At 72.5% G+C, this 55,508-nt stretch carries 52 protein-coding genes (1 of these 52 only partly in view); 25 read left to right on the top strand and 27 right to left on the bottom strand.

All coding sequences use genetic code 11. The features are described 5' to 3' along the window. A protein-coding gene (locus tag ACIBUY_RS33400) for a triacylglycerol lipase (RefSeq protein WP_365572376.1) crosses the window boundary here: on the bottom strand, positions 1-303 show its 5' end (the start). Its footprint begins 375 nt before the window's first position; the window shows 303 of its 678 coding nt (coding positions 1-303); it begins with the start codon at positions 301-303; its stop codon lies beyond the left edge, outside the window. Positions 304-549: 246 nt separating this feature from the next. On the opposite strand from ACIBUY_RS33400, the gene ACIBUY_RS33395 reads away from it, so the two are divergent. The 3 genes from ACIBUY_RS33395 to ACIBUY_RS33385 all read left to right on the top strand — a co-directional run bounded on the left by ACIBUY_RS33395 (position 550) and on the right by ACIBUY_RS33385 (position 2,887). Beyond that, positions 550-1,035 (top strand): Lrp/AsnC family transcriptional regulator, encoded by a 486-nt coding sequence (locus tag ACIBUY_RS33395; RefSeq protein WP_399154602.1) that lies wholly within the window; start codon positions 550-552, stop codon positions 1,033-1,035. A gap of 34 nt (positions 1,036-1,069) precedes the next feature. After that, a complete protein-coding gene (locus ACIBUY_RS33390) occupies positions 1,070-1,789 on the top strand; it encodes an HAD family phosphatase (protein WP_365572381.1) in 720 nt (239 codons plus the stop codon). A 96-nt stretch (positions 1,790-1,885) separates the two neighbouring features. Next, positions 1,886-2,887: a Ppx/GppA family phosphatase gene (locus ACIBUY_RS33385; RefSeq protein WP_399154601.1), complete on the top strand. Its 1,002-nt coding sequence runs from the start codon at positions 1,886-1,888 to the stop codon at positions 2,885-2,887. Here the strand turns inward: ACIBUY_RS33385 and ACIBUY_RS33380 are convergent. From ACIBUY_RS33380 to ACIBUY_RS33370, 3 genes are all read right to left on the bottom strand, one after another. Then, positions 2,884-3,984: an LLM class flavin-dependent oxidoreductase gene (locus ACIBUY_RS33380; RefSeq protein WP_399154600.1), complete on the bottom strand. Its 1,101-nt coding sequence runs from the start codon at positions 3,982-3,984 to the stop codon at positions 2,884-2,886. The genes ACIBUY_RS33385 and ACIBUY_RS33380 overlap by 4 nt on opposite strands. Further along, positions 3,984-4,508 (bottom strand): SRPBCC family protein, encoded by a 525-nt coding sequence (locus ACIBUY_RS33375; protein WP_399154599.1) that lies wholly within the window; start codon positions 4,506-4,508, stop codon positions 3,984-3,986. The genes ACIBUY_RS33380 and ACIBUY_RS33375 overlap by 1 nt, the downstream gene beginning before the upstream one ends. Before the next feature lie 94 nt (positions 4,509-4,602). After that, entirely contained in the window at positions 4,603-5,100 is a 498-nt protein-coding gene (locus tag ACIBUY_RS33370; protein ID WP_365572393.1) for a helix-turn-helix domain-containing protein, read from the bottom strand. 205 nt (positions 5,101-5,305) lie between these two features. Here ACIBUY_RS33370 and ACIBUY_RS33365 point away from each other — a divergent pair, with 205 nt between their 5' ends. Together ACIBUY_RS33365 and ACIBUY_RS33360 are read left to right on the top strand one after the other, a co-directional pair. After that, positions 5,306-6,163: a MoxR family ATPase gene (locus ACIBUY_RS33365; protein ID WP_365572396.1), complete on the top strand. Its 858-nt coding sequence runs from the start codon at positions 5,306-5,308 to the stop codon at positions 6,161-6,163. 11 nt (positions 6,164-6,174) lie between these two features. Then, complete coding sequence (locus tag ACIBUY_RS33360; protein WP_399154598.1) at positions 6,175-7,530, top strand: VWA domain-containing protein; 1,356 nt, start codon at positions 6,175-6,177, stop codon at positions 7,528-7,530. 16 nt (positions 7,531-7,546) lie between these two features. Here ACIBUY_RS33360 and ACIBUY_RS33355 read toward each other — a convergent pair whose 3' ends face one another. Further along, positions 7,547-8,803 (bottom strand): amidohydrolase, encoded by a 1,257-nt coding sequence (locus tag ACIBUY_RS33355; protein WP_399154597.1) that lies wholly within the window; start codon positions 8,801-8,803, stop codon positions 7,547-7,549. Between the two features lie 209 nt (positions 8,804-9,012). Here ACIBUY_RS33355 and ACIBUY_RS33350 point away from each other — a divergent pair, with 209 nt between their 5' ends. Further along, positions 9,013-9,501 (top strand): response regulator, encoded by a 489-nt coding sequence (locus tag ACIBUY_RS33350; protein ID WP_365572404.1) that lies wholly within the window; start codon positions 9,013-9,015, stop codon positions 9,499-9,501. 39 nt (positions 9,502-9,540) lie between these two features. On the opposite strand, the gene ACIBUY_RS33345 is transcribed toward ACIBUY_RS33350, so the two are convergent. The 7 genes from ACIBUY_RS33345 to ACIBUY_RS33315 form a co-directional block, all read right to left on the bottom strand. Further along, entirely contained in the window at positions 9,541-10,227 is a 687-nt protein-coding gene (locus tag ACIBUY_RS33345) for a GntR family transcriptional regulator (RefSeq protein WP_365572406.1), read from the bottom strand. 175 nt (positions 10,228-10,402) lie between these two features. Next, entirely contained in the window at positions 10,403-11,404 is a 1,002-nt protein-coding gene (locus tag ACIBUY_RS33340) for a proline racemase family protein (protein ID WP_399154596.1), read from the bottom strand. A 54-nt stretch (positions 11,405-11,458) separates the two neighbouring features. Next, positions 11,459-12,361, bottom strand: a complete 903-nt coding sequence (locus ACIBUY_RS33335; protein ID WP_399154595.1) for a dihydrodipicolinate synthase family protein — start codon at positions 12,359-12,361, stop codon at positions 11,459-11,461. Positions 12,362-12,509: 148 nt separating this feature from the next. Further along, a complete protein-coding gene (locus tag ACIBUY_RS33330; RefSeq protein WP_399154594.1) occupies positions 12,510-13,922 on the bottom strand; it encodes an FAD-dependent oxidoreductase in 1,413 nt (470 codons plus the stop codon). Next, positions 13,909-14,220 carry a (2Fe-2S)-binding protein gene (locus ACIBUY_RS33325; RefSeq protein WP_399154593.1) on the bottom strand — a complete coding sequence of 104 codons (312 nt, stop codon included), beginning with the start codon at positions 14,218-14,220 and terminating at the stop codon, positions 13,909-13,911. The genes ACIBUY_RS33330 and ACIBUY_RS33325 overlap by 14 nt, the downstream gene beginning before the upstream one ends. Further along, entirely contained in the window at positions 14,217-15,386 is a 1,170-nt protein-coding gene (locus ACIBUY_RS33320; protein ID WP_399154592.1) for an NAD(P)/FAD-dependent oxidoreductase, read from the bottom strand. The genes ACIBUY_RS33325 and ACIBUY_RS33320 overlap by 4 nt, the downstream gene beginning before the upstream one ends. A 118-nt stretch (positions 15,387-15,504) precedes the next feature. After that, the gene (locus tag ACIBUY_RS33315; protein WP_399154591.1) at positions 15,505-16,557 is read right to left on the bottom strand and encodes a chitinase; all 1,053 of its coding nucleotides are present in this window, start codon (positions 16,555-16,557) and stop codon (positions 15,505-15,507) included. Between the two features lie 295 nt (positions 16,558-16,852). Between ACIBUY_RS33315 and ACIBUY_RS33310 the strand changes: the two genes are divergently transcribed. The 3 genes from ACIBUY_RS33310 (at position 16,853) to ACIBUY_RS33300 (ending at position 20,721) form a co-directional block, all read left to right on the top strand. After that, positions 16,853-18,208 carry a uracil-xanthine permease family protein gene (locus ACIBUY_RS33310; protein WP_399154590.1) on the top strand — a complete coding sequence of 452 codons (1,356 nt, stop codon included), beginning with the start codon at positions 16,853-16,855 and terminating at the stop codon, positions 18,206-18,208. Continuing rightward, a complete protein-coding gene (locus tag ACIBUY_RS33305) occupies positions 18,205-19,521 on the top strand; it encodes an amidohydrolase family protein (RefSeq protein ID WP_399154589.1) in 1,317 nt (438 codons plus the stop codon). The genes ACIBUY_RS33310 and ACIBUY_RS33305 overlap by 4 nt, the downstream gene beginning before the upstream one ends. Positions 19,522-19,734: 213 nt before the next feature. Beyond that, positions 19,735-20,721: an isopenicillin N synthase family dioxygenase gene (locus tag ACIBUY_RS33300; protein WP_399154588.1), complete on the top strand. Its 987-nt coding sequence runs from the start codon at positions 19,735-19,737 to the stop codon at positions 20,719-20,721. A gap of 18 nt (positions 20,722-20,739) precedes the next feature. Here the strand turns inward: ACIBUY_RS33300 and ACIBUY_RS33295 are convergent, their stop codons facing one another. Continuing rightward, positions 20,740-21,177 (bottom strand): MerR family transcriptional regulator, encoded by a 438-nt coding sequence (locus tag ACIBUY_RS33295; protein ID WP_365572434.1) that lies wholly within the window; start codon positions 21,175-21,177, stop codon positions 20,740-20,742. 138 nt (positions 21,178-21,315) lie between these two features. On the opposite strand from ACIBUY_RS33295, the gene ACIBUY_RS33290 reads away from it, so the two are divergent. After that, positions 21,316-22,344, top strand: a complete 1,029-nt coding sequence (locus ACIBUY_RS33290) for an oxidoreductase (protein WP_399154587.1) — start codon at positions 21,316-21,318, stop codon at positions 22,342-22,344. 31 nt (positions 22,345-22,375) lie between these two features. Here the strand turns inward: ACIBUY_RS33290 and ACIBUY_RS33285 are convergent, their stop codons facing one another. Genes ACIBUY_RS33285 through ACIBUY_RS33270 form a run of 4 tightly spaced genes read right to left on the bottom strand, consistent with a single transcriptional unit; the run spans position 22,376 to position 27,180 of the window. Continuing rightward, positions 22,376-23,503, bottom strand: a complete 1,128-nt coding sequence (locus ACIBUY_RS33285; protein WP_365572440.1) for an XdhC/CoxI family protein — start codon at positions 23,501-23,503, stop codon at positions 22,376-22,378. After that, a complete protein-coding gene (locus ACIBUY_RS33280; RefSeq protein ID WP_399154586.1) occupies positions 23,496-25,628 on the bottom strand; it encodes a xanthine dehydrogenase family protein molybdopterin-binding subunit in 2,133 nt (710 codons plus the stop codon). The genes ACIBUY_RS33285 and ACIBUY_RS33280 overlap by 8 nt, the downstream gene beginning before the upstream one ends. Next, positions 25,625-26,617: an FAD binding domain-containing protein gene (locus ACIBUY_RS33275; RefSeq protein WP_399154585.1), complete on the bottom strand. Its 993-nt coding sequence runs from the start codon at positions 26,615-26,617 to the stop codon at positions 25,625-25,627. The genes ACIBUY_RS33280 and ACIBUY_RS33275 overlap by 4 nt, the downstream gene beginning before the upstream one ends. Continuing rightward, positions 26,614-27,180, bottom strand: a complete 567-nt coding sequence (locus ACIBUY_RS33270) for a 2Fe-2S iron-sulfur cluster-binding protein (RefSeq protein ID WP_365572448.1) — start codon at positions 27,178-27,180, stop codon at positions 26,614-26,616. The genes ACIBUY_RS33275 and ACIBUY_RS33270 overlap by 4 nt, the downstream gene beginning before the upstream one ends. A 226-nt stretch (positions 27,181-27,406) precedes the next feature. Here ACIBUY_RS33270 and ACIBUY_RS33265 point away from each other — a divergent pair, with 226 nt between their 5' ends. Continuing rightward, on the top strand, positions 27,407-27,985 hold the full coding sequence (locus ACIBUY_RS33265; protein WP_365572660.1) for a TetR/AcrR family transcriptional regulator: 579 nt from the start codon (positions 27,407-27,409) through the stop codon (positions 27,983-27,985). Between the two features lie 3 nt (positions 27,986-27,988). On the opposite strand, the gene ACIBUY_RS33260 is transcribed toward ACIBUY_RS33265, so the two are convergent. Beyond that, entirely contained in the window at positions 27,989-28,774 is a 786-nt protein-coding gene (locus ACIBUY_RS33260; RefSeq protein WP_399154584.1) for a LysR substrate-binding domain-containing protein, read from the bottom strand. A 78-nt stretch (positions 28,775-28,852) separates the two neighbouring features. On the opposite strand from ACIBUY_RS33260, the gene ACIBUY_RS33255 reads away from it, so the two are divergent. Beyond that, positions 28,853-29,260, top strand: coding sequence for a DUF5997 family protein (locus ACIBUY_RS33255; RefSeq protein WP_399154583.1), 408 nt, complete (start codon positions 28,853-28,855; stop codon positions 29,258-29,260). Here the strand turns inward: ACIBUY_RS33255 and ACIBUY_RS33250 are convergent. Further along, on the bottom strand, positions 29,205-30,512 hold the full coding sequence (locus ACIBUY_RS33250) for an MFS transporter (protein ID WP_399154582.1): 1,308 nt from the start codon (positions 30,510-30,512) through the stop codon (positions 29,205-29,207). The genes ACIBUY_RS33255 and ACIBUY_RS33250 overlap by 56 nt on opposite strands. Next, the gene (locus tag ACIBUY_RS33245; RefSeq protein WP_399154581.1) at positions 30,509-31,102 is read right to left on the bottom strand and encodes a helix-turn-helix domain-containing protein; all 594 of its coding nucleotides are present in this window, start codon (positions 31,100-31,102) and stop codon (positions 30,509-30,511) included. Before ACIBUY_RS33245 ends, ACIBUY_RS33250 begins: the two co-directional genes overlap by 4 nt. Between ACIBUY_RS33245 and ACIBUY_RS33240 the strand changes: the two genes are divergently transcribed. Continuing rightward, positions 31,101-31,649 (top strand): GNAT family N-acetyltransferase, encoded by a 549-nt coding sequence (locus tag ACIBUY_RS33240; RefSeq protein ID WP_399154580.1) that lies wholly within the window; start codon positions 31,101-31,103, stop codon positions 31,647-31,649. The genes ACIBUY_RS33245 and ACIBUY_RS33240 overlap by 2 nt on opposite strands. 19 nt (positions 31,650-31,668) lie before the next feature. Here the strand turns inward: ACIBUY_RS33240 and ACIBUY_RS33235 are convergent, their stop codons facing one another. Continuing rightward, positions 31,669-33,075: a DEAD/DEAH box helicase gene (locus ACIBUY_RS33235; RefSeq protein ID WP_365572465.1), complete on the bottom strand. Its 1,407-nt coding sequence runs from the start codon at positions 33,073-33,075 to the stop codon at positions 31,669-31,671. A 118-nt stretch (positions 33,076-33,193) separates the two neighbouring features. After that, complete coding sequence (locus ACIBUY_RS33230; protein WP_399154579.1) at positions 33,194-34,603, bottom strand: aminopeptidase P family protein; 1,410 nt, start codon at positions 34,601-34,603, stop codon at positions 33,194-33,196. Positions 34,604-34,763: 160 nt separating this feature from the next. Between ACIBUY_RS33230 and ACIBUY_RS33225 the strand changes: the two genes are divergently transcribed. Continuing rightward, the gene (locus tag ACIBUY_RS33225; protein ID WP_399154578.1) at positions 34,764-35,756 is read left to right on the top strand and encodes a LuxR family transcriptional regulator; all 993 of its coding nucleotides are present in this window, start codon (positions 34,764-34,766) and stop codon (positions 35,754-35,756) included. A 166-nt stretch (positions 35,757-35,922) separates the two neighbouring features. After that, positions 35,923-36,531, top strand: coding sequence for a TetR/AcrR family transcriptional regulator (locus ACIBUY_RS33220; protein WP_365572474.1), 609 nt, complete (start codon positions 35,923-35,925; stop codon positions 36,529-36,531). A gap of 46 nt (positions 36,532-36,577) precedes the next feature. On the opposite strand, the gene ACIBUY_RS33215 is transcribed toward ACIBUY_RS33220, so the two are convergent. Beyond that, positions 36,578-38,623, bottom strand: a complete 2,046-nt coding sequence (locus ACIBUY_RS33215; RefSeq protein WP_399154577.1) for a discoidin domain-containing protein — start codon at positions 38,621-38,623, stop codon at positions 36,578-36,580. 178 nt (positions 38,624-38,801) lie between these two features. Then, positions 38,802-39,224: a YjbQ family protein gene (locus ACIBUY_RS33210; RefSeq protein WP_399154576.1), complete on the bottom strand. Its 423-nt coding sequence runs from the start codon at positions 39,222-39,224 to the stop codon at positions 38,802-38,804. A 122-nt stretch (positions 39,225-39,346) separates the two neighbouring features. On the opposite strand from ACIBUY_RS33210, the gene ACIBUY_RS33205 reads away from it, so the two are divergent. The 6 genes from ACIBUY_RS33205 to ACIBUY_RS33180 all read left to right on the top strand — a co-directional run bounded on the left by ACIBUY_RS33205 (position 39,347) and on the right by ACIBUY_RS33180 (position 44,830). Continuing rightward, on the top strand, positions 39,347-39,430 hold the full coding sequence (locus ACIBUY_RS33205) for a putative leader peptide (RefSeq protein WP_349817350.1): 84 nt from the start codon (positions 39,347-39,349) through the stop codon (positions 39,428-39,430). Positions 39,431-39,596: 166 nt separating this feature from the next. Next, complete coding sequence (locus ACIBUY_RS33200) at positions 39,597-40,508, top strand: ABC transporter permease (RefSeq protein WP_365572483.1); 912 nt, start codon at positions 39,597-39,599, stop codon at positions 40,506-40,508. Next, entirely contained in the window at positions 40,481-41,350 is an 870-nt protein-coding gene (locus ACIBUY_RS33195; protein WP_399154575.1) for an ABC transporter ATP-binding protein, read from the top strand. The genes ACIBUY_RS33200 and ACIBUY_RS33195 overlap by 28 nt, the downstream gene beginning before the upstream one ends. Positions 41,351-41,419: 69 nt before the next feature. Then, the gene (locus ACIBUY_RS33190; RefSeq protein ID WP_399154574.1) at positions 41,420-42,478 is read left to right on the top strand and encodes an ABC transporter substrate-binding protein; all 1,059 of its coding nucleotides are present in this window, start codon (positions 41,420-41,422) and stop codon (positions 42,476-42,478) included. 4 nt (positions 42,479-42,482) lie between these two features. Then, on the top strand, positions 42,483-43,655 hold the full coding sequence (locus ACIBUY_RS33185; protein WP_399154573.1) for an LLM class flavin-dependent oxidoreductase: 1,173 nt from the start codon (positions 42,483-42,485) through the stop codon (positions 43,653-43,655). 53 nt (positions 43,656-43,708) lie between these two features. Then, a complete protein-coding gene (locus tag ACIBUY_RS33180) occupies positions 43,709-44,830 on the top strand; it encodes an NAD(P)-binding domain-containing protein (protein WP_399154572.1) in 1,122 nt (373 codons plus the stop codon). A gap of 63 nt (positions 44,831-44,893) precedes the next feature. On the opposite strand, the gene mltG is transcribed toward ACIBUY_RS33180, so the two are convergent. Both mltG and ACIBUY_RS33170 read right to left on the bottom strand, forming a co-directional pair. After that, positions 44,894-45,727, bottom strand: a complete 834-nt coding sequence (gene mltG / locus ACIBUY_RS33175) for an endolytic transglycosylase MltG (RefSeq protein ID WP_365572495.1) — start codon at positions 45,725-45,727, stop codon at positions 44,894-44,896. A gap of 75 nt (positions 45,728-45,802) precedes the next feature. Further along, complete coding sequence (locus tag ACIBUY_RS33170) at positions 45,803-47,617, bottom strand: ABC transporter ATP-binding protein (RefSeq protein ID WP_399154571.1); 1,815 nt, start codon at positions 47,615-47,617, stop codon at positions 45,803-45,805. Positions 47,618-47,743: 126 nt separating this feature from the next. On the opposite strand from ACIBUY_RS33170, the gene ACIBUY_RS33165 reads away from it, so the two are divergent. From ACIBUY_RS33165 to ACIBUY_RS33150, 4 genes are all read left to right on the top strand, one after another. Beyond that, positions 47,744-48,211: a MarR family transcriptional regulator gene (locus ACIBUY_RS33165; RefSeq protein ID WP_365572501.1), complete on the top strand. Its 468-nt coding sequence runs from the start codon at positions 47,744-47,746 to the stop codon at positions 48,209-48,211. Positions 48,212-48,269: 58 nt separating this feature from the next. Continuing rightward, positions 48,270-51,188: an FAD-binding and (Fe-S)-binding domain-containing protein gene (locus ACIBUY_RS33160; protein WP_399154570.1), complete on the top strand. Its 2,919-nt coding sequence runs from the start codon at positions 48,270-48,272 to the stop codon at positions 51,186-51,188. Positions 51,189-51,372: 184 nt separating this feature from the next. Continuing rightward, the gene (locus tag ACIBUY_RS33155; protein WP_399154569.1) at positions 51,373-52,806 is read left to right on the top strand and encodes a Gfo/Idh/MocA family protein; all 1,434 of its coding nucleotides are present in this window, start codon (positions 51,373-51,375) and stop codon (positions 52,804-52,806) included. A 76-nt stretch (positions 52,807-52,882) separates the two neighbouring features. Then, complete coding sequence (locus tag ACIBUY_RS33150) at positions 52,883-54,397, top strand: glycosyltransferase family 39 protein (RefSeq protein WP_399154568.1); 1,515 nt, start codon at positions 52,883-52,885, stop codon at positions 54,395-54,397. Between the two features lie 34 nt (positions 54,398-54,431). Here ACIBUY_RS33150 and ACIBUY_RS33145 read toward each other — a convergent pair whose 3' ends face one another. Beyond that, on the bottom strand, positions 54,432-55,181 hold the full coding sequence (locus ACIBUY_RS33145; RefSeq protein WP_399154567.1) for a L,D-transpeptidase family protein: 750 nt from the start codon (positions 55,179-55,181) through the stop codon (positions 54,432-54,434). Positions 55,182-55,508: the final 327 nt, after the last annotated feature.

Raw genomic sequence — 55,508 nt, 5'->3', positions numbered from 1 at the left:
GACGATGTCGACCTGGTCGGCGCCGGTCCGGGCGCGGACGCCGTCGACGTACGCGGCGAACTGTCCGGCGAGGGTCTCGTTCACCGACGCGGAGGTGTCGTAGCCCCAGCGGAAGATCTCACCGTCCGTGTAGCCGGACGCTTCGAGGTCGTCGGAGAGGCTGCCCCAGACGCCCGGGTCGGCGTTGTAGCCGTGGACGAGGATCACCGGACGGTGGGCGGCGGCGCCGGCCGTCGGGGCCGCGTACAGGAAGGCGGCGAGCGAGACGAGGACGGCCAGGAGGAGTGCGGGGCGACGGCGCATGAGGGGCCTTCCGCGAGGCTGAGGGGGGTGAAGTGGCGGAGTGCAGCGGGATGCTAGAGGGCGGCGTCGCAGATGCACAGAGCTGCGGACGGGCCGCGACGGCCTATGGCCGAAAAGCGCCGTACCGGGCAGTCGGCCCGAGAAACGGCGGCCCGGTTGGACCATTGGTACAGTCGGCCGCGATGTACGACGTGATCGACCGCGTGATCCGGCACGTCACCGATGGAGCCCGAGGAGCCGCACGTCATGGCCGTCGACCAGCTCGACACCCGCATCCTGCGCCTGCTCCTGGAACAGCCCCGGACCAGCGTCCGCGAGTACGCCCGCATCCTCGGCGTCGCCCGCGGCACGCTCCAGGCCCGTCTGGACCGGCTCGAACGCGACGGCGTGATCACGGGTGTGGCCCCGTCCCTGTCCCCCGCGGCGCTCGGCCACCCGGTGCTCGCGTTCGTCCACATCGAGGTGACGCAGGGCCACCTGAGCGAGGTCGGCGACGCGCTCGCGGAGGTCGCGGAGATCATCGAGGCGCACTCCATCACCGGCGGCGGCGACCTCCTGGCCCGGGTGGCGGCACGCGACGCCGGTCATCTCGAGGACGTGGTCCAGCAGCTCAACCGGCTGCCGGGCGTGGTCCGCACCCGCACCGAGGTCGCCCTGCGCGAGCGCGTCCCGCACCGCGTCCTGCCGCTGGTCGAGGCCGTCGGCCGGGCGGCGGCCGCGGACCGCAGGTGATCACCGGGGCCGGTGTTCCTGCATGCTGGAAGGCATGAACGTCCCGATCAGCGACTGCGCGTACCACTTCGGCGCCACCGCGGTGGTCTTCGACCTCGACGGCACCCTCGTCGACAGCGAGCCCAACTACTTCAAGGCGTCCCTGGGCACCCTCGCCGAGCACGGCGTCACGGACTTCACCTGGGCCGACCACGAGTCGTACGTCGGTATCTCCACGCTCGAGACGATCGAGATGTGGCAGCGCACGTACGGCATCGAGACCCCGGTGCAGGACGTCCTCGCCGACGTCAACGCCCGCTATCTGGAGCTGGCCCGCGCGGACACGCACGTCTTCCCGCAGATGCGGCTGTTCGTCGAGCGGCTGCACGCGTCCGGGGTGCCGATGATCGTGGCGTCGGGCTCGTCCCCGGAGGCGATCGAGGCGATCCTGTCCGGCACCGGGCTCGGGGCGCAGCTGACGCGGTACGTGTCGGCGGACGAGGTCGAGCGGGGCAAGCCCGCGCCCGACGTGTTCCTGGAGGCGGCGCGGCGGCTCGGCGTGGATCCGGCGCACTGTGTGGTCCTGGAGGACGCGGCGCCCGGCGCGGCGGCGGCGCACGCGGCAGGCATGCGCTGCATCGCACTGCCGTACGTCGCGGCGCAGGCGGACGACCCGGCGTTCACCACGGCCGACCTGCTGTTCAAGGGCGGCCAGGAGGAGTTCACGGCGCGGGCCGCGTGCGCGTGGCTGGAGCGTTCGGCGCCGTCCGCCTGACGTACCGAACCGGGCGGCCGGTATTGACCTCGGCGTCGGCGTCCGTGACCATGACGGCTTTGATCACCGCGTTGTGGGGGGGGTACTCGGCCGGTCATGAGAATCAGTGTGGTGGACGTCGGATCGAACACGGTGCGTCTGGCGATCGCCGACGCGCGGCACGGAGCACCGCTGCCGGTGCACACGGCCAAGCGCAGGCTGCGCCTGTCCGAGGAGGTCGACGAGGACCGGCGACTCGGGCCGCGGGCCGTCGAGCTGATCGCCGAGGCGGTCGCGGACGCGTACGCGGAGGCCGAACGGTGGGGCAGCGACGAGCCGTTCGCCTTCGCCACGGCCATCGTGCGCGACGCCCCGAACCGCGACGAGGTGCTGCGCGCGGTCGAGCAGAGCACCGGCGTACGCCTGCGGGTGCTGCCCGGCGAGGAGGAGGCGGAGCTGACGTTCCTCGCGGCGCGCCGCTGGATGGGCTGGCGGGCCGGGCCGCTGGGCGTCCTCGACATCGGCGGTGGCACGCTCGAGGTGGCCCTGGGCCGCGGGCGGCTGCCGGACTTCGCGATCTCGCTGCCGCTGGGCGCGCGGCGGCTGACCCGCGAGCTCCTGCCGGAGGCGGACGCGCCGACGGAGGCCGAACTGAAGACGCTGCGCCGCCACGTCCGCCACCAGCTGCGGGACGTGGCGGCGCGGGTCCGCTGGGAGGGCCCGCTGACGATGACCGCCACGTCCCGTACGTTCACGCAACTGGCGCGGCTGTGCGGGGCGCCGGCCGGGCGGCACGGTCCGTTCGTCGACCGGGCGATCAGCCGCAAGGCGCTGCGCACGGCGGTCACCGACCTGGCGGCGCTGCCGGCCTGGCGCCGCGCCGAACTCCCCGGCATCTCGGCCCCGCGCGCGGCCCAGTCCCTCGCGGGCGCCCTGGTCGGCCACACGGCGATGAAGCTGATGGACGTCCGCGAACTGACGATCTGCCCCTGGGCGATCCGGGAGGGCATCCTGCTGCGCCGCATCGAGGGCGACACCGGCTGGTGGTCGGGGCGCCCGGAGCACACCCCGCGGGAGTCCCGCGCGGAACGCAGGTTGCGGCTGGCCGCGCAGTCCTAGTCCGCGGCCACGGCCGCGGCCGCGTCCATGGCCGCTTCCCCGTCCACCTCCCCGTCCACGTCCCGTACGAGCTCGATCGCCCGGCCCAGCGTCGTGAGCCGGGCCTCGAGCGTGTCGCCCGCGGGGTAGAGGCGGACCGTGTCGACGCCCGCGTCGCGCCAGACCTTCAGCCGAGCCCGCACCATGTCCTCGGTGCCGATGAGGGTCGTGGCGAGGACCATCTCGTCGGTGACGAGGGCGGCGGCGCCGTCGCGGTCGCCGGACTGCCAGCGCTCGCGCACCGCGGCGGCGACCTCGGCCCAACCCTGCCTGCTGTAGGCCTGGTTGTAGAAGTTGGTGGTGGCTGAGCCCATGCCGCCGAGGCTGAAGGCGAGCTCCTTCTTGCGGCCGGCGACGATTCCTCGCAGGGCCTGTTCGTCCTCGGCGAAGTTGACCTCGGCGCCCTGGCAGATGTCGAGGTCGGCGCGGGTGCGGCCGGACACCGCGAGTCCGGCGTCGAGGTGGTCGAAGTACGCCGCCCCGGCCCCCTCGGGCACGAAGCTGGTGCCGAGCCAGCCGTCGGCGACCTCCCCGGTGAGCCGGAGCATCTTCGGCGACAACGTGGCCAGATACACGGGCAGTTCGTGCTCCGCGCGCATCGACAGGCGCATGGGCCTGGCGTCGCCGCCGGGCAGCGGAAGCGTGAACTCCCGCCCCTCGTAGGCGAGTTTCTCCCCGGCGACCGCCATCCGTACGATCTCCACCGTCTCCCGCATCCGGCTCAGCGGCCGCGCGAACGGCACCCCGTGCAGCCCCTCGATCACCTGCGGTCCGGACGGGCCGAGACCCAGCAGGAAGCGGCCCTCGGAGAGGTTGGACAGCGTGATCGCGGCGCGGGCGATGGCCGCGGGGGTGCGCGTGGCGAGCTGGATGATGCCGGAGCCGAGCAGCAGCCGCTCGGTGCGGGCCGCCAAGTAGCCGAGGGCGGAGGGTGCTTCGGAACCCCAGGCCTCGGCGACCCAGCAGATGTCCATGCCGAGCTTCTCCGCCTCGGTGACGAAGTCGACGGTCTCCCGCCAGTTCCCGCCGGACGCCTCGATCGTCGTGGACGTACGCATCACAGACCCGCCCCTTCGGCCAGCGCCTTGAGCGCGTCGAGCGTCACGCCCATGTTCCGCTCGAACTCCCGCAGCCGTACGAAGACGATCTTCTGCTCCTTCTCCGGCATCCGGTCGATGGCGTGGGAGAGCCCGGAGCGGCCGGGGCCGAGCTGCATCCACTGGGTCAGTTCCGTGGCGCCGTCGTCCGTCGCGTCCAGGGTGAACCGCCAGACGGCGCTGGGCAGTTCGAGGTCGGAGACCGCCCAGGCGAAGACCCGGGGCGCCTCGCACTCGACGACGTACGACGTGGTCTCCCACTCCCCGAACGACGGGTGCTTGCTGCGGCCGACGAACCGCGCGCCGACCGCCGGGCCCGGCTCCTCCGGCTCCTGCTCCCAGGCCACCGACTGCAGCTCCTCGCTCAGGCGCGGCATCAGGCCGATGTCCGACACCAGCTCCCAGACCTGCCGCGGCGGCGCCTCGATCCTGCGCCGCACCTCGACGGTCGGGGTGTCCGCGTACCGCGCGCCTGTCCACTCCATGGTGCCCCACCTCTCTGTGTCACCGGCCCTGACCACGAGAGTTTCGTAGATGGACTCACTGCGTCAAGAGGAGCACGGCAAGCGGTGCACAAGATCAGCGGGTGAAGCGCTCGCGGATGTCGGGGCGCTGCGCGAGCCGCTTCGGATAGCCGGGGCCCATCCGCGGACGGGTGTCGTCGGCGCTCATCGGCTCACCGCAGTCGGCGCACACGACCGCCGCCTCGCTGTGGTGGCCGCAGCGCTCGTGCTCGAAGACGACGGGCGGGCCCGCCTCACCGGACAGCCAGCGGTTGCCCCACGCGTTCATCGCGGCGAGCACCCCGAAGAAGTCCCGGCCCATCTCGGTGAGGACGTAGTCGTGGCGCACCGGAGCCGTCTCGTAGGCGCGCTTCTCCATCAGCCCGGCGTCGACGAGGCGGCGCAGCCGTTCGGCGAGGGTGGTGCGGGCGATGCCGAGCTCCTGCTGGAAGGCGTCGAACCGGGTGATGCCGTAGAACGCCTCGCGCAGCACGAGCGGGGTCCACCAGTCGCCGAGGAGATCCATGGTGCGGGCGATGGAGCAGGGCCAGTCGGCAAAGGAAGTGCGCCTCATGGGGCCAGGATACGAAAGGCGCGCAAGTGGGTTCGCGTACGAGACTTTGCAGACGGCCCCGGGTTTTCCGCGGGACGTGACGGCGGACGTGACGGCGGACGTGACGTTCGCCATGAACGGCTCGGGACGGTTGTGGGCGCCCGCCCGAGCTGATCAGCTGGACCCTTCGCACGACCCTTCGCAACGCACCGAGCTGGAGGCCCCGTTGTTCACTTCCGTGGACGATGTCACCGCGCGCCTGGCCGAGACCGGATACCTGGCCTCGCCCGCCGTCGCGACCACCGTGTTCCTGGCGGCCCGGCTCGGCAAGCCGCTGCTCGTGGAGGGCCCTGCGGGCGTCGGCAAGACGGAGCTGGCGAAGGCCGTCGCGGCGATCAGCGACGCGCGTCTGATCCGGCTGCAGTGCTACGAGGGCGTCGACGAGTCCCGCGCCCTGTACGAGTGGAACCACGCCAAGCAGTTGCTGCGCATCACGGCGGGCCGCGACGAGACGTGGGACGAGACGCGCACCGACATCTTCAGCGAGGAGTTCCTGCTGACGCGTCCGCTGCTGACCGCGATCCGCGGCGACGACGCGAAGGTCCTGCTCATCGACGAGATGGACAAGGCGGACGTGGAGGTGGAGGGCCTGCTGCTCGAGGTGCTCTCCGACTTCCAGGTGACGGTGCCCGAGCTCGGCACCATCAGCGCCACGCGCCGCCCCTTCGTCGTCCTCACCTCGAACGCCAGCCGCGAGCTGTCCGAGGCGCTGCGCCGCCGCTGCCTGTTCCTCCACATCGGCTTCCCCGAGGAGGAGTTGGAGCGCCGCATCGTCGCCCTGAAGGTGCCCGAGCTCGACGCCGTGCTCGCCGAGTCGCTGGTCCGCGTCGTGGGCGCGCTGCGCGCGATGGACCTGCGCAAGGTGCCGTCGGTGGCGGAGACCGTCGACTGGGCGCGCACGCTGCTCGCGCTCGGCGCGGACCGCCTCGACGAGGAGGTCGTGCGCCAGTCCCTCGGTGTCGTCCTCAAGCATCAGGAGGACGTACAGACGGCGACGGCCAAGCTCGACCTGGACGCCGTGTGAGCACGGCGCCGATGCCTTCGGTCGCGGACCGGGTGACGTCGCTGGTGCGGGCGCTGCGCTCGCACGGCATCCGGATCGGCACGGGCGAGAGCGTGGACGCGGCGCAGGCGGTGGCGGCGCTCGGTCTCGACGACCGGGAGCACCTGCGCGAGGGCCTCGCGGCCGCCCTGCTCCACGACCAGGGGCAGCGCGCCGTCTTCGACCCGGTCTTCGACCTGTACTTCCCGCGCGCCGTGGACGCCCCCGGCAACGGGCCCGAGACCTTCGACCGGGAGGAGCTGCGCGAGCGTCTCGCGCAGGCGCTCGCCGTCAACGACCTTGCGGCGATGGCCCGGTTGGCGGCCGAGGCCGTCGACGGGCTCGGCGGGTACGGGGCCGTCCCCGGCTCGGACGGCTTCTCCGCGCAGCAGACGCTCGACCGGCTGCGCCCCCAGACGCTGCTCGCGCAGGTGATGGCGGGGATCAGGGCGGGCGGCGGCGAGGCGGCGTTCACCGACCGGATCGAGGCCGACGAGATCCGGCGCCGGATCGAGGCGTTCCGCGAACAGGTGCGCGGTGAGGCGCGGCGCCGGGTCGCCGAGCGGCGCGGCACCGACGAGATCGCCCGCCGGATGCCGATCACCACCGCGGACCGCACGGACTTCCTGTACGCGGGCAAGGCCCAACTCGCCGAGCTGCGCAGGACGGTTCACCCCCTGGCCCGCAAGCTGGCGACGCGGCTCGCGGCCCGCAGGCGGCGTGCCGCCCGCGGCCACATCGACCTGCGCCGTACGCTGCGCGGCTCGCTGTCCACGGGCGGCGTCCCGATGCGCCCGGTGCTGCGCAAGCGGCGGCCCGCCCGTCCCGAACTCGTGCTGCTCTGCGACGTGTCGGGGTCGGTGGCGGGGTTCGCGAGCTTCACGATGCTGCTGGTGCAGGCGCTGCACGACGAGTTCAGCAAGGTGCGCGTCTTCGCCTTCGTCAACCGGGTCGACGAGGTCACCGACCTGATCGCGCGCGGCACCGCCGACGCGGAGGGGCTCGGCGGGCGGATCGCCGCCGAGGCTGCGATCACCGGCTGGCACGGCAGCAGCGACTACGGCACGGCGCTGGGCGAGTTCGTCGAGCGCTACGAGGGCGTGCTCGGCCCGCGTACGTCCGTCTTCGTCCTCGGCGACGCCCGCAACAACCAGCAGGACCCGAACCTTCCGGCCCTGCGCCGCATCGCCCGTACGGCGCGGCGCGTGCACTGGCTCAACCCGGAGCCGCGCTCCCTGTGGGACACGGGCGACTCGGCGGCCGGGGTGTACGCGGACGCCGTGGAGATGCACGAGTGCCGCACGGCACGCCAACTGAGCGCGCTGGTGGGGCGGTTGCTGCCGGTCTAGCGCCTGTCAGGAGGTCCTACTGCGCGTCGCCGAGCCAGGTGAGCGCGGCGACCACGAGGGCCTCGACGCCCGTCGTCAGCGTCGGTTCGACCAGGGGCGCGAAGTGCGGGGAGTGGTTGCCCGGCAGGTCGTCGAGGCGGCCCTCCTGCAGGGCGGTCACCACCGTCTGCGTGTCGAGTCCGCCCCAGAACCAGAAGACCGTCGGCACCTTCAGGGCCTCGCCGAACACGCCGACGTCCTCGCTGGCGTTCACCTGCGGCATCGGCAACAGCCGCTCCTGCCCGAAGTGGGCGGCGAACGCGGCCACCGTCGCCCCGGTGCGCTCGGGGTCGCTCACCAGGGCGGGCGCGCTCGTGCCCCACTCGAGGGTGGGTTCGGCGACGGCCGCGCTCGCGGCGGACTCGGCGCGCACGACGCGCTCCACGGCCGCGCGCACCTGGTCGCGGACCTGCGGGGTGTAGCTGCGGATGTTGACGCCGAGTTCGGCGGTGTCCGGGATGATGTTGTCCTTGGTGCCCGCCTGGAGCCTGCCGACGGTGACGACGGCGGTCTCGGCCGGAGGCACCTCCCGGGCGACGACGCCCTGCAGCCGCGTGACGACGTGCGCGGCCATCAGGACGGGGTCGACCGTGGCCTCCGGGCGTGAGCCGTGTCCGCCGCGGCCGTGCAGCGTCACGTTCAGGGAGTCGGCGGCCGCCATCACGGGCCCCGAGCCGTAGCCGATGAAGCCGGCCGGCAGCGGGCCGACGTGCTGGCCCAGCACGATCTCCGGCGCCGGGAAGCGCTCGAACAGGCCGTCCTCGACCATGTCGCGGGCGCCGCGGGCGAGTTCCTCGGCGGGCTGGAACACCACGAGCAGCGTGCCGGACCACTGGTCGCGGGCCTGCGCCAGCAGGGTGGCGGCGCCGACCAGGCAGGCGGCGTGCATGTCGTGGCCGCAGGCGTGCATCACCGGGACGTCGTGTCCATCGGCGTCGACCCCGCGGGCCCGGCTCGCGTACGGCAGGTCCGTCTTCTCCTCGACGGGGAGCGCGTCGATGTCCGCGCGGAGCATGACGACGGGCCCGTCCCCGTTGCGCAGGAGGCCGGCCACGCCCGTGCCGCCGATGCCCTCGGCGACCTCGTCGAAGCCCGCGTCGCGCAGCCGCCGCGCCAGCAGGCCCGCGGTCCGCGTCTCCTGCAGCGAGAGCTCCGGGTGCCGGTGCAGGTCCCGGTAGAGGTCGGCCAGCTCGTCCCGCATCGCGGCCAGCCCCGCGGTCACCGTCTGCCCCATGCTCCAGCCTCCTCGCACGCGCCGATGCGGGCACGGTACCTCCGCGGTGATCATGGCGCCATGCCGTGGGCCCGACGGCCCGCACGAGGGGCCCATCGATCTCCGGAAGGGGCCGTCCGGCCCCTGTCGCCGCGTCACCGGGACACTTCATCGTTGAGGCGCGGCACATCCCGTGCCCCCTGTCCCTCTGTCCCCCCGAGGACGGTGACATGCCGACGCAATTGAAGGTCCTCCTCGTGGACAACCACGAGGAATCCCTCTTCGCCCTGGAGGGCGCACTGGCTCCACTCGGCTGTCCCACCGAACGGGCGCAGAGCGGGGAGGAGGCGCTGAAGGCGGTGCTGCGCGGCAGCATCGACCTGATCATCCTCGACGTCGTGATGCCGGGCATGACCGGCATCGAGGTGGCCCGGCACCTGAACCGCCTCGACCAGACGTCCGGCATCCCGGTGATCCTGCTGACCGGCCTGTTCCGGCACGCACAACTCGCCGAGGAGGCCTACGAGTTGAACGTGGCGGACATTCTGACCAAGCCCCTTGATCCCTGGCTGCTGCGCATCAAGGTCTCCTCCCACCTGCGGTATCTGGAGCGCATCAGGACCCTGGAGTCCGATCTCGCGCAGCAGTCGCGGGCGTCCCGCAACGGCGAAGCGACGTCCGGCGGCGGCACCGTCTCGCCCGCCGCCGACCGGACATGACCCGCACCCGGCGCCCAACTCGCCCTGGGGGAAGCAGGGTTACGCCGAGTCGGCGGCCCACAGGCCGCGTACGTGGGCGAGGTGGCGGGTCATGACCTCCCGCACCCGCTCCTCGTCGCGGCCGAGGAGGGCGTCGAGGAGTTCCAGGTGTTCCTCGGCGGACGCCTGGAGGCGCCCGGCCTTGACGAGGGCGTCGAGGCCGTAGAGCCGGGACCGCTTGCGCAGGTCGCCGACCACCTCGACCAGGTGGGCGTTGCCCGCGAGGGCGAGCAGCCCCAGGTGGAAGCGGATGTCGGCCTCGACGTACGCGATGAGGTCACCGGCGGCCGCCGCGGTGACGATCTCCTCGGCCACCGGGCGCAGCGCTTCGAGGGCGGCCGGGTCGGCGGTCGTCGCGAGTTCGACGGTGGTGGGGATCTCGATGAGCGCGCGGATGTGCGTGTACTCGTCGAGCTGGTGCGCGGAGACCGCGGTGACGCGGAAGCCCTTGTTGGGGACGGTGTCGACGAGGCCTTCCTTCACGAGGTCGAGCATGGCCTCGCGCACCGGGGTCGCCGAGACGCCGAAGCGGGAGGCGAGGGCGGGCGCGGAGTACACCTCGCCCTCGCGCAGCTCCCCGGCGATCAGGGCGGCGCGCAGGGCGTCGGCCACCCGCTCGCGGTAGCTCCTCTTCTTTCCGCCCAGGTCGGGCAGGACGGGAGCGGCGGCGGGGCCCTTGGCGGCCATGGGACTTCCTCCTCCTCGCGGGCCGGTCGGGGTGCGGGCTTGACCGGCCGTGCAATGTCACGTGGTGCTGGTGCGTCCGACCAGTATCTACGCGGCACGGACCACGGTCACCGTCCGGGTGCGTCGACCTTGACCGTGGCGGCGTCGGGGCGGTCGGCGCAGCGGGCCCGCCGGCTCAGAGGACGAAGCCGGCGGGGAACGGATCGGTGGGGTCGAGCAGGTACTGGGCGGTGCCGGTGATCCAGGCCCGGCCGGTGAAGCGGGGCAGCACGGCGGGGATCCCCGCGACCTCGGTGGTCTCCAGCAGACGGCCCGTGAACCGCGTACCTATGAAGGACTCGTTCACGAACTCGGTGTCCAGCGGGAGTTCGCCGCGCGCGTGCAGCTGGGCCATGCGGGCGCTGGTGCCGGTGCCGCAGGGCGAGCGGTCGAACCAGCCCGGGTGGATGGCCATCGCGTGCCGGGAGCGACGGGCGGTCGAGCCGGGCGCGGCCAGGTAGACGTGGTGGACGCCGCGGATGGCCGGGTCCTCGGGGTGGACCGGCTCGTCCTCGGCGTTGATCGCCTCCATGAGGGAGAGGCCCGCGGCGACGATGTCGTCCTTGCGCGCGCGGTCGAAGGGCAGGGCGAACTGGTCCAGCGGCAGGATCGCGTAGAAGTTGCCGCCGTACGCGAGGTCGTAGGTGACGGTGCGTCCGTCGGCGACGGTGATCTTGCGGTCGAGGCCGACGGCGAAGGAGGGGACGTTGTTGAGGGTGACGTTCGTGGCGCGGCCGTCCTCGACGGCGACCTCGGCGACGACGAGTCCTGCGGGGGTGTCGAGCCGGATCGTGGTGACCGGTTCGACGACCTCGACCATGCCGGTCTCCACGAGGACGGTGGCGACGCCGATGGTGCCGTGTCCGCACATCGGCAGATAGCCGGACACCTCGATGTAGACGACGCCGAAGTCGCAGTCGGGGCGGGTGGGCGGCTGCAGGATCGCGCCGCTCATGGCGGCGTGCCCGCGCGGCTCGTTCATCAGGAACTGCTTGATGTGGTCGCGGTGTTCGCGGAAGTACAGCCGCCGCTCCATCATCGTGGCGCCGGGGATGGTGCCGATCCCGCCGGTGATGACGCGGGTCGGCATGCCCTCGGTGTGCGAGTCGACGGCGTGCAGGACGAGTTTGCTGCGCATGGCCGAGCTTCTCCCTGGAAGATGTGGGGCTGCTGCGGGCGACCGGGACCGGGGTCAGGCGAGGCCGTCGGCGACGGCCTTCTCGGTGGCGGCCCGCACGGACGCCTCCTGCTCGGGCAGGAGCGGGACGCGCGGCGGCCTGACCGGGCCGCCGTGACGGCCGACGATGTCCATGGACAGCTTGATGGCCTGGACGAACTCGACCTTGGAGTCCCAGCGGTGCAGCGCGTGCAGCTTCCGGTAGAGCGGCAGCGCGGTCGCCATGTCGCCCGCGACGGCGGCGCGGTACAGCTCGACCGTGGCCCTGGGCAGGGCGTTGGGGTAACCGGCGACCCAGCCCTTGGCACCGGCGACGGCGAGTTCGAGGAGCACGTCGTCGGCGCCGATCAACAGGTCGAGTTCCGGGGCGAGTTCGGCGAGCCGGTAGGCGCGGCGGACGTCGCCCGAGAACTCCTTCACCGCGTGGATGAACCCCTCGGCGTGCAGCTGCGCGAGCAGTTCGGGCACGAGGTCGACCTTGGTGTCGATCGGGTTGTTGTACGCCACGATCGGGATGCCCGCCTTGGCGACCTCCTCGTAGTGGGCGAGGACGGAGCGTTCGTCGGCGCGGTAGGCGTTGGGCGGCAGCAGCATCACGGACGCGCAGCCCGCGTCCCTGGCCTGCTCGGCCCAGCGGCGCGACTCGGCGGAGCCGTACGCGGCGACGCCGGGCATGACGCGCTCGCCGCCGATGGCCGCGACGGCGGTCTCGACGACCGCGGCGCGTTCCTCGGCGGTGAGCACCTGGTACTCGCCGAGCGAGCCGTTGGGCACGACGCCGTCGCAGCCGTTCGCGATGAGCCAGGTGCAGTGCTCGGCGTACTTCTCGTGGTTGACGGACAGATCGTCGTTGAGGGGCAGGGCGGTGGCGACCAGGACGCCGCGCCAGGGGCGGGCCGTCGGCTCGGTGTTCGTCATGAGGTCCTCTTCGGTGTGGAGTGTGACATGTTACTGAGGGGTGCGGATCCGGTCATCAGGTCGGCGGGGCCCTTTTGGTGACGGGGCTTCAGTGAAGGGGCCTCGGTGAGGGGTCCTTGGTGACCGGTCTTCGATCACGGGGCTTCGCTTACGAGTCGGCTCCGGCATCCTCCCCGGCGCGGGCGAGCACGCCGAGCGGGACGGGACGGGCGAACGGCCGCCGGGCGGGGCACGGTTCGCAGCCGGCGAGGGCGGCGACCGCGGGCCCGCACATGCGGCCCTGGCACCAGCCCATTCCGGCGCGGGTGAGCAGCTTGACGGTGCGTACGTCACCGGCGCCGAGATGGTCCACGGCCTCGCGGACGGCACCGGCGGGCACCTCCTCGCAGCGGCAGACGACGGTGTCGTCGGCGAGTTGCTCGGCCCAGTGCGCGGGCGGCGTGTACGGCGCTTCGACGGTGGCGAAGAACCGCCGCAGCCCGGCCCGGGTCCGCGCCGCGGCGGCCCATGAACGCGTGTCGGGCGTACGGCCGTTGAGCCGGGCCGCGGCGGACAGGCCCGCGATCCTGCCCTCGGCGAGGGAGAGGGCGGCGCCGCCGATGCCGGTGGTCTCCCCTGCCGCCCAGACGCCGGGCACGTCGGTGCGCTGCTCGTCGTCGGCGTACACGGCAGGACCGTCGATGCGGCAGCCGAGCGCCTCGGCGAGGTCGGTGTGCGGCAGCATGCCGTGGCCGACGGCGAGGGTGTCGCAGGGGATGCGCCGCTCGGTACCGGGCCGCACCCGCCCGTCGCCGTCGAGGGCCGCGACGACCACGGCCTCCAGGCGGCCGTCGCCCTCGGCGGCGACGACGGCGTGGCGGACCGTGACCGGGACGCGGTGGCGGAGCAACTCGGCCGCGTACCGGGCGCCTTCGGCGAGCTTGCCGGGGTGCACGGCCAGTGCGGGGGCCCGCCGCGCGAACGCGTGGGGGTCGGCCGACTCGACGAGCGCGGCCACCTTCGCACCGGCCGCCGCGAGCCCGACCGCGACGGGCATCAGGAGCGGTCCGGTACCGGCGACGACAGCCGTGCGCCCGGGCAGCACGAGGCCGCCCTTGAGCATGGCCTGCGCACCGCCCGCGGTCACCACACCCGGGAGGGTCCAACCGGGGAACGGCAGGACCTGCTCGTAGCCGCCGGTGGCGATGAGGACGCCCGCGGCGCGCACGGTCGCGGGCCGCTCCTGCTCGGGCCCGAGCAGCGCGTGCACGACGTAGGAGGCGGCCGACTCCCGCTCCACGAACCACACATGATGATCCGTCAGGTGCCTGATGTGCCCGGTGACGGTGTGCCGCGCCAGTCCGTCGCGCAGTCGCTCCCAGGTCCGCCACTGGTGGTGCAGGGCCCCCGGGCGCCGGGCGCCGAACTCATCGGCGGGCTGCCGGTAGAACTGGCCCCCGGCCTGCGGGGCGGAGTCGATCAGCGTCACGTCCACGTGTCGGTCCGCGGCGGCGAGTGCGGCCGCGAGTCCGGCGGGACCCGCGCCGACGACAGCGAGACGGGGCCGCTCAGGGGGTGTCATGACCGTCCCCTTCCTGCGTACGCATGACGTCACCGGGTTCGGCGCGCACCAGGCAAGCCCGTTGGTTCGGGCGGCCGTTGACGGTGATCAGGCAGTCGAAGCAGACGCCGATACCACAGAACACGCCGCGGGGTTCACCGCTGCCGCGGGTGGTGCGCCAGGAGGTGACGCCCGCCGACCAGAGGGCGGCGGCCAGCGTCTGCCCGGGCAGGGCGCGGATCTCGCGGCCGTCGAAGGTGACCGTGAAGGCCGGGCCCGGCCGGGCCCGGACCAGGTCCAGGGGGGTGCGCGGTGTCACGCGGTCTCCTCGGGCTCGAAGCGGTGGGGGCGGAACGGGGTGAGATCGAGGTCGGGCGTCTTCTCGGTGAGCACCTGGGCGATCAGGTGCCCGGTCCCGGTGGCCAGGCCGATGCCCGCGCCTTCGTGGCCGCACGCGTGGTGGAGTCCCGGCACGCGCGCGTCGGGCCCGATCGCGGGCAGGTGATCCGGCAGGTACGGGCGGAACCCCAAGTAGCCGCGCATCGCCCGGACTTGGCCGAGGAAGGGGAACAGGCGCGTGGCGCCCGCGGCGAGCGCGCGGGCCACGGGGAGCGAGAAGGTGCGGTCGAATCCGACCCGCTCGCGGCTCGCGCCGATGAGGACCGGTCCGGCCGCCGTGCCCTCGACGACGGGCGAGGTCTGCAGGGCCGCGGAGTCGCTGGCCACGTCGGCGACGTAGTCCGCGGCGTACACCTTGTGGTGCACCCGGCGCGGCAGCGGCTCGGTGACCAGGACGAAGCCGCGCCGCGGGAGGACCGGCAGGGCGACTCCGGCCAGGGCGGCCAGTTCGCCGCCCCAGGTACCGGCCGCGTTGACGACGGCCGGGGCGTGGATCTCGCCCTGGTCCGTGCGGACTCCGCGCACCGCGCCGCCGCGCGTGCGCAGCACGTCGGTGACGGCCCATCCGGTACGCAGGCGGGCACCGGCCGCGCGGGCCATGCGGACCAGGTGGGCGGCGGCCAGGGAGGGCATGACCTGCGCGTCCTGCGGATAGTGGACACCGCCGGGCAGGCCTTCGGCGAGGTGGGGCTCCAGCGCGTACAGGGCGTCGGCGGCGACGGGCAGGGCGGTGACCCCGGCGGCGCGCTGGCCCGCGGCGAACGCCTCGAGCGCGGTGAGCCCGTCCGGGGCCGACGCGACGACGACGCCGCCCTTGGCCTCGTACTCGACGGCGTCGGCGACACTCGGCTCGGCGGCGAGCGCGCTCCACAACCGGCCGGAGAGCAGGGCCAGTTCGAGCTCGGGGCCGGGTTCCTTGTCGGACACCAGGAGGTTCCCCTCCCCCGCGCCGGTCGTGCCACCGGCCACGGGGCCGCGGTCCACCACAAGGACGTCCAGGCCCGCCCGAGCCGCGTACAAGGCGCTTGCCGCACCCACCATCCCGGCCCCGACGACCACGACGTCGCAGGTCAGTCGCTTGGTCACGGCAGTACTATGTCACATGCTTCAATCCTCGCCAAGGGTCGCGGGAACGGACGGCATCCGCACCACCCACAGAAGGCCCCGGCCGCGAACGGCCGGGGCCTTCAGAGCAACTCGGTGACTACATCAGCCCTTTCACGTTGTCACCGAAGGTCCATCCCTTCGAGCCGTCCCAGTTGATCGACCACGTCATCAGCCCCTTGAGCCCGCCGCCGTACGCGTTCCAGGCCTGGGCCACCTGACCAGTCGTCATGTAGCCGCCGCCCGCGCCTGGTTGGGCGGGCAGGCCCGGGACCTGCTTGTCGTAGGGGACCTTGATGGTGGTGCCCTGGACGACGAGGCCCTTGTTGAGGCAGTCCGTCTGCGCGGTGAAGCCCTGTACGGTGCCGGCCTCGTAGGAGTCGCCGGAGCAGCCGTACATGGAGCCGTTGTAGTACTGCATGTTGAGCCACCACAGGCGGCCGTTGTCGGCGTACTTCTTGACGATCGGCAGGTAGGCGCCCCAGATCGAGCCGTAGGTGACGCTGCCGCCGGTGACGTACGCCGTCTCGGGCGCCATCGTCAGGCCGAACCCGGCGGGCATCCGACCCAGGATGCCGTCGATGATGCGGATCAAGTTGGCCTGGGAGGTGGAGAGTTGGCCGATGTTGCCGCTGCCCGTCAGGCCCGTCTCGATGTCGATGTCGATGCCGTCGAAGTTGTACTTCTTCAGGATCGGGACGATCGTCTCGACGAAGCGGTCGGCGACAGTGGAGGAGTTGAGGTCGATCCCGGCCGCGGCGCCGCCGATCGACATCAGGATCGTCGCCCCCGCGGCCTTCGCCTGACACATCTCGGCCGGGGTCGCGACCTTCACGTTCGCGTCCATGCCGTCCTCCCACAGCGCGGTGCCGTCGGAGCGGATCACGGGGAACGCCGCGTTGATCACGTTGTAGCCGTGCTGAGCGAGCTCGGGGTTGGTGATGGGGGTCCAGCCGAAGGGCGGGTGCACGCCGTTGGCGGCGCCGTCCCAGTTCTCCCAGTAACCCTGGAGAACCTTTCCGGCCGGTCTCTGCTTTGTCGCGCAGGTGTCCGCGGCGGGGGCGGCGGGCGCCGCCACCAGGACGGTGGACAGGGCGGCGGCCGCCGCGAGGGCCGCGCCGAGGAGACGGGAGGTACGACTGCGACGGGACATGGGGGGCCTCCGCAGGGTCGCCGGACGAGTGGGGGATGGCGTTTCTGGCGTGTACGCGACGCACGGTAGAGAGGTCCAGACCTTTCGTCAATGGGTCTGGACCAATAGGGAGTTGCCACCCTCGCGGACCCGCGCGGCGGGATCCACGGCCGACCCGTGGCGGCAATGCCCGCGAAACACACGCTCCCTACGGTCGCCCCTACACCGGTCATGGCTGCAACGGCCGGTGGGCGCCCGCCCGTTCACCGGTCCGGCGCTAACCAGCCGTCTTCCACCGAGCTTTCAGGGAGGAACGATGGCTGTGGCCACGCACGCCGTCGCGACCGCACCGCACCCGCACCCCGTCGACGTCCGGCCGCCGCTGCGCCGCCTGGTGCCGTTGAGCCTGCAGCATCTCCTCGTCGCGTACGCGGGCATGGCGACGATGCCCCTCCTCGTGGGGAGTGCACTGCAGCTGCCCGAGGACCGGATACGTCTGCTGATCAGCGCGAATCTGCTGGTCAGCGGGCTCGCGACGCTGCTGCAGTCGCTCGGTCTTAAGTGGTTCGGGGCGCGGCTGCCGATCGTGATGGGGTCCACGTTCACCGCGATCACACCCGCCGTGCTGATCGGCAAGGAGCACGGGCTCGCCGCCGTGTTCGGGGCCACGATCGTGTCGGGCCTGGTGACCGTGGCGATCGCGCCGTGGTTCGGGCGGTGGCTGCACCTGTTCCCGCCGCTGGTCACCGGGACCGTCATCGCGGTGATCGGGTTCTCGCTCGTGCCGTCCGCGGCCGGGCTCGTCGCGGGCGGGGACGATTCGGGCGGTGGGCGCGGGCTCGCGCTCGCCGCGGTCACGGTGCTGCTCGTGGTGCTCGTCGAACGGCTCGCGCCGCCCGCGCTCGCCCGTTTCGCGGTGCTCGTCGCCCTGGCCGCGGGCACCGTACTCGCCGTGCCGCTGGGCCTGTTCGACGGTTCGCAGGTGGCGGACGCGCGGGTGGTGACCGTACCGGACCCGACCGCGTTCGGGGCGCCCACGTTCCTGGTGCCGGCGATCGCCGCGATGCTCGTCGTCCAGCTCGTGAACATGGTGGAGTCCGTGGGCGACACCCTCGCCGTGGGGCAGATCGTCGAGCGGGGCGACGACGCGCCGACCGTCGTACGGGCGCTGCGCGCGGACGGTGCGGCGACCGTGGTGTCCGGGGCGCTGGCGTCGTTCCCGATCGTGACGTTCGGGCAGTCGGTGGGCCTGGTGAGCGTGACGCGGGTGAGGAGTCGTCAGGTCGTCGCGCTCTCCGGGGCGTTGATGGTGGTGCTCGCCTTCGTGCCGGTGCTCGGCGCGGCCGTCGCCGCGGTGCCGGGGCCGGTGCTCGGCGGGGTGTCGCTCGTCATGTTCGGGACGGTCGGCGCGGTCGGTCTGCGCATTCTGTCCCGCGCCGACCTGACCGACTCCCGCAACCTCCTGACGGTCGCCCTCGCCTTCGCGCTCGGCATGATCCCCGTCGGCGCCCCCGACTTCTACGCGCCGCTGCCCGCCGCCGCACGCACGGTCCTGGACAGCGGCATCGCCGTCACCGGGATCGTCGCGTTCGCGCTGAACCTGCTGTTCCACCACACGCCGCACCGCCTGCCACCCCTCCTGTCCCGTCGCACGAAGGGCGCCGCCCGATGACTGTCGACACGATCACCGATGTCACCGTGTTCAGCGGAGGTTCCTGGCGTACGGGGATGGACGTGCACCTGGACGCGGGACGCGTCACCGCGCTCGTACCGCACGGTGAACTCCCCTACGGTCCCCACGTGTTGGACGGCAGCGGCGGACATCTCACGCCCGGTCTCGTCAACACCCACACCCACCTCTTCCAGGCCGGACTGCGCGGGATCGGCGAGGGCCTTCCGCTGCTCGCCTGGCTGAGCGCGGTCGGCGAGGAGGCGGCGCTCCTGACGCCCGAGCGGGCCTACGCGACCGCGGCCGCCGCCGCTGCAGAGGCGCTGCGCAGCGGCACCACCACGCTCGTCGAGCACATGTGGCCGCATCCGTCGCCCGAGGTCCATGACGCGGTGCTGCGCGCGCTGCACGACAGCGGCGTACGGGCCGTGCTGTGCCGGGGCGTCGCCGACCGCGCCGACCCGAGTCGCAAGTGGGGGTTCGATCCGCGGCTGATGCAGCCGGTCGACGAAGTGCTCGCGCACACGGACGAGTTGATCGCAGCGGCGCACGGCAGCCGGGTGTCGCTCGGCGTCGCCGTGCCCAATCCGCGCTGCCTCACCGAGCAGGGCATGGGTCGCGTGCGCGCGTACGCCGACGAGCGCGGGCTGCCCGTGTCGCTGCACCTGCTGGAGACGACGACGGACGATGCCATGTGCCGTGCGCACGCGGGGGTCGGGGCCGTCGCGTACCTGGAGCGGGCCGGGTTCCTGTGGGACCGGCTGCTCGCGGTGCACTGCGTGGAGCTCGACGCGGCGGGTCGCGCGACGCTCGCGCGGCACGGTGTCGGCGTCTCCTACAACCCGCTCAGCAACATGCGGCTCGGCAGCGGCATCGCCCCGGTGCCGGACATGCTGGCGGCCGGACTGCGGGTCGGACTCGGCGTCGACGGGGCCGCGAGCAACGACACCCAGGACATTCTGGAGGCGCTGCGCATGGGCGCGTATCTGCAGCGTGCCGCGCACAAGCAGGCCGATCTGTTCGGCTTCCCGGAGATGTTCGCGATGGCCGCGAACGGCGCGAACCGGGTCCTCGGCCTGGAGGAACGGCCCGACGGCGTACAGGTGGGAATGCAGGCGGACCTGGTGCTGCACCGCTTCGAGAAGGACTACGCGTGCCTTCCCGTACGCGATCCGGGAGCCACGCTGCTCACGTGCGCGGGCAGCCGGACCGTGGCCACGGTCCTCGTCGGGGGTGAGGTGCTCGTCCAGGACGGTGAGCATGTCCGGTTGTCTTCAAAGGAGTTGGCGGCCGGACTCGCGTTTACGGCCGCGTAACACCGTGATCGGCGGCGGTAACACGCGCCGGGCAGGCTGAACGCATCGCGCGGGGGTCCCGGAAACGCACCGGGACCCGTGCCAGCCCACGGCGCGCGGCCCACGAAGGGCCCGCCGCGACCGTGCCCGTGGACCTCTGGGCGTCCGCGGTGGGGATCGCAGGGGCGGTGACTGCATCCCGTACCCACGATCGCTTCGAGGAGCGACACCGCGATGACAGACACCACGTACGAGCTGGCCGAACTCGCCAAGGAGACCCGCATGGGCGGGGCCGGGACGGAGAGCGCCGACCGGGAGATCCGGCGCATCGACCTCACCGACTTCGACGCCCGCAAGGCCGCGATCACCGAGGAGCTGTGGGCCGCTGCCACGGACATCGGCTTCTTCCAGCTGGTGAACCACGGCATCGAACAGGACGCCGTGGACGGCGCGTTCGCCGACGCCGAGCGCTTCTTCGCGCTGCCGGAGGAGACGAAGGCGCGGCACGGGCTGAAGAAGGGCCTCAACTCCGGCTGGGAGTCGATGACCCAGGTCCGTCCGTCGATCGGGACGCCGGACCAGAAGGAGTCGTACCAGGTCACCCGGCCGCACATGGAGAACCTGTGGCCGGACGACGTACTTCCCGGTTTCCGGGAGCGCACGCTCGCCTTCGAGGGGCAGTGCCGGGACCTCGCGATGCGCGTCCTGTCCTGCTTCGCCGACCGGCTTGGCCTGCCGGACGGATTCTTCGCACGGGCCCACGACCCGGCGAGCCCGCAGTACCAGTCGACGCTGCGGATGCTGCACTACTTCGCCGTGCCCGCGGACGCCGAGATCCCGGCGAACGTCTGGCGGGCCGGGGCACACACGGACTTCGACTGTCTGACGCTGCTGTTCCAGCGGGCGGGACAGGGCGGTCTCCAGGTGTGCCCGGGCAAGGAGGCCGAGGCGCAGGAGTGGACGCCGGTCGAACCGGCCGACTCCGTGATCACCTGCAACATCGGCGACATGCTGATGCGGTGGAGCGACGACCGGCTGCCGTCGAACTTCCACCGGGTGAAGTCCCCCGCCCCGGGCGAGGACCGGTCGGCGCGCCACAGCATCGCGTTCTTCGCGCAGGCCGACCGTGACGTGGTGATCGAGGGGCCCGAGGGCCGCTATCCGCGGATCACGGCCGCCGACTACATCCAGCAGCGGATCGCCGCCAACTTCGCCCGCTAGCAACGCGCAAGACACGCCCTAGGGCGTGTCCGGGGCGGCCGTCGGGTCCCACAGCCCGGCGGCCGTGCCGCGCGCGACGTGGTCGGCGTAGACGCCGACCTTCCGGGCGATGACGGAGCGGCACTCCTCCAGGGCGCGGATCTGGTCCTCGACGCGGCGTTGGTGCGCGTCGAGGAGCCGCAGGCGCTCCGGCTCGTTGCCCGGGCCCTGCCGGACCAGTTCGGCGAACCGCTTCAGTTCGGCGAGGGGCATCCCGGACTCCCGCAGCCGGACGCAGATCCCCAGCCAGTCGACGTCGGTGGGGCTGTAGCGGCGGCGGCCGCCCGTGGTGCGGTGGACCGGCCCTACGAGCAGGCCCTCACGCTCGTAGAAACGCAGGGCGTGGACGCTCAGGCCGGTGCGGTCGGCGACCTCGCCGATGGCGAGCGATGCGGTGAGGGCCTGGGGCGTCGTCATGCGGGTCACTGTAGGGCTTGGTCCGGGGCTTGGTCCGGGGCTTGGTCCGGGGCTTGGTCCGGGGCTTGGTCCGGGGCTTGGTCCGGGGCTTGGTCCGGGCTTGATCTAGACCTCCCTCTAGCTCGTAGCGTTCCCGGCATGAGCATTCAGAGCACCCGGACCGTCCAGACCCTCCGGGCCACCCGGACCGTTCAGACCACCTCCGCACAGCACCCGGTCAACTCCCCCTTCTCCGCGGCCTCCACCGCCGAGGAGGTCATGGCCGGGGTCGACCTCTCCGGCAGGACCGCCGTCGTCACCGGCGGCTACTCGGGCCTCGGCCTGGAGACCGCCCGGGCCCTGGTGGCCGCCGGGGCCCGGGTCATCGTCCCCGCGCGCCGGCCCGAGTCCGCCCGGGAGGCGCTCGCCGGACTCGACAGTGCCGCCTGCGAAGTCGTCCCCATGGACCTCACCGACCTCGGCAGCGTCCGCGCCGCCGCCGCACACATCCGCGAGTCGGTCGACCGGCTCGACCTCTTCATGGCCGTCGCCGGGGTGATGTCCACCGCGGAACGGCGCGTCGGCCCGGGCTGGGAGTACCAGCTGACCGCCAATCACTTCGGGCACTTCGCCCTGGCGTGCGAGCTGTACCCGCTCCTGCGCGCCGCGCATGGGGCCCGCGTCGTCGTCTACAGCTCCGCCGGCCACGGCATCACCGACATCCGCTGGCACGACCCGCACTTCCGCACCGGCTACGACCGCTGGCACGCGTACGGGCAGGCCAAGACCGCCAACGTCCTGTTCGCCGTCCATCTCGACGCCCTCGGCCGCGGCGACGGCATCCGGGCGTTCGCCCTCCACCCGGGCAGCATCATCACCGGCCTCCAGCGGGAGCTGACGCACCGTGAGCAGGTCGACCTGGGCTGGGTGGACGAGCAGGGCACCGTGATCGGCGAGGGCTTCAAGTCCGCGTCGCAGGGCGCCGCCACCGGCCTGTGGGCGGCGACCTCCCCGCTCCTCGCCGACCGCGGCGGGATCTACCTGGAGGACTGCGAGGTGGCCCGGGTCACCGACGAGGACGGGCCGATGGCCGCGGGCCGGGTCCGCGGATACGCCGTCGGCCCGGCCTCGGCCGCGCGACTGTGGGAACTGTCCGTCGCGGCGACCGGGGCCGGGCCGATCGGCTAGGTCGAGCGTGGCCGGGCGGGCCCCGCGTCGGTCACCCGCGTCCCGCCACTCCCCGATGGATCGGCCCGTCGCCCCCGCGCAGCGCCGCCCCGCTCCCGCCGCGCAGCACCGCGACGATCTCCGCGCCGATCGACACGGCCGTCTCCTCGGGCGTACGGCCGCCGAGGTCGAGGCCGATCGGTGAGTGTAGCCCGGCCAGTTCGTGGTCGCCGAGGCCCGCTTCCCGCAGCCGCGTCAGCCGGTCCTCGTGCGTGCGCCGCGAGCCCATCGCGCCGACGTACGCGACCGGGAGGCGCAGCGCGACCTCCAGGAGCGGTACGTCGAACTTGGCGTCGTGGGTCAGCACGCACAGCACCGTCCGCTCGTCCGTGGCCGTGTCCCGCAGATAGCGGTCCGGCCACTCCACGACCACCTCGTCCGCCTCGGGGAAGCGGGTCCGCGTCGCGAACACGCCCCGCGCGTCGCACAACGTCACGTGGAAGCCGAGCAGTTTGCCGACCCGGACGAGGGCGCCCGCGAAGTCGACCGCGCCGAACACGATCATCCGGGCGGGCGGCACGCTCGACTCGACGAACAGGGTGACGTCGCCGCCGCACCGCGCCGAACTCTCCGGCACCGGGCAGACCCCGGTACGGCCGAGGCCGAGCAGGGCGCGGGCCTGCTCGGCGAGGCCCGGGTCGTCGGCCGAGCCGAGCCCGCTCTCGTACGATCCGTCGGGTCGCACCGCCAACAGGCCGCCGCCGTCGGCCAGTTCGCCGGGGCCCTCCAGCACGCGCGCGAGGGCCACCGGTTCTCCGGCGGCCGCCGCGGCGAGCGCCGACCGGAGCGCCGCCCGGGCGGAGGCGCCCGACCACACCGGGACGACGTGCACCTCCACTTCGCCGCCGCAGGTCAGTCCCACGGCGAACGCGTCGTCGTCGCTGTAGCCGAACCGCTGTCTGCGGACGGCCCGTTCGCGCAGGGCGTCGACGCACAGTTCGTAGACGGCGCCCTCGACGCAGCCGCCGGAGACGGAGCCGATGACCTCTCCGGCGGCGTCGACGGCGAGGGCCGCGCCGGGGGGACGGGGTGCGCTGCCGCTCACCGAGACGACGGTGGCGACGGCGAACTCCCGTCCCTGGCCGAGCCATTGGGTCAGCTCGGCGGCGAGGTCAAGCATCCGGCCGCCCGTCCTGCCGCGCCTCGGCGAGCAGCACCCGGTCGGGCCGGATCGGCAGGTCGCGGTGGCGGACGCCGGTCGCGTGCCAGACGGCGTTGGCGATGGCGGCGGCCGTGCCGACGATGCCGATCTCGCCGATGCCCTTGATGCCGACGGGGTCGTCCGGGTCCGGGTCGTCGATCCACTCGGCCCGGACAGCGGGCACGTCCGCGTGCGCCGCGACGTGGTAGCCCGCGAAGTCGGCGCCGACGTACCCGCCGGACGCCGCGTCGCGCACCGCTTCCTCGTGCAGGGCCATGGAGATGCCCCAGGTCATGCCGCCGACGAGCTGGCTGCGGGCGGTGAGCGGGTTGACGATGCGCCCCGCCGCGAAGACGCCCAGCATGCGGCGCACCCGTACTTCGCCGGAGAGCACGTCCACCGCGACCTCGGCGAACTGCGCCCCGTACGCGTACCGCTCCTTCTGTGCGAGCTGGGCGATCAGCGCCCCGGTGTCGGTGGTGGCGGTGATGCCGTCCTCGGGGATCTCCCCGGCCGCGAGCGGCAGGCGTTCGCGCAGGTCACGGGCGGCCGCCATGACCGCCCAGCCCCAGGACCTGGTACCCATGGAGCCGCCCGCGACCCAGGCGTTCCCGAAGTCGGAGTCGGCGATCCGTACGCGCACCCGCTCCGGCGCCACTTCGAGCGCTTCGGCGGCGATGAGGCCGAGGGCGGTGCGGGCGCCGGTGCCGACGTCGGACGCGGTGATGCGGACGGTGAAGCTGCCGTCGGCCTCGGCGGTCACGGACGCCGTGGAGGGGGCCGCGCCGGAGGGGAACGTGGACGCGGCGGTGCCGGTGCCGAGCAGCCAGCGCCCGTCGCGGCGCACCCGCGGACGCGGGTCGCGCTCCGCCCAGCCGAACAGCCGCGCGCCCTCCTCGAAGCAGCCGAGCAGATTGCGGCTGCTGAACGGCAGCCCGGACACCGGGCCCACCGTCGGTTCGTTGCGCACGCGCAGCGCGATCGGGTCGATGCCGAGTCGCTCGGCGAGTTCGTCGAGCGCGGACTCCACGGCGAACGAGCCGGGGGCCTCGCCTGGCGCCCGCATCCAGGTGGGCGTCGCGACGTCCACGGGGACGACCCGGTTGACGGTGTGGTGGGCGTCGGCGTCGTACATGCTGCGCCCGAACCCGGCGCCGCCCTCGACGAATTCGCGCAGGTTCGACGTCAGGTTCAGGTGCTCGTGCCCGAAGGCGCGCAGCCGCCCGTCCGCGTCGGCACCGAGCCGCACCCGCTGTGCGGTGGGGCTGCGGTAGCCGGTGGTCGCGAAGACCTGACGCCTCGTCAAGACCACGCGTACGGGCCGCTGCAGCTCGGTCGCGGCCATCACCGCGGCCACGTGGTGCGCGCGAAGGCCCTTGGAACCGAAGGCGCCGCCGACGTGCTCGGAGCGGACGTGGACGGCGGAGGTGTCGAGCGAGAACAGGTTCGCGAGGTCGTCGGCGACCCACTTGCTGCCCTGGTTGGAGTCGAACAGCTCCAGGCGTCCGTCGTGCCAGCGCACCGTCACCGCGTGCGGCTCCATCGCGGTGTGGTGCTGCTCGGGCGTCGTGTACGCGGCGTCCACCACCGCGGCGGACGCGGCGAGTTGGGCGTCGAGGTCACCCTTCGCCGTCTCCATCTCCGGCGGGGTGTAGACGCCGGGGCGGCCGGCGTGGAAGGCGACGTCGTGCGGCTCCTGCGCGTACGTGACGACGAGCGCCTCGGCGGCCTCCCGCGCCTGTTCGGAGGTCTCGGCGACGACGAGGGCCACGGGCCAGCCCGCGTGCGGCACCCGGTCGTGCTGGAAGACCTCGACGATCGGGTCGGGCCGGCCGAGCGCGCCGACGACGTCGTCCTTCACCCGTGGCGCGTTCCCGTGGTGCAGGACCGTCAGGACTCCGGGCAGGGCGCGCACCGCCGCCTCGTCGATCGACGTGATCCGGCCGCGGGTCACGGTCGACAACACCAGCCAGCCGTGGGCGAGTTCGGCGAAGGGGATCTCGCCCGCGTACCGTGCGGCCCCTGTGACCTTGTCGAGGGCCTCGACGCGGGTGTGCGCGACACCGACCGCGTCCGGCTTCACCGTGGTGGACGCTTGGGTCATCGGGCCGTCTCCTCACTGAGTTCGGTGAGCATCGCCACGACCAGGTTGCGGATCAGCGGCAGCTTGTACGCGTTCTGCTCCAGGGGGCTCGCCGCGGCGAGCTCGGCGTCGGCCGCGGCCGCGAACGACGCGCCGTCCGCGGGCGATCCGATCAGTGCACGCTCCGCCGCGCGGGCCCGCCACGGCCGGGACGCGACCGCGCCGAAGGCCAGCCGGGCGTCCCGTACGACGCCGTCCTGGACGTCGAGCGCGGCGGCCACGGAGCCGATGGCGAAGGCGTACGAGGCGCGCTCGCGGACCTTGCGGTAGCGGGAGCGGGCGGCGACGGGAGCGGGCGGCAGGGTGACCGAGGTGATGAGCGCGCCGGACGGCAGCGCGGTCTCCAGGTGCGGGGTGTCGCCGACGGGACGGTAGAAGTCCGCGAGGCTCAACTCCCCTGCCCCCTCGGCCGTTTCGTAGTGCACGACGGCGTCGAAGGCGGCGAGGGCGACGCCCATGTCCGACGGGTGCACGGCCACGCACGCCTCGCTCGCGCCGAGGATCGCGTGGTTGCGGTGCTCGCCCGCGAGGGCGGGGCAGCCGCTGCCGGGCACCCGCTTGTTGCACGGTTTGCTGACGTCGGTGAAGTAGCCGCAGCGGGTGCGCTGCAGGAGGTTTCCGGCCACGGTCGCCATGTTGCGCAGCTGCCCGGACGCCCCGGCGAGCACGGCCTGGCTCAACGCCGGGTAGTTCAGGCGCACTTCGGGGTGGGCCGCGAGGTCGCTGTTGGTGACGGTGGCGCCGATCCGCAGCCCGCCGTCACCGGTCGGCTCGATGCGGTCCAGGGGCAGTTCGCGTACGTCGACCAGGCGGGCGGGGCGCTCGACCCCGGCCTTCATCAGGTCGACGAGGTTCGTGCCGCCGCCGAGGAAGCGCGCCTCGGGGTCGGCGCCGAGCACCGCCACGGCGCCCGGGACGTCCAGCGCCCGCTCGTATCCGAACTCCCTCACGCCACCGGCTCCTTCACGCTCTGCGCCGCACCGTCGGCGGCCTGGGCGACGGCCTTCACGATCTGTGCGTACGCGCCGCAGCGGCACAGGTTGCCGCTCATCCGCTCCCTGATCTCGTCCGGCGTCAGCCGTGGCGGCCCGGCCTGCGGCCGCACGTCCTCGGTGGCCGCGCTCGGCCAGCCGTCCGCGTGCTCCTGCAGCATGCCGAGGGCCGAACAGATCTGGCCGGGCGTGCAGTAGCCGCACTGGAAGCCGTCGAGCTCGACGAACGCCTGCTGCACCGGGTGCAGTTCGCCGCCTTCCGCGACGCCTTCGATCGTGGTGATCTCCCGCCCCTCGGCGGCGACCGCCAGCTGCAGACAGGACACGGCCCTGCGGCCGTCGACGAGCACGGTGCACGCGCCGCACTGCCCCTGGTCGCAGCCCTTCTTCGTCCCGGTCAGATCGAGGCGCTCGCGCAGGGCGTCGAGCAGGGTGGTGCGGTGGTCGACGGGCAGCGTGAACTTCTCTCCGTTGACGTGCAGGGTGATCGAACTGGACGTAGAGATGCCCGCTGGGGCCATGAGCAGCCTTCTTTCGCGAATCCGGTGCGAGGAGAATGAGCGCTGTACGGACGAGCCGCGACGGACACGGGGTTCAGGATCCACCGTGTACGCCACTATGGTGAGGGAGGCCTAAGCGGACAGCTGTCCGCTCTCCCGGCACGAACGTAGTGGACAACTGTCCGCCCAGCAAGGGCGTTTACGCGCCACGGCCCCAGGAGGACGCGTGCGGCAGCCGAAGAAGCAGATGCCCCTGCGCTCGGACGCACAGCGCAACCGCGAGCGGATACTCGAGGTGGCGCTCGCCGAGCTGACGTGCTCGGCGGACGCCCCGCTGAGCACGATCGCGCGCAAGGCGGGTGTCGGACAGGGCACGTTCTACCGGAACTTCCCGAGCCGGGAGGCCCTCGTCCTGGAGGTGTACCGCTACGAGGTGCAGCAAGTCGCCGAGACCGCCGCCCAGTTGCTGTGCACGCGCCCGCCGGAAGTGGCGCTGCGCGAGTGGATGGACCGGCTCGCCCAGTACGCGATGGCGAAGGCGGGCCTGGCGGACGCGCTGCGCGAGGCGACGACCGCACGCGGCACGCTCAAGAGCCTGGCGCACGGCCCGCTGACCGAGGCGGTGACGACGCTGCTCGCGGCGAACGCGCGGGCGGGCACGATCCGGCCGGGGGTCACCCCCGACGACTTCATGCTGGCGATCGCGGGCCTGTGGCTGGTCGACCCGCACAGCGACTGGCAGTCCCGTGCGGGGCGGCTGCTCGACCTGGTGATGGACGGGCTACGGGCCGGAGCACCGGGGGCGCCCCCGCCGGACACGCCCTAGGCGCTACTTCTTGCGCGGCTTGCCGCGCTTGCCGCCCTGCTGCTTACTGCCCTGCTGCTTGCCGCCCTGCTTCGCCCCGGGCTTCGGCCGGGCCGCGCCCCGCGCCGGCGCCTTGCGGGCTCCGGCGGGCGCGGGCTTCTTCTTCGGCTGCGGGGCCGGGGCCTGGGTGCGGCCCCGGGAGCTGTTCACCGTCCGGCCGCGCACGATGCCGATGAAGTCCTCGACCTGGTCGGTGGTGCGCTCCTGCGGCCAGGCGAGCGCGATGTCCGATCCCGGCGCGTCCGTGACCGTGCGGTAGGTGAGGTCGCGGCGGTGGTGCAGGCGGGCCAGGGACTGCGGCACGACGAGCAGGCCCACGCCCGCGGCGACCAGCTCGATCGCGTCGGCGGTGGTGGCGGGCCGCTCGAACGCGGGCTGCCCCGGCGGTTGTTCCCACTCCAGTACGTCGTCCAGGGGGTGCTGCACGATCTCGTCGGCCAGGTCGGCGAGCGTGACCTCTTCCACCGCGGCCACGACGTGGTCCTTGGGGACGATCACGACGGTCGTCTCGGTGTAGAGGGGGATGGCGCTGAAGAACGTACGGTCCACGGGCAGCCGGACCAGACCGGCGTCCGCGTCGCCGCGCCGCAGCACGTCCGACGCCTCGTCTGCGGCCACCGGGACGAGGGCGAGGGGCGTCTCGGGCAGGCGCTCGTTCCAGATCCGCACCCATTTGGCGGGGGTCGCCCCGGGCACGTACGCGAGCCGGAACGACGGGGGCGGGGTGGGGGTGTTCTCCGTGCCTGTCACGCCGCAAGGCTACCCGTCGTGGCCGGGCGTGGTCGGGCGCGGTCAGCGTCGTCCCGTGCGGTCGATACCCTTGACCTCATGAGTTCGCACCAGAGCGCCCAGACCATGAAGCCCGCCACGGCGGCGAAGAAGCTGGGCGTGTACCTCGAGGCCACGCCCGCCGAGTTCCGTGAGGGCGTCGTCTCCCGCAGTGAGCTGAGCGCGCTGCAGACCGACCCGCCGCAGTGGCTGCTCGACCTGCGCGCGAGCGGCCCGCACCCGCGCCCGGTGGTCGCGGAGAAGCTCGGCATCTCCATCGCGGGCCTGGCCCGCGGCGGTGTCACCGAAGCGCTCACCACCGAGCAGATCGACGCCCTCAAGGCCGAGAACCCCGAGTGGCTGCAGAAGGAGCGCGCCACGCAGTCGGAGGTCCGCAAGGAGAACGTGCGGGTCAAGAAGCTGCACGCCGAGCAGGCCGAGAAGCGGGCGCAGCGCGCCGAGGACTGAGCAGTGCCAACAGGTGGCCGGGACGTCCGCGTCCCGGCCGCTTCTCGTTGTGCCCCGGCGATGCGGGGTCGGGGTCGTCCCCGGGGGTCTCGGGGTCGCGCCGCAGGGAGAGCAGTCCGGCCAGCACCAGTGCGCCCAGCACGGCGCCGGACGCCGCGGGCCAGCCGCCGGTCTCGATCAGGGGCGCGGCGAGTGCGGAGCCGATGACGCCCGCGAGGAAGTAGAGCAGCAGGTAGACGCCGGCGAGGCTGCCGCCGCGGCGGGGGTCGACGGCGAGGATCCGGGCCTGGTTGGCGGCCTGCGCGGTGAAGCAGCCCGCGTCGACGAGGGCGAGCGCGGCCACGGTCACGGCGGGCCGGTCCAGGCCGGTGCACAGCAGGGCCGCCCCGGTGGCGGCCGCGGCCATGCTCGCGCAGATCACGACGCGCGACCCGAACCGGTCACCGAGTCGCCCGGCGACGGGCAGCGCCGCGAAGCCGAGCGCTCCGGCCAGGCTGTACAGGCCGATGGTGGCGGCGTCGAGGTCGTACGGCGGCCGGGACAGGCGGACGGTGAGCGCGACCCAGACGAGGCTGAACGCGAAGTACCAGAGGCTGCCGCGCACCACGGCCCGGCGCAGCGCCCCGTAGCGGCGCAGCAGCGTGGGCAGGGCGGTCAGCGTCGCAAGACAGCCGGTGGCGGGCGGCTGAGGGCGCTCGCCCGGCAGCCGCAGCCACGCCCCGGCCGCACACAGCAGCACGAGCCCGGCGAACGCGAGCAGCATCCCGCGCCAGCCGAGTGCGTCCGCGAGCGCGCCGCCGACCAGCCGGCTGAGCAGGATCCCGGCGGACATCCCGGCGGCGACGAGGGCGATCGCCGCCCCGCGCCGCTGCCCGGGCACCCCGCGCCCGGCGATCGTGGAGGCGCCCGCGCTGACGCTCGCGCCCGCGCCGATCACCACGTACGCCACGACGAGGACCCCGATGCCCTGCGCGACTGCCGCCAGGATCAAGCCGGTTGAGAGCAGGACGAGCTGTCCGGTGACGAGGCGGCGGGGCGCCGCGCGGTCGACGAGCGGCAGCAGGAGCGCGAACCCGGCCATGCAGCCGGTGAGCGCCGCGGTGGTGACGAGCCCGATCGCGGCGGCCGAGGTCCCGGTGGACCGGGCGACGTCGCCGAGGGCGGGCTGGACGGCGTAGTTGTTGGCGAGGGCGATCCCGGCGGTGGCGGCGAGCAGCCCCACGCTCCCGCGCCGCAGGCCCGTCGCGCTCACGGCGCCTCCCCGCGCACGAGGACGACGACGTAGCGGCACGCGCGGTCCGTCGCGTTGACAAAGACGCAGGGGGCGGGGCGGCCGAGTTCGACGGTGTCGCCGGGTTCGAGTTCGTGGACCGTCTCGCCCTCGTGGAAGGTGAGGTGCCCCTCGACGACCCAGATGAGCTGGCGGTGGAACGCGAACGCCGCCGCGGGGTACGGGACCCGCGCCCCGGCGGGCAGGTCGATCTCGGCCACCTCGGCGGGGAAGCCGGGCCCGGAGAGCTGACGCCTGGCGTACCCGGTCTCGGGGTCGTGCCACTGCGGGGCCCCGGCCGCGCGCCGCACCCGGTCCCCGTCTCCGTGGCCGGTGTCCGGGGTCTCCGGGTCGAGCAGGGTGGCGACGCTGAGCCGGAACGCCGCCGAGAGCTTGCCGAGGACCACGGCCGTCGGATTGCTCTCGCCGCGCTCGATCCGGTTGATCATCGCCCGGGACACCCCCGACGCCCCGGCCAGCTCGGACAGCGTCCAGCGGCGCCGGTCCCGCTCGGCCCGGACACGGGCACCGATCCGTTCGACCAACGGGTCCCCGTCTACGATGTTGGACATGGATCTACGATACGAGACGGGGCGGCCGGCGGTGACGGTCCGCCCGGCCCTTTCCGGGGACCTGGACGCGGTCCTCGCCATCCGCAACCACGCCATCGAGCACGGGACGGCGCTGTGGACCGACACCCCGCAGTCCCGTGACGAGGGCGCGGCCTGGCTCGGCGCGCACCTGGGGCGCGGCAGCGCGTACGTGGCCGAGGCGGACGGCTCAGACGGATCGGACGGATCGGACGGCTCAGTCGTCGGGTTCGGGGTGTACGGGCCCTGGAAGGACTACTCCGGCTTTCGGCACACGGTCGAGAACTCGGTGTACGTCGCCGATGGCCACCACGGCCGCGGCATCGGGAACGCCCTGCTCGCCACCCTCGTCACGTCCGCCACGCAGGCGGGTCTGCACGTGATGATCGCCGGCATCGAGGCGGGCAACGCCGCCTCGATGCGGCTCCACGAACGGCACGGCTTCGAGCACGCGGGCACCGTCCGCGAGGTCGGTACGAAGTTCGGACGGTGGCTCGATCTGACGCTGATGCGGCGGCAGTTGAGCTGACCCGCACGGTCTTGGGCCGTCAGCCGCCGCGTCGCACCCGGGCCGCCTTGCGGGCCTCCGCCAGCTTGCGGGCCTCGCTGCTCTTGCGGGACCCCCTGCTGCCGGAGCCACCGGAGCTGCCGCCGCGGGACTCGTCCTTGCTGGAGCCGAGGCCGCGGAACGGGGCGTTGTGGTTCTTGGACTTCGCCGCCGCGGGCGCTCCGTCGAGGGGCACACCGGAAGGCTTCCTGGCGCCGGTGATGCGGCTCAGCTCCGCCTCGCCGGACCTGACCTTGGTGGTCCTGGCCGTGACCTCGGCGTCCGCCATGACCTGGCTCGTCTCGCGCCGCTGCCCCGACAGGACCAGCGTCACGACGGTGCCGGACCGGCCGGCCCTGGCCGTGCGGCCGGCGCGGTGCAGATAGTCCTTCGGGTCGGTGGCCGGGTCGACGTTGACCACCAGGTCGAGGTCGTCGACGTGCAGGCCGCGCGCCGCGACGTTCGTCGCCACGAGCGCCGTGATCTGCCCGTCCTTGAACTGGGCAAGCGTCCGGGTGCGCTGCGGCTGCGCCTTCCCGCTGTGCAGGGCCGCGGCGGCGACGCCACTGGCCCGCAGGTGCCGGGTGAGCAGGTCGACGCCGTGCTTGGTGTCCAGGAACATCAGGACGCGGCCGTCACGGGCGGCGATCTCCGTGGCGACGGCGTACCGGTCGGGGCCGTGCACGACGAGGACGTGGTGCTCGATGCCGCCGACCGCCGAGGCCGCCGGGTCGACCTCGTGGACGGCGGGGTCGTGCAGATAGCGGCTGACGAGCTGGTCGACGTCGCGGTCGAGGGTGGCCGAGAACAGCATCCGCTGCCCGTCGGGCCGCACCTGGTCCAGGATCTCGGTGACCTGCGGCAGGAACCCCATGTCGCACATCTGGTCGGCCTCGTCCAGGACCGTGATGCGGACCTGTCCCAGGCGGCAGCCCTTGCGCGCGATGAGGTCGTGCAGGCGGCCCGGGGTGGCGACCAGGACCTCGGCGCCGTCCCGCAGCGCGGCGATCTGCCGGCTGATGGAGACGCCGCCGACCGCGGTCGCGATGCGCAGCCGCAGCGCCTCGGCGTACGGGGTCAGCGCCTCGCCGACCTGCTGCGCCAGCTCTCGGGTCGGCACCAGGACGAGCGCCAGCGGCTGCTTGGACTCGGCACGCCGTCCAGCGATGCGGGAGAGCAGACCCAGGCCGAAGGCGAGGGTCTTGCCCGATCCGGTGCGCCCGCGGCCGAGGACGTCCCGGCCCGCGAGGGCGTTCGGCAGTGTGGCCGTCTGGATGGGGAAGGGGTCGCGCACCCCTTGTTCGTCGAGCGTGCGCAGCACCGCGGCCGGCAGGCCGAGTTCCGCGAAGCCGGCTGCCGCGGACGGGCCGTCCTGCCGGGCGTCGTCGGTACGTGCTGAATCGCTCACAGAGAGCCTTCCTCCGAAGGGACCGTACCGAGGAAGGCGCGGCGGGGACGCGGCGACCGCTCAACGACGGCGCCGCAAACGCACCACGCTAGCACGGGGCCGCGCCCCCGCGACGTGCTCAGCCCGCGTGCTCGGCCAGCCACGCCTCGACCTCGTCCGCCGAGCGCGGCAGACCGGCCGACAGGTTCTCGTGGCCGTCGGCGGTGACGAGCAGGTCGTCCTCGATCCGTACGCCGATGCCGCGCCACTCGGCCGGAACGCTGAGGTCGTCCGCCTGGAAGTACAGGCCGGGCTCGACGGTGAGGACCATGCCCGGCTCCAGGACGCCGTCGACGTACTGCTCGGTGCGGGCCTGCGCGCAGTCGTGGACGTCCAGGCCCAGCATGTGACCGGTGCCCGCCATGGTGAAGCGCCGCTGCAGGCCGAGTTCGTAGGCACGCTCGGCCGGGCCCTCGACGAAGCCCCACTCCACGAGCCTGGCCGCGAGGTGCCGCTGGGCCGCCTCGTGGAAGTCCCGGTAGGCGGCGCCCGGCTTCACGGCGGCGAATCCCGCCTCCTGTGCCTCGTACACCGCGTCGTAGACCTGGCGCTGGACGGGGGTGAAGGTGCCGCTGATCGGCAGGGTGCGCGTGACGTCGGCGGTGTACAGGGTGCGCGACTCGACGCCCGCGTCGAGCAGCAGCAGGTCGCCGGGGCGGACCGGGCCGTCGTTGTCGGTCCAGTGCATGATCGTGGCGTGCTCGCCGGCCGCGCAGATGGTGCCGTAGCCGACGGCGTTGCCCTCGAGCCGGGCGCGGCGGAAGAAGGTGCCCTCGATCCAGCGCTCGGACGACGCGACCGCCTTCGACAGCTCGCCGACGACATCGGTGAATCCGCGCACCGTCGAGTCCACCGCACGGCGCATCTCGCCGATCTCCCACGCGTCCTTCACGGCGCGCAGGCCGTCGAGCGCCTCGACGAGTTCGGCGTCGCGGTCCGCGTCCGTCGTGACGGCTGCCTCCAGGGCGGGGTCGACGCCGCGGACGATGCGGGTCGGGGCGCTGCCCGCGGCCAGGTCCTCGGCTGCCGTGCGCACGTCGCGGCAGGCCAGACCGAGCACGCGCGCCGCCTCCGCGAGGGAGCGGCGGCGCCCCATCCACAGCTCGGCGGTGGCGCCGGTCCAGAAGCCGTCGTCGTCCCGGCTGTCGCGCGGGAGCTGGTAGCAGTACGCGTCGTGGCCGCCGTCCGCGCGCGGTTCGAGCACGAGCGCGCCGTCGCGGGCCTGGTCACCGGTCATGTGGACGTACGCCGAGTGCGGCCGGAAGGGGTAGGTGTCGTCGTTCGAGCGGACCTTGAGGTTGCCCGAGGGGATCACGAGGCGCTCGCCGGGGAAGCGGGCGGAGAGCGCGGCGCGCCGGGCGGCCGCGTACGGGGCCTGCTCGTCGGCGCTCAGATCGTGCCGCTCGGTGTCGGCCCAGTCCGTGCGCATCACCGCGGACAGTTCCTCGGAGATCCCCGAGTACAGCCCGTTCTTGCGGCCTTCAGCCATCGCGTACACCTTCCTGTGCCCCTGGATGCTCCGGGTGGAACGCCGCCGGTCGACGGCGGCTCCCGGACGGTATCCCGCCTCTCCCCCGCAGATTGCCCGACCGTGCCAGTGGCACTGATCGGCCACACGGGGTGGCTCGCGGCGGTCGATAATGCGGCTCATGACGTACGCGAAACTCGATGAGGCCCTGCGGCTCCTGGGCCTCGACGACGCGGCGGCGCGGCTGTATCCGGCGCTGCTCGACCTGGCTCCCGCACCGCTGAGCGAGATCGCCGCGGCGGCGGGGGTGGCGGGGATGGCGGGGGCTGATCCTGCCGCGGCGTACGCCGACCTAGTCGACGCCGGTCTCGCCCAGGCGGCGGGAGCGGGCGGGGACCCGGTGGCGCCGGTGCCGCCCGCCGCCGGTCTCGAGGTGCTCGTCCGGCACCGGGCGGCGGCCCTCGAGGAGTCACGGGTCGCGATCGGGGGCGCCTTCGAGTCGTTCCGGCGCCGCCGTCTCGCCACCCACCACGACACGTTCGTCGAGGTCGTCACCGGCGCCGCCGTCGGCCCGCGCACCCGCCAGGCCTGGGCGAGCGCCCGCGACCAGATCCGCCAGCTGGAGTCGCCGCCGTACTCGCCCATGCCCGAGTCCACGGACGACGCGCTGGCCACGCTCGCCCGTGGCGTGACCCAGCGGGTCGTCTACTCGCGCGAGTCGCTGGAGCACCCGGGCCGTCTGCGGGAGGCGATCGAGCCGTGCATCAACGCGGGCGAGCAGGCCCGGGTGCTGCCTTCGGTGCCGGTCAAGCTCGTGATCATCGACGACGCGTACGCCCTGGTGTCGCTGGCGCTCGACGAGGCCGACGTGCACCACACCACGCTGGTGGTGCAGCCGTGCGGTCTGCTGTCCGCGTTGATCGCGCTGTTCGAACAGTGCTGGCGCCAGGCCCTGCCCTTCCACGGCCGCACGACGAGCCCGGGCGGTCTGCCGCCCGCGGACCGCCGGCTGCTGTGGCTCCTCGCGGGTGGGGCGAGCGACGAGACCATCGCCCGCGAACTGGGCATCAGCCGCCGCACCCTCTTCCGCCGGCTGCAGATCCTGATGGCCCGGCTCGGCGCCGCGAACCGCTTCCAACTGGCGCTGCACGCACAGCGCCAGGGGTGGCTGTGACCCGGCGGTCCGCAAGGTGGGCACGCCGCCGCAGACGGGCGGCAGCGCCGAGATGCCGTTGTGGGCCGAAGGAGGGGAACACCGACCCGGACGGTGCGGGGCGACGGCCCCGCACCACCCGGCCACCCGTGAACGTATGCTTGCGCCGGTCAGGGGAGGAGGCGCCATGGGGCGCATGCCGTCGGCGCAGCGGCGCAGGCAACTGGTCGAGGCCGCGATCCGGGTGATGGCCCGCGACGGCGTCGCGAAGACCACCACGCGGTCCGTCGTGGCGGAGGCGGGCGTCTCCCTGAGCGTCTTCCACTACTGCTTCGACTCCAAGCAGGAGTTGCTCGAAGCGGTGATGGACACCATCTCCGAGCACTCCGAGTCGGACGTCCTCACCACGCTCACCCGCAGGGCCACCCTGCGCGAGACGATCCGCGCCGGGCTCCAGGCGTACTGGGACCACGTGCTGGCCCATCCCGGCGAGCACATGCTGACGTACGAACTCACCCAGTACGCCCTGCGGGAGCCCGGCTACGAGCACCTTGCCCAGCGGCAGTACGAGCGCTATGTCGCGGCCCACACCAAGGTGCTCCGCCAACTCCCCTCGATCCTGGGCGTGGAGCTGACCGTGCCCGAGCCCGCGGCCGCCAGGTATCTGGCCGCGCTGACCGACGGCCTCACCCTCAACTTCCTCGTGCTGGGCGACGAGAAGAAGGCGGGCGACGTGCTGGACGTCGTCGCGGACCAGATCCTGACGCTGGTGCGGGAGCAACCCGTTCAGGAGTGACTCGTTCAGGAGTGACTCGTACGGAAGGGGCTCGTACGGAAAGGGCTCAGCGGCCGTACACCGCCGCCTCGTTGACCGAGTAGCCGTACTTGGTGGCCCGTGTCACGCCGTGGACCCGGACGTACCGCGTCTGCACCGGGGTGAACACCGCGTTGTCCAGGCCTCCGTCCCCGCTGTCCGTGGACCAGACGGTCCGCCACGTGGTCCCGTCGTCCGAGACCTCGATCCGGTAGCCCCGCGCATAGGCCTTCTCCCAGTCGAGGGAGACCTTGCCGACCGTGCGGGAGGCGCCGAGGTCGAGGCGCAGCCACTGGTCGTCCGACCAGTCGCTCGCCCATCGCGTGCCGGTGTCGCCGTCCACGGCCCGCCCCGCGGCGTAGCTGGTGAACGGGTTCCACTCCGCCGAACTGGCGCTCGCCGGGGCGCCGGCCGCGAGGTCGGGCGCGGGCTTGTACTGTTCGGTCGCCTTCCAGGTGCGCAGGTAGGACTCCGCGCCGCCGAGCAGGTCCTGCACCGTGTCCTTGCCGCCGCTGAGCCGCATCTGCTCGATCCAGTCGGGCACCATGCCGACGTGGGCCGCACCGTCGGTGTTGAAGTCCCAGGTGCGTTCGCCGGTCTGCTGGCGGTCGATGACGGAACCGCCGTCGGCGCTGCGGAAGGGGTACTTGACCGCGTTCGGCGCATCGGGCCCGACCGGTCCCGGCCAGCCGCCGACGCCGTTCATGTCGGTGCCGTAGCCGAGTCCGACGCCGTACTTCTGGCGCAGCGCCCTGGTGCCTGTGGACTCCTTGACGAAGCTCTCGGCGCCGGACATGTACGAGGCCTTGAAGCCGCCCAGGCGGTAGACCCGCTCCAGCCAGCCGTCGTCCATCCAGCTGTGACTGGAGAGAGCGCCGGGATAGTCCGCCGACTCCAGCAGGGTCAGGGCGCGGTCGGCCGCTTTGACGCTCATGTGGTCGAGCTCGAGCATCATGTTGCGCTTCATCATCCCCTTGACCGCGTACTCGCCGAGCCGGGTCAGACCGCGGGTGTTGCACTGTGCGCCGCTGTCGTACGTGGGGACCTTGGTGCCCGCGGGCAGCAGTTTGGTCACCTCGGCGGGGGCGGCCGTGTTGCCCGAGGGGTTGTCGTGCTGGGGGCCGGTGCACTGCTCCGTGTTCCAGAAGGTGCCGGTGGACAGGAACTGGCCGATGTTCACGGCCGTTCCGATGGTGCCCGAGTCCATCCGCACCCCGCACAGGGCGTTGTCGAACTTGTGGCACAGGAACATGCTGCGCACGCCGAGGCCGTACAGCTCGTCCAGGCCCTTGTCGATGTCGGCCTGGCTGCACTGGGGCACGTCGAGGATCTGCTTGCAGCCGAAGGGCTCCGAGGTCTCGACGCCGAGCACCACGGCGAGCTTGCCCTGGGCGACGACGTCGCGGGCCTGGGTGGAGTCGGTGACGATCCGGAAGAAGCCCTTGCCCTTTCCGCCGTAGATCTTGTCGATGTAGTCCTGCATCTCGTAGGTCTTACGGGCTTCGAGGCGGATGGCGTCCATCTCGTCGCAGCCGCGGTCCCTGACGTAGATCGAGCACAACAGGCCGTTGGTGACCAGGTCGTTGACCAGGATCCGCTGCCCGCCGCGCCAGGCGCGCTCCAGCCACGCGTAGTAATTCTGCTGGTGGCTCAGGGAGTTGTGGGCGGGCCAGTCCTTGAACGTGGGCCAGCCCACCGGGTCGTGGTGGCCGTCCGCACCGCCGGTGACGTTCTCGAAGAGGGCGAGCGAGCCGTCGGGGTAGTGCTCGGGGCAGTCCTTGAGGGCGTCGGCGACGCCCTCTTCGGAGAACGCCTTGCCGCAGATGATGCGGCCGCCGAAGCCCTCGTTGGACATCACGTGATTGTGCGCGTCGACGAATCCGCGGACGCGGCCCTCACCGTCCGTGCCGTGGAAGGGTTCGCCGGTGACGTTGATCTGCGAATCGGCGGCGGGCCGCGCGGTGGGTTCCCACCAGGGGGTGTCGGCACCTGAGGCCGGTGGGGAGCCGACGGTGAACGCCAGCAGGAGGGTGACGACAGCGGTTAAGAGTCCGCGTCTACGCAGGAGGGTCATCCGGGGCTACCTTCGCTGTCCGGGATGGGCGCGCGCCAACTTACTCGCGCGTAGGTCCCGTCGAGAATGGCGCGGCCCTGACAACCAGTCAATAGTCCGGGACGGATGACCTATTTGACGTGCCGTCAGGCCCACCGCACGGGTGAGACAGCCGTATCTCACACCGGACGCCCCCTCGTCACGCAAGGAACGACAACCGCACCTGCCGCCGGGGATTGTCCGTGTTGGTGTCCACCAGGCACACCGACTGCCACGTCCCCAGCTCCAGCCCACCCCCGACCACCGGCAGCGTCGCGTGCGGCGGCACGAGCGCCGGGAGGACGTGGTCGCGGCCGTGCCCGGGGCTGCCGTGCCGGTGCCGCCAGCGGTCGTCGGCGGGCAGGAGGGTCTGCAGGGCCGCGAGGAGGTCGTCGTCGCTGCCGGCGCCCGTCTCGATGACGGCGATGCCGGCCGTGGCGTGCGGCACGAAGATGTTGAGGAGGCCGTCGCGGCCGCGGGCGGCCTCGCGCAGGAAGGACTCGCACTCGCGGGTGAGGTCGACGACCCGCTCGGTGGAGCCGGTGGCGATGTTCAGGACTCGGGTCGTGAAGGCGTCGGGCATGGGGCCATTGTCCCCGAGCGGGCGCGGCGTGCGACCCGGCCGTGGACCATCCCTTGGTCCTCGTGGTCCATACGCTGAGACGCCATTGACCGTGTGCCGACGAACTGGCTACGTTCTGCCGCATGTTGCGTTCAGCCCTGCTCACCACGCGCGGTCACATCGACCTGCTGCGGGTGGCCTCTGCCGCGTGTCGCCGCGGCTGCTGACGTCCTCTCGCGCGTCGAGAGCGCCTCGCGCTCTCTGATTCTCCCTCTTCTCCCTCTTCTTCTTCGTCACCTTCACCCTGCACCGCCGCGGCGTTCCGCGAAGCCCGCGCGCTCCTGACGCGCGCCCGCCGACGCCGCGGCGCGCCCTCCCCTGCCCTGGAGTGCCATGAGCATCAGCCATGCCCCGCCCGAGGCCCTGCCGGACGACATATCCGGCACGTCGGATGCGTCCCCCGCCGTCACACCCGCCGCCTCCGCCACCTCGCAGGCCGCGCCCGAACTCGTCCGCCTCGTCCCCTCCTCCACCCGCCGCACCCGCGTCCCGCGCTGGCTGCGCCGCACCTCCGGCCCGCTCCTGCTGCTGATCCTGTGGCAACTCCTCAGCGCCACCGGCGTGTTGACCTCCGACGTCCTGGCCTCACCCGGCACCATCGCACGGGTCGGCAAGGACCTGATCGCCGACGGGTCGCTGTCGACGGCCATGGGCGTGTCCTTGCAACGCGTCGCCCTGGGGCTGCTGTTCGGCATCGTCGTCGGTGTCGGGCTCGCCCTCGTGTCCGGGCTGTTCCGGATCGGCGAGGACCTGGTCGACGCGAGCGTGCAGATGCTGCGGACCGTGCCGTTCGTCGGACTGATCCCGCTGTTCATCATCTGGTTCGGGATCGGCGAGGCGCCGAAGGTCGCCATCATCACCCTCGGGGTCTCGTTCCCGCTGTATCTGAACGTGTACGCGGGCATCCGCGGCGTCGACTCCCAACTCGTCGAAGCGGGCGAGTCGTTGGGCCTCAGCCGCTGGGGTCTCGTACGCCACGTCGTACTGCCAGGGGCCCTGCCGGGCGCGATGACCGGGCTGCGCTACTCGCTCGGCATCGCCTGGCTCGCCCTCGTCTTCGCCGAGCAGATCAACGCGGACGCCGGGATCGGCTTCCTCATGGTGCAGGCGCGCGACTTCCTGCGCACCGACGTCATCGTCGTCTGCCTGATCGTCTACGCGTTCCTCGGCCTGCTCGCCGACTTCGTCGTCCGCTCCCTCGAAAGGCTGCTGCTGCAATGGCGACCGACGTTCACCGGCCGGTGACCCCGCAGACCGAGGACCTCGCCGTACGCGTGGCCGGTCTCACCCGCTCCTTCGACGGCCGGGCCGTCATCGACGATCTCCAACTCGACGTGAAGCCGGGCGAGTTCGTGGCCCTGCTCGGCCGCAGCGGCTGCGGCAAGTCCACGCTGCTGCGCATCCTCGCCGGGCTCGACCGGGACATCGAGGGCACGGTCCTCGTGCCGCGCCGCAAGGCGGTCGCGTTCCAGGCGCCGCGGCTCATGCCGTGGAAGCGGGTGTGGCGCAACGTGCTGCTCGGACTGCCGGGCAAGCCCGAACGGGCCCGCGCCGAACGGGCGTTGGCCGAGGTCGGCCTGGAGCACCGGACGACCGCCTGGCCCAAGACCCTCTCCGGCGGCGAGGCCCAGCGCGCCTCGCTGGCCCGCGCCCTGGTGCGCGAACCCGATCTGCTGCTGCTCGACGAGCCGTTCGGCGCCCTCGACGCGCTGACGCGGATCAAGGCCCAGCGTCTGGTCGACGAGTTGTGGCAGCGGCGGGGCTGCGCCGTCCTGCTGGTCACGCACGACGTGGAGGAGGCGGTGCTGCTCGCCGACCGGGTGCTCGTCATGGACGACGGCGTCATCGCGTACGAGACCAAGGTCGACCTGGAACGGCCCCGGGGCGTCACCGATCCACGCTTCGCCCGCCTCCGCGCCGAGCTCCTCGAACGCCTCGGAGTCGAGCAGGACCCTTCTCCGCAGACGCAGGCCCAGACGCAGACCCAGACGCAGACACGGACGCAGGTGCAGACACAGGCATCGGTGGATGCCTCCCCCGTCGAGGCGGCCACCGAGACGTCACTGGAGAAGCAGTCGGCGGCCTGAGCCACCCCCGCTCACCACAGAGCACCCACCCACCTCCCCTTCCCTTCCCTTCCCCTGAACGGATGTGCCATGCGACGCCCCGCCCGCCCCCACCTGCTCGGCCCCCTCGCGGCCCTCGTCCCCCTCGGTCTGCTCCTCACCGCCTGCTCCGGCGCCTCCTCCGCGAGTACGTCCACGGCCGGATCCGGCGGCGGCACCGACGGCAAGGGGTCGCTGACCCTCAACGTCGGTGACCAGAAGGGCGGTTCGGAGGCCGTGCTGCGGGCCGCCGGTGAACTCGACGACCTGGACTACAAGATCCGCTGGTCCACGTTCACCTCGGGCCCGCCGCTCCTGGAGGCCGTCAACGCCAAGGCCGTGGACATCGGCGGCGTCGGCAACACCCCGCCCGTCTTCGCGGCCGGCGCCGGGTCGAAGATCAAGGTGGTGGCGGCCAGCCACGGCTCCGCGAAGGGCGACACGATCCTCGTCCCCGACGACTCCGCGCTGAAGTCACCGGCCGAGCTGAAGGGCAAGTCGATCGCCGTGGCCCAGGGATCCTCGGCGCACTACCAGCTCGTCGCCTCCCTCGAGAAGGCCGGGCTCGCCCTGAAGGACGTGAACGTCAAGTACCTCCAACCGGCCGACGCGCTGGCCGCGTTCACCGCCGGCAAGGTCGACGCGTGGGCGGTCTGGGACCCGTACACCTCGCAGGTCCTGCGGTCCAAGAAGGGGCGCGTACTGACCGACGGCGACGGGATCACCAACGGGCTCGCCTTCCAGGTCGCCTCCCCCACCGCCCTGTCGGACACCAAGAAGTCCGCGGCGATCAAGGACTACCTCGACCGGCTGCGCCGCGCCCAGGACTGGGTCTACAAGCACCCCGAGGCGTGGGCGAAGGTCTGGTCGAAGGACACCGGACTGCCCTACGAGGTCGCGCTCGACTCGGTGAAGCGGAGCAGCGGCACCCGTGTGTCCGTGGCCATCGACAAGAAGGCGATCGGCTCCGAGCAGCAGATCGCCGATGCCTTCACCCAGTTGAAGCTGATCCCGCGCAAGGTCGACTTCGCCGACTTCGTGGACACGCGGTTCAACGGTGAGCTGCCCGCCTCCTCCACCGCTCCCCGCACCTACGGCAAGGACTCCTGACGCCATGACCGTCTCTCTGCACTGGTTCCTGCCGACCGGCGGCGACGGCCGCACCCTCGTGGACCGGCACGCCTTCAGCGGCGGCGCCCTGCAGCGCACGCCCGGCGGCGGGGTCGCCGGAGTGCGCGCGCCCCGCCTCGACTACCTGATCCAGATCGCCAAGGCCGCCGAGCAGTTGGGCTTCGAAGCGGTGCTCACGCCGACGGGCACGTGGTGCGAGGACGCGTGGCTGACGACCGTCGCGCTCGCCCAGCACACCGAGCGGCTGAAGTTCCTGGTGGCGTTCCGGCCGGGCGTGATCTCGCCGGTTCTCGCCGCCCAGATGGCCTCGACGTATCAACGCCTCACGCAGGGACGGCTGTTGCTCAACGTCGTCACGGGTGGCGACTCGACCGAGCAGCGGCGCTACGGCGACCACCTCGACCACGACCGCCGCTACGCCCGCACCGACGAGTTCCTGTCCGTCGTACGCGGCGTGTGGGGCGCCACCCCGAACGAGCCGTACGACTTCGCCGGGGAGCACTACCAGGTCGACGCGGGCTTCTCGGCCCTCGCGCCCGACCCGGTGCCGCAGGTCTTCTTCGGCGGCTCGTCGGCCGCGGCAGGACCGGTCGCCGCGCGGCACACCGATGTGTATCTGACCTGGGGCGAGCCGCCCGAGCAGGTGAAGGCGAAGATCGACTGGATCCGCGAGCTCGCCGAGCGCGAGGGGCGCACCGTGCGGTTCGGGATCCGGCTCCACACGATCTCGCGCGACTCGGCGCGCGACGCGTGGGCGACCGCGAACCGGCTGCTCGACGACCTCTCCCCCGAGACGGTCGCCGCCGCGCAGGCCGCACTCGGGCGCAGCGAGTCGGTGGGCCAGCAGCGGATGCTGGCGCTGCACGGCGGCAGCCGGGAGGGCCTGGAGATCTCACCGAACCTGTGGGCCGGCGTGGGGCTCGTGCGCGGTGGCGCCGGGACCGCGCTGGTGGGCAGCCATGCGGAGGTCGCCGACCGCATCGAGGAGTACCACGCGCTCGGCATCGAGCACTTCGTGCTCTCCGGCTATCCGCACCTGGAGGAGGCGTACTGGTTCGGGGAGGGCGTGATCCCCGACCTCGCGGCCCGTGGGCTGCTGGCCGGCGGCGCCCCCGTGCAGGGCGGTGCTCCGCTGCTGGTCGCGGGCGGCCGCTGAGCCGTCGGCCGGGGCCCGGGAAGATCTCGGCCCCCGGCCGAGTTGGTAGAAACGTGAACGAGATCGGGGTACGAGACGGAGTCGCCGCGGCGGATGCCCGGCAGGACCGGTCGGTGACGGTGCTGGTCATCGGCGCCGGGCAGGCCGGCCTGTCCGCCGCCCACCATCTGCGGCGGGTGGGGTTCGAGCCGGAGCGGGACTTCGTCGTCCTCGACCACGCGCCGCGGCCGGGCGGTGCCTGGCAGTTCCGCTGGCCCTCGCTCACGTACGGCAAGGTGCACGGCATGCATGCGCTGCCGGGCATGGAGCTGACGGGGGCCGACCCTGCACGTCCTTCGTCGGAGGTCATCGCCGAGTACTTCGCCGCGTACGAGGAGACCTTCGATCTGCGCGTGCACCGGCCGGTCGACGTGCGGCAGGTACGGGAGGGGGACGACGGGCGGCTGCTCGTCGAGACCTCCGAAGGGACCTGGTCGACGCGGGCCCTGATCAATGCGACGGGCACCTGGGACCGGCCGTTCTGGCCGCGCTACCCGGGCCAGGAGACGTTCCACGGGCGGCAGTTGCACACCGCGCAGTACCCGGGGCCCGAGGAGTTCGCGGGGCAGCGCGTCGTCGTGGTCGGCGGCGGCGCCTCGGGGACGCAGCACCTGATGGAGATCGCCCCGTACGCGGCGTCGACGACCTGGGTGACGCGGCGCCCGCCGGTCTTCCGCGACGGGCCGTTCGACGAGGACTGGGGCCGCTCGGCGGTGGCGATGGTCGAGGAGCGGGTCCGGCAGGGGCTGACGCCGCTGAGCGTGGTGTCGGTGACCGGGCTTCCGGTGAACGACGCGATCCGCGCGGCGCGGGCGAGCGGGGTCCTGGACCGGCTCCCGATGTTCGACCGGATCACGCCGACGGGGGTGGCCTGGGACGACGGACGCGAGGTGGAGGCCGATGTGATCCTGTGGGCCACGGGCTTCCGGGCGTCGATCGACCATCTCGCGCCGCTGAAGCTGCGCGAGGCGGGCGGCGGGATCCGGATGGAGGGCACCCGTGCGGCGCTCGATCCGCGGGTGCATCTGGTGGGCTACGGCCCGTCGGCGAGCACGATCGGCGCGAACCGGGCGGGGCGGGCCGCGGTGCGCGACATCCAGCGGCTGCTCGCCGAGGAGAACCGGGTGGCGGTGTGAACGGCCGCCGGGGCGCGGTGAGTCGACCCGCGCCCCTGGGTGCCGGGCTCCGTCCGGGGACCCTCAGCCGGCCTTCTTGGCCTGCCCCTGGATCTTGTTGAACTCCGCGACGTTCTTCTGCTGTTCGTCGTAGTCCGCGGTGAAGCGGGTGTCGCCCGGCTTGACCGTCACGAAGTACAGCCAGTCGCCCCGCGTCGGGCTGATCGCGGCCTTCATGGCCTGCTCGCCCGGGTTGCCGATGGGCGAGGGCGGCAGGCCCATGCGCCCGTAGGTGTTGTACGGGTTGTCGAGCTTGGTGTCCTTGGTGCTGGTGTCCAGGGTGGAGCGGCCGAGCGCGTAGTTGATGGTGGAGTCCATCTGCAGCGGCATGCCCTGGTTCAGGCGGTTGTAGATGACCCGGGCGACCTTGCCCATGTCCTCCTGGGTGTCCGCCTCGGCCTCGACGATGCTCGCGATGGTGACGGTCTGGTACAGGTTCATCGCGTTCGGGTCGGAGCCCGCGGTGGTCCGACTGCCCTTGAACCGCTTGTTGGCCGTGTCCACCATGTACGCGAGCACGGACTTCGGAGTCGACTTGGCGCCAAGCGGATAGGTCGCCGGGAAGAGGTACCCCTCGGGGTTGCCGCCCGCGTCACTCGGAAGCTTGAGGCCCGCCTTGGGCACGGCCTTCTTGGTGGTGCCCGGCGCCAGCTCGAGGGCCCGGTCGACGGCGTCGTAGACCTGGCCCGAACGCCAGCCCTCCGGGATGGTCAGGGCAGCCGGCCGCCCCTCGTCGCCGGACAGGGCCAGCGGTACCGCGACGGCGGTGGCCGCCACGACGGCCCCGGTCGCGATCAGGGCGACGCGCCCTCTGCGCGTGAGTCGAATCGTGCTCCGTCGCGGAGTCTCGTTCAGCATGCGGGAACGGTAACCCGCAGATCTGGGCATTCCCGGCATATCTTCATGTCGGAGCTCCGCACCGCCCCGGGTGGCTCACGCCGCCTTCTCCAGCTGTGCGTCGCGTCGCACCAGGGCCGCGTACCGCCCGTCGGCGTCGAGCAACTCCTCATGCGTGCCGCGCTCGGCGATGCGGCCGCCGTCCAGCACCACGATCTGGTCGGCGCCGCGGATCGTGGAGAGCCGGTGCGCGATGGTGAGGGTGGTGCGGTCGGCCGACAGGGCGTCGATGGCCTCCTGCACGGCGTGCTCGGTCCGGGTGTCCAGGGCGCTGGTCGCCTCGTCGAGGATGAGGATCGGCGGGTCGCGCAGGATGGTGCGGGCGATGGCGAGGCGCTGCTTCTCGCCGCCGGAGAAGCGGTGGCCGCGCTCGCCGACCACGGTGTCGTACCCGTCCGGGAGGCCGGATATGTGGTCGTGGATCTGGGCGGCCCTGGCCGCCGCGTGCAGCTCCTCGTCGGTGGCGTCGGGCTTGGCGAACCGCAGGTTCTCCGCGACCGAGGCGTGGAAGAGGTACGTCTCCTGGGAGACCACGCCGACGGCGCGCGCGAGGGTGTCGAAGTCCAGGTCGCGGACGTCGACCCCGTCGATCGTGACGCGGCCGCCCGTGACGTCGTACAGCCTCGGGACGAGATAGCTGAGCGTGGACTTGCCGGAGCCGGTGGGTCCGACGACGGCGAGGCTGCCGCCCGCGGGGACGGTCAGGTCGATGCCGTCGAGGATCGCCCCGTGCCGCTCGCCCCCGGTCTCGTAGCGGAACTCGACGTCCTCGAAACGGATCTCGCCCTTGACGGTGTCCAGGTGGACCGCGTCGTCCCGCTCGGTGATGTCGACGGGCAGGTCGAGGTACTCGAAGATGCGCTGGAACAGGGCGAGCGAGGTCTGGATCTGTACGCCGGTCTGCAGCAGGCTCACGGTCGGGCGGAACAGGCCCTGCTGGAGCGAGACGAACGCGACGAGCGTACCGATGGAGACGCTCGGGCCGCCGAGCTGGAGGGCGACGCCTGCCGCCCAGTAGATGACCGCGGGCATGGCGGCCATGACGATGCTGATGACGGCCATGCGCCAGCGCCCCGCCATGTTCGACCGGACCTCGAGGTCGACCAGCTGGTCCGACTCGTCGGAGAACGACTTCGTGAGGGAGTCGGAGCGGCCCATGGTGCGGCCGAGCAGGATGCCGCTCACCGAGAGCGACTCGGTGACGGTGGCGGCCATCGCGGCCATCTGCTTCTGGCGCTGCGTGGCGATCTTCTTGCGCTCGCGCCCGACGCGGCGGGCGATCCACACGAAGACCGGCAGCAGGAGCAGGGAGACGATCGTCAGGCGCCAGTCGAGGGCGACCATGGCGATGATCGTGGCGACCACACTCGTCAGGTTCGACACGAGGGAGGTCGCGGTGGAGGTCACGGTCGCCTGCATGCCGCCGATGTCATTGGCGATGCGGGACTGGACCTCGCCGGTGCGGGTCTTGGTGAAGAAGGCGAGCGACATGCTCTGCAGGCGCCCGTAGACGGCCGTGCGCAGGTCGTGCATGACGCGCTGGCCGACGGTCGTCGAGATCAGGGTCTGCAGCACTCCGAAGATGCTGGTGACGACGGCGCTGAGGATCATCCCGAGCGCGAGCAGGCTGAGCAGCCCGGTGCGACCCTGCGGGATCGCGACGTCGAGGATCTCCTTGAGCAGGAACGGCGTCGCGACCGTCACCAGCGAGGCGGCGCCGACGAGCACGCCGACGAGGGCGAGCCGGGCGCGATAGGGGCGGAAGAGGGACAGGATGCGGCGGATCTGCCGCGGCTGGTCCGACGACTTCGCGTCGGGCGGCGGCGTCCAGTTGATTTCGTCGCGGCGCATGGGCCTCCTAGGCGCAGGGAGAGCTCGGCAGGCACGTGAAAGGACAGAGGCCGAGCTCGACTTTGAGGAGCATAGCTCATTGTTACCTATACTCACAATGCACAAAGTCCTGCTAATGTTCCCGGCATGAGTACCCCGGACCCCGACGGCTTCCTCGCCGAGCAGCTGCTGCGGCTCACCCGCCGCCTGTTCCGCATCCAGAAGCGCCAGCTGGAGCCGGTCGGGATCACGCCCGCGCAGTCCCGTCTGCTGCGCACGCTGGTGCATTACGACACGCCGCCACGCATGGCCGATCTGGCCCAGCGCCTGGAAGTCGTGCCGCGCGCGGTGACCAGCGTCGTGGACGGTCTGGAGGCGGGCGATCTGGTGCGCCGCGTGCCCGACCCCACCAATCGCCGGGTGATCAGGATCGAGCTGACCGACAAGGGCCGGGCCGCCCTGCGGGAGCTGCGCAGCGCGCGCCGCGCGGCGGCAGAGGAGATCCTGGCTCCATTGGACGCGGAGCAGCGCGCCCAGCTGACGGTCTTGCTGAACGCGCTGTTCGAGTCCCCGCGTGACGCCCGGGCCGAGGCGCCGCGCGACCACGAGCGCTGATCGACCCGACCGACCGGGGCCGGGCCGACCGACGAGAGCGATGGAGAGGCGACCGTCCATGCCGCTGCTGGAGCCGAAGCCGCAAGCCCTGCGCCCCGCGTCCCGCCCTTCGGACCCGGCGCCCGACCGGGTCGCGGACGGCCGGGCGGGCGGCACCCCCGAGCCGCTGCGCACGGAGCTGACGGAGCTGCTCGGCACGGACAAGGTCCTCACCAAGGTCTCGGACCTGGTGCGCTACGCGTCGGACGCGAGCCCGTACCGGTTCGTGCCGCAGGTCGTCGTGGTCGCCGAGGACATCGACGACGTCTCGGCCGTGCTGTCGTACGCGCACGGCAAGGGCCGCGAGGTCGTCTTCCGCGCGGCGGGCACGTCGCTGAACGGGCAGGCGCAGGGCGAGGACATCCTGGTCGACGTCCGCAAGTTCTGGGCCGGCGTCGAAATGCTCGGCGACGGCTCGCGGGCCCGCATCGGCCCCGGCACCACCGTCGTACGGGCGAACGCGACGCTGGCGCGGCACGGGCGCGTGCTCGGCCCGGACCCGGCGAGCGCCATCGCGTGCACGATCGGCGGCGTCGTGGCGAACAACGCGTCGGGGATGACCGCCGGCACCACGCGCAACTCGTACCGGACGCTCGCCTCGCTCACGTTCGTGCTGCCGTCCGGGACGGTCGTCGACACCGGCGCCCCTCGGGCGGACGAGGATCTGGCGCACGCCGAACCGGCACTGTGCGAGGGCCTGTTGGCGATCAAGCGGGAGATCGAGGCGGACGCGGAGCTGACCCGGCGGATCCGCGCCAAGTACGAGATCAAGAACACGAACGGGTACCGGCTCGACGCGTTCCTCGACGGCGCCACCCCGGTCGAGATCCTGCGCGGCCTGATGGTCGGCTCGGAGGGCACCTTCGGGTTCATCTCCGAAGTCGTCTTCGACACCCTGCCGTTGGACCGGTGCGTGTCGACGGCGCTGCTCTTCTTCCCGTCGCTCACCGCGGCGGCCGCGGCGGTGCCCGTCTTCAACGAGGCGGGGGCACTGGCCGTGGAGTTGATGGACGGCAACACGCTGCGGGCGTCGGTCAGCGTGCAGGGCGTCCCGCAGGACTGGGCCGGGCTGCCGAAGGAGACGACGGCCCTGCTCGTGGAGTTCCGCGCGCCCGACGAAGAGCGGCAGGCGGCCTACGAAGAGGCGGCCGCGAAGGCCCTCGAAGGACTCGAACTCGTCGCGCCCGTGGACTCGGTGACGAACACGTTCACGCGGGACGCGAAGACGATCGGCGGCTACTGGAAGGCCCGCAAGGCCTTCGTGACGGCGGTCGGCGGCTCGCGCCCCTCGGGCACGACCCTCATCACGGAGGACTTCGCGGTGCCGCCGTCGCGGCTCGCGGAGGCGTGCGAGGCGCTCCTTGAGCTGCAGACGCGGCACGGTTTCGACGCCGCCGTGGCGGGCCACGCCGCGCACGGAAATCTGCACTTCCTGCTGGCGTTCGACGCGGGCAGGCCCGAGGACGTGGACCGGTACGCGGCCTTCATGGACGACTTCTGCCGGCTCACGGTCGAGCGGTTCGACGGTTCCCTGAAGGCCGAGCACGCCACGGGGCGCAACATCGCACCCTTCCTGGAGCTCGAATGGGGGCCCAGGGCCACGGAGTTGATGTGGCGCACGAAGCAGGTCATCGACCCCGACGGCGTCCTCGCGCCCCGGATCGTCCTCGACCGGGACCCGAAGGCGCATCTGCGCGGCCTCAAGACGATCCCGAAGGTGGAGCTGGTCGCCGACCCGTGCATCGAGTGCGGCTTCTGCGAACCCACCTGCCCCAGCGAGGACTTGACGACGACACCGCGTCAACGGATCGTGCTGCGCCGGGAGATGATGCGCCAGCCGTCCGGTTCGCCGGTCGAGGACGCGCTGATCGACGCGTACGGGTACGACGCGGTGGACACCTGCGCCGGCGACTCGACCTGCAAGCTGGCGTGCCCGGTCGGCATCGACACCGGAGCCTTCATGAAGGGCTTCCGGCACGCACGCCACTCGCCGCGCGAGGAGAAGGCGGCCGCGCTCGCCGCGAAGAACTTCAAGGCGGTCGAGGCGTCCGCGCGACTCGCCGTCGGCGCCGCCGACAAGATCAGCGACCGGCTGCTCACGTCCGTGACCGGCCTGGCCCGCAAGGCGGTTCGGCCCGACCTCGTGCCCGAGTGGCTGCCGGAGATCCCGGGCGCCGCCGCGCGGAAACTGCCGCGCACCGCGCGCGCGGGTGCCACGGCCGTGTACTACCCGGCGTGTGTGAACAGGATCTTCGGCACCCCCGGCGACCTGTCGCTCCCCCAGGCCGTCGTCGCGGTCTCCGCGCGCGCGGGCAGGCCGGTGTGGATCCCGGGCGACGTCGCGGGCACCTGCTGCGCCACGATCTGGCACTCCAAGGGCTACGACGAGGGCAACACGGTGATGGCGAACCGGATCGTCGAGGCGGCCTGGGGCTGGACCGCGGGAGGCCGCCTCCCGCTCGTGGTCGACGCGTCGTCCTGCACCCTCGGGATCGCGCACGAGGTGGTGCCGTATCTCACGGACGACAACCGGGAGTTGCACGCCGAGCTGACCGTCGTCGACTCCCTCGTGTGGGCGGCCGAGGAGTTGCTGCCGCATCTGACGATCGAGCGCACGATCGGCTCCGCCGTGCTGCATCCCACGTGCTCGATGGAACACCTCGGCGACGTGGCCCAGTTGAAGGCGGTCGCCGAGGCCTGCGCGGACGAGGTCGTGATCCCGGACGACGCGGGCTGCTGCGCCTTCGCGGGCGACCGGGGCATGCTGCACAAGGAGTTGACCGAGTCCGCGACCCGCAAGGAGGCGGCCGAGGTCACCTCCCGCGCGTACGACGCACACCTGTCGGCGAACCGGATGTGCGAGGTCGGCATGGACCACGCGACGGGCCGCGCCTACTACTCCGTACTGGTGGAGCTGGAGCGCGCGACCCGGCCCTGATCTCCAGCGGCCCTGATCTCCAGCGGCCTTGATCTCCGGCGGCCTCGGGCTCCAACCGGTCTCCAAGGGCAGGTAAAGGAAAGTCCAACTCCCCATCCCCTTCCGTCCCTTGCGCCCCGCTCTCACCCCCTCCAAGGTGGCTTGCGTTTGCCCCGGCACCGCACCCGCCACCCTTGGAGGTCCGATGCACGACGACGACAACCAGCCCCTGGACGCCACCGCTCCCGACGGCCACTCACGCCGCGACGTCCTGCGCACCGCGGGCGTCGCAGGGGCCGGACTCGGCCTCGCCGCGCTCGGCCCGGGCACCGCCCAGGCCGCCGAACCCGCCTCCCTGCCCGCACAGGCCGCGGCGGCGCCCGCCCGGCAGGGCGCGACGATGGTCGGGGTCCCCTTCGAGCGCCGCTCCACCGTGCGCGTCGGGATCATCGGGCTCGGCAACCGCGGCGGCAGCATGATCGACCTGTTCCTGGCGATGCCGGGGGTCCAGGTCGTCGCCCTGTGCGACCCGGTGAAGGACAAGACCGCGAAGGCAGCGGCCAAGGTGACGGCCGCGGGTCAGCCCGCCCCGGCGACGTACACCAAGGGCGACCACGACTTCGAGAACCTCTGCAAGCGCGGCGACCTCGACTTCGTGTACGCGGCGACGCCGTGGGACTGGCACTTCGAGATGGCGAGGACGGCGATGCTGAACGGCAAGCACGTCGGCGTCGAGTGTCCCATCGCGCTCCAGCTCGACCAGCTGTGGGAGCTGGTGAACCTCTCCGAGCGCACGCGCAGACACTGCATGCAGCTGGAGAACTGCTGCTACGGCCGCAATGAGATGCGGGTGCTGCGCATGGCGCACGCGGGCAAGTTCGGTCAACTCCTGCACGGCGCAGGGGCGTACAACCACGATCTGCGCGGCCTGATGTTCGACCCCGACTACTACGAGGGGCCCTGGCGTCGCCTGTGGCACACGCGGCTGCGCGGCGATCTGTACCCGAACCACGGCTTCGGTCCCGTCGCCAACTACATGGACATCAACCGGGGCGACCGCGTCACCCACATATCCAGCTTCGGCACGCCCTCGCTGGGCCTCGCCGAGTACCGGGCCGCCAACATGCCGCCGGGCGACCCGAGTTGGAAGGAGTCGTACATCGAGTCGGACCGCACGATCAGCCTGGTCCAGACGGCGAAGGGCCGCGTGATCCGCCTCGAGCACGACGTGTCGACCCCGCACCCCTACTCGCGCATCAACCAACTCGGCGGCACCAAAGGCGTGTTCGAGGACTACCCGGAGCGCATCTACATCGAGCCCGACCACACGAACGACGCCTGGGGCGACTTCTCGAAGTACGCCGACTGGGACCACTGGCTGTGGAAGGAGCACGCCAACCCGCCCGGCGGGCACGGCGGCATGGACTACATCATGGTGTTCCGCCTGATGCAGACGATGCGGCTCGGCCTCGTCCCCGACTTCGACGTGTACGACGCCGCGACCTGGACCTCGCCGGTGCCGCTCAGCCACCTCTCCATCAAGGCGCAGGGCGCGCCGCAGCAGATCCCGGACTTCACGCGCGGCGAGTGGCGCAAGGAGCGCGGGGGCGTGGATTCGGAGAAGCCCGCCGAGGGGTGAGCCGGTCCGCGCGCGGGGCCTCGACCGCATCCCGTGCCGCCAGTACGCTCCCGGCGCACCGGGGGAAGGCGGGGGCATGGCCGAGGACGGCGACGCGCGTGCGGAGCGGTGTACGGCGACACTCGCGCCGGTGGCCCGGCGGCCGCTGGCGTGGGTCGTCGTCGCGCATGCGGGAGTGCTGACGCTGCTGTCGGCCCGCTACGGCTACCACCGCGACGAGTTGTACTTCGTCGCCGCGGGCCGCCGGCTCGCCTGGGGCTACGTCGACCAGCCGCCGCTGACTCCCCTGCTGGCCCGCGCCGACACCGCCGTCTTCGGGGACAGCCTGGTCGGGTTGCGGGTGTGCGCGACGCTCGCGGCGGCGGCGACGGTGGCCGTCGTGGCGCTGGTGGCACGGGAGTTGGGCGGCGGGCGCGGCGCCCAACTCCTCGCCGCCGTGCTCGCGGCGCTCGGTGCACAGACGCTGGCGGTGGGGCACATGGTGTCCACGGCGACGTTCGACCTGCTGGTGTGGGTGCTGCTGAGCTGGTTCGTGCTGCGGGTGCTGCGCACCGGGGACGGGCGCTGGTGGCTCGCGGCGGGCGCGGTCACGGGCGTCGGCGTGCAGAACAAGTACCTGGTGGTGCTGCTCGTCGCCGTCCTGCTGGTGGGGATCGCCGTGGTGGGGCCGCGGGCGGTGCTGCGCGGCGGCTGGTTCCCGGGCGGGTGCGCGGTCGCGCTGGTGCTGGCCGCTCCGACGCTGTGGTGGCAGGCGACGCACGACTGGCCGCAGTTCACGGTGGCCCGCGGCATCAGCGAGGACGACGGGGCCGAGAACCGCGTCCTGCTCGTCCCGCAGCAACTGGTCTTCCTCTCCCCGCTGTTCGTGCCGGTGTGGATCGCCGGGTGGCTGCGGTTGTGGCGTGCCGAACGGCTGCGGTGGGCGCGGGCGTTCGCGGTCGCGTACCCCCTGCTGTGCGCCGTGGTGCTCGCGCTGGGCGGCAAGGGGTACTACACGGTGCCACTGCTCACGGTGCTGCTCGCCGCGGGGTGCGCGCCCGCGCTTGACTGGGCGCGCCGCGGCCGCGCACGCCGGGCGCTGCTGGTGGCGGTGGTGACCCTGGCCGCCGCACTCAACGCCCTGATCACGCTCCCCCTGCTGCCGCCCTCCGCGCTGGCCGTGCCGATGGCGCTCGACAAGGAGCAGGGTGAACAGCTCGGCTGGCCCCAACTGGCCGACGCAGCACGGGAGGGCTGGCTCCGGATCCCGCCGGCCGACCGGGCCGGGGCCGTGCTCTTCACCGGCAACTACGGTGAGGCCGGCGCCCTGGAGCGGTACGGTCCCGCGCGCGGGCTGCCCGCCCCGTACTCCGGCCATATGAGCTACGCAGACTGGGGGCCGCCGCCCGACTCCCGGAACGGGCCCGTTCTGCTCGTCCGCCTGGCCGACGCCTCCGGCATCGAGCGGCATTTCCTCGGCTGCCGGACGCTCACCCGTGTCGACAACGGCCACGACGTCGACAACGAGGAACAGGGCGCCGCCGTCGTCCTGTGCGACGGCCCGGCGCGCCCGTGGTCGCAGCTGTGGCCCTCGCTGCGGCACGCGTACTGAACCCGGGCGCAACGTCCGGGCACGGTACGGCTGTTCAGGCCTTGAGGTCGGCCTTGTCCCCCATCACGACGACCGGGTGCTGCGCGGGGTCGAGCGTCTTGAGCAGATACTCCATGTCCGCCTCCGACTGGCTCACGCAGGCCGACGTCCCGCTGCCGTGGTCCATGTGCAGCCAGATGCTGCCGCCCTTGGTCTGACCCTGCGGGCGGGTCGGGTCGTTGGGGGCGGTGCCCTTGACGCGGTTGTAGTCGATGGCGATGACGTAGTCGAAGTCGTGCCAGTGCGACTTGGCCCAGTAGTGGGGGGCCTGGATCGACGCGGTCTGCGTGTAGGGCAGCTTCGCGCCCGGGTCGGCGAGCACGCCACCGGCGTCGCTGAGCGTGAACACGCCCACGGGACTGCGGTTGTCGTTCTCGTGGTGGTTCGTGGTCCACCCCTTCTTGCCGTTGTGCCCGGACCAGGCGCGCTCCTTCTTCCAGGTGTCGCCGGTCTTCGTGTACAGGGCGATGGTCGAGTCCGCGGAGTCCTTGCCGTCGCCGTAGACCGCGACGACCTGCCGCGCGTTCGCCGGTATCTGCTTCTGGTAGCGGTCACCGACGTCGGGGATGCGCTTGAGGTCCGCGGCGCGCGCCTCGTCGCCGCGTGCGTCACCGGCGGGGCTCTGCCCGCCCGAGGTGTTCTCGTGGCCGCTGCCGCCGTCACCTCCGCACGCCGCCAGGGTCGACAGAAGAACACCGCATGCCGCCATCGCGACACCTGCTCGCACCACACCCGCACTACGCATGCGCTCCATGGTCGCACCACGCACCGTGGACCCCCGGGGCGGGGCGGAGGCGGGCGTCGATCCGGGCCGAATCTTTGCTCGACACCGGAAAACCGTTTGCCACCGGTCACCGAGGGACGCGAACCTTTCACGGTTTGTTGCGCCATCCCTGAATCCGGCCCAGGCGAAGCCACGGCCCGTTCCGACCTTCGGCATCGTCCGTTCCCGCCTTCCCTTCCGCCCCTCCTGCCCCGCCTTCTCGCCTTCTCGCCTTCTCGCCTTCTCGCCTTCTCGCCTTCTCGCCTTCTCGCCTTCTCGCCTTCTCGCCTTCTCGCCTTCTCGCCTTCT

The sequence above is a fragment of the Streptomyces sp. NPDC050085 genome (assembly GCF_044460595.1).
Taxonomy (GTDB): Bacteria; Actinomycetota; Actinomycetes; order Streptomycetales; family Streptomycetaceae; genus Streptomyces.
This window is presented reverse-complemented; position numbering and strand designations above follow the sequence as displayed.

Bases quoted from the DNA above. Each gene is read 5' to 3' on its own strand.
- ACIBUY_RS33395 (WP_399154602.1), top strand. From the start codon at position 550: ATGGCCGTCGACCAGCTCGACACCCGCATCCTGCGCCTGCTCCTGGAA.
- ACIBUY_RS33390 (WP_365572381.1), top strand. From the start codon at position 1,070: ATGAACGTCCCGATCAGCGACTGCGCGTACCACTTCGGCGCCACCGCG.
- ACIBUY_RS33385 (WP_399154601.1), top strand. From the start codon at position 1,886: ATGAGAATCAGTGTGGTGGACGTCGGATCGAACACGGTGCGTCTGGCG.
- ACIBUY_RS33380 (WP_399154600.1), bottom strand. From the start codon at position 3,984: ATGCGTACGTCCACGACGATCGAGGCGTCCGGCGGGAACTGGCGGGAG.
- ACIBUY_RS33375 (WP_399154599.1), bottom strand. From the start codon at position 4,508: ATGGAGTGGACAGGCGCGCGGTACGCGGACACCCCGACCGTCGAGGTG.
- ACIBUY_RS33370 (WP_365572393.1), bottom strand. From the start codon at position 5,100: ATGAGGCGCACTTCCTTTGCCGACTGGCCCTGCTCCATCGCCCGCACC.
- ACIBUY_RS33360 (WP_399154598.1), top strand. From the start codon at position 6,175: ATGCCTTCGGTCGCGGACCGGGTGACGTCGCTGGTGCGGGCGCTGCGC.
- ACIBUY_RS33355 (WP_399154597.1), bottom strand. From the start codon at position 8,803: ATGGGGCAGACGGTGACCGCGGGGCTGGCCGCGATGCGGGACGAGCTG.
- ACIBUY_RS33350 (WP_365572404.1), top strand. From the start codon at position 9,013: ATGCCGACGCAATTGAAGGTCCTCCTCGTGGACAACCACGAGGAATCC.
- ACIBUY_RS33345 (WP_365572406.1), bottom strand. From the start codon at position 10,227: ATGGCCGCCAAGGGCCCCGCCGCCGCTCCCGTCCTGCCCGACCTGGGC.
- ACIBUY_RS33340 (WP_399154596.1), bottom strand. From the start codon at position 11,404: ATGCGCAGCAAACTCGTCCTGCACGCCGTCGACTCGCACACCGAGGGC.
- ACIBUY_RS33335 (WP_399154595.1), bottom strand. From the start codon at position 12,361: ATGACGAACACCGAGCCGACGGCCCGCCCCTGGCGCGGCGTCCTGGTC.
- ACIBUY_RS33330 (WP_399154594.1), bottom strand. From the start codon at position 13,922: ATGACACCCCCTGAGCGGCCCCGTCTCGCTGTCGTCGGCGCGGGTCCC.
- ACIBUY_RS33315 (WP_399154591.1), bottom strand. From the start codon at position 16,557: ATGTCCCGTCGCAGTCGTACCTCCCGTCTCCTCGGCGCGGCCCTCGCG.
- ACIBUY_RS33310 (WP_399154590.1), top strand. From the start codon at position 16,853: ATGGCTGTGGCCACGCACGCCGTCGCGACCGCACCGCACCCGCACCCC.
- ACIBUY_RS33305 (WP_399154589.1), top strand. From the start codon at position 18,205: ATGACTGTCGACACGATCACCGATGTCACCGTGTTCAGCGGAGGTTCC.
- ACIBUY_RS33300 (WP_399154588.1), top strand. From the start codon at position 19,735: ATGACAGACACCACGTACGAGCTGGCCGAACTCGCCAAGGAGACCCGC.
- ACIBUY_RS33295 (WP_365572434.1), bottom strand. From the start codon at position 21,177: ATGACGACGCCCCAGGCCCTCACCGCATCGCTCGCCATCGGCGAGGTC.
- ACIBUY_RS33290 (WP_399154587.1), top strand. From the start codon at position 21,316: ATGAGCATTCAGAGCACCCGGACCGTCCAGACCCTCCGGGCCACCCGG.
- ACIBUY_RS33285 (WP_365572440.1), bottom strand. From the start codon at position 23,503: ATGCTTGACCTCGCCGCCGAGCTGACCCAATGGCTCGGCCAGGGACGG.
- ACIBUY_RS33280 (WP_399154586.1), bottom strand. From the start codon at position 25,628: ATGACCCAAGCGTCCACCACGGTGAAGCCGGACGCGGTCGGTGTCGCG.
- ACIBUY_RS33270 (WP_365572448.1), bottom strand. From the start codon at position 27,180: ATGGCCCCAGCGGGCATCTCTACGTCCAGTTCGATCACCCTGCACGTC.
- ACIBUY_RS33265 (WP_365572660.1), top strand. From the start codon at position 27,407: ATGCCCCTGCGCTCGGACGCACAGCGCAACCGCGAGCGGATACTCGAG.
- ACIBUY_RS33255 (WP_399154583.1), top strand. From the start codon at position 28,853: ATGAGTTCGCACCAGAGCGCCCAGACCATGAAGCCCGCCACGGCGGCG.
- ACIBUY_RS33240 (WP_399154580.1), top strand. From the start codon at position 31,101: ATGGATCTACGATACGAGACGGGGCGGCCGGCGGTGACGGTCCGCCCG.
- ACIBUY_RS33245 (WP_399154581.1), bottom strand. From the start codon at position 31,102: ATGTCCAACATCGTAGACGGGGACCCGTTGGTCGAACGGATCGGTGCC.
- ACIBUY_RS33230 (WP_399154579.1), bottom strand. From the start codon at position 34,603: ATGGCTGAAGGCCGCAAGAACGGGCTGTACTCGGGGATCTCCGAGGAA.
- ACIBUY_RS33225 (WP_399154578.1), top strand. From the start codon at position 34,764: ATGACGTACGCGAAACTCGATGAGGCCCTGCGGCTCCTGGGCCTCGAC.
- ACIBUY_RS33220 (WP_365572474.1), top strand. From the start codon at position 35,923: ATGGGGCGCATGCCGTCGGCGCAGCGGCGCAGGCAACTGGTCGAGGCC.
- ACIBUY_RS33215 (WP_399154577.1), bottom strand. From the start codon at position 38,623: ATGACCCTCCTGCGTAGACGCGGACTCTTAACCGCTGTCGTCACCCTC.
- ACIBUY_RS33210 (WP_399154576.1), bottom strand. From the start codon at position 39,224: ATGCCCGACGCCTTCACGACCCGAGTCCTGAACATCGCCACCGGCTCC.
- ACIBUY_RS33205 (WP_349817350.1), top strand. From the start codon at position 39,347: ATGTTGCGTTCAGCCCTGCTCACCACGCGCGGTCACATCGACCTGCTG.
- ACIBUY_RS33200 (WP_365572483.1), top strand. From the start codon at position 39,597: ATGAGCATCAGCCATGCCCCGCCCGAGGCCCTGCCGGACGACATATCC.
- ACIBUY_RS33195 (WP_399154575.1), top strand. From the start codon at position 40,481: ATGGCGACCGACGTTCACCGGCCGGTGACCCCGCAGACCGAGGACCTC.
- ACIBUY_RS33190 (WP_399154574.1), top strand. From the start codon at position 41,420: ATGCGACGCCCCGCCCGCCCCCACCTGCTCGGCCCCCTCGCGGCCCTC.
- ACIBUY_RS33185 (WP_399154573.1), top strand. From the start codon at position 42,483: ATGACCGTCTCTCTGCACTGGTTCCTGCCGACCGGCGGCGACGGCCGC.
- mltG (WP_365572495.1), bottom strand. From the start codon at position 45,727: ATGCTGAACGAGACTCCGCGACGGAGCACGATTCGACTCACGCGCAGA.
- ACIBUY_RS33170 (WP_399154571.1), bottom strand. From the start codon at position 47,617: ATGCGCCGCGACGAAATCAACTGGACGCCGCCGCCCGACGCGAAGTCG.
- ACIBUY_RS33165 (WP_365572501.1), top strand. From the start codon at position 47,744: ATGAGTACCCCGGACCCCGACGGCTTCCTCGCCGAGCAGCTGCTGCGG.
- ACIBUY_RS33160 (WP_399154570.1), top strand. From the start codon at position 48,270: ATGCCGCTGCTGGAGCCGAAGCCGCAAGCCCTGCGCCCCGCGTCCCGC.
- ACIBUY_RS33155 (WP_399154569.1), top strand. From the start codon at position 51,373: ATGCACGACGACGACAACCAGCCCCTGGACGCCACCGCTCCCGACGGC.
- ACIBUY_RS33150 (WP_399154568.1), top strand. From the start codon at position 52,883: ATGGCCGAGGACGGCGACGCGCGTGCGGAGCGGTGTACGGCGACACTC.
- ACIBUY_RS33145 (WP_399154567.1), bottom strand. From the start codon at position 55,181: ATGCGTAGTGCGGGTGTGGTGCGAGCAGGTGTCGCGATGGCGGCATGC.